The following is a 45,199-nucleotide window of genomic DNA, read 5'->3' as shown; positions in this document are numbered from 1 at the left end:
GTCCTTCGTTTGGATCATGCCGGGCTCGCGGACCCCGGCGGGTCCCGGAGGCCGCCCGGTCGTCCCCGCCCGCCGCCCGGGCGACGGCGCGCGGGGCCGGACAGGCCCGCCGGCCGGCGCGGGCGTTGTGTCACATCGGCGGCTTCCGCGGCGTCAGTGGTGCAGGAACACCGAGGACGACGGAGAGGCCGGATGCCCGCATGACCGACAACGACTTTCTCGCCGACCGGTTCGAGGCGTACCGCGGGCATCTGCGGGCCGTCGCCTACCGGATGCTCGGCTCCGCCGCCGAGGCCGAGGACGCCGTACAGGAGGCGTGGTTCCGGCTGAGCCGGTCCGACACCCGCGAGGTGGAGAACCTCGGCGGCTGGCTGACGACCGTGGTCGGTCGGGTCTGCCTCGACATGCTCCGCTCGCGCCGCTCCCGGGGCGAGGAGTCCCTGGACAGTTGGCAGCCGGCGCCGTCCGCCGAGCCGGACCCCGCGCAGAGCGCCCTGCTCGCCGATTCCGTGGGACTGGCCCTGCTGGTCGTCCTGGACACGCTCTCTCCGGCCGAGCGGCTCGCGTTCGTGCTGCACGACCTGTTCGGGGTGCCCTTCGAGGAGGTCGGCGGCATCCTCGGGCGCAACCCGGCCGCGGCACGGCAGCTCGCCAGCCGGGCCCGGCGCCGGGTGCGGGGCGTCGAGGCGCCGGAAACCGACCTGGCCCGGCAGCGGGAGGTGGTGGACGCCTTCCTGGCCGCCGCCCGGGACGGCGACTTCGACGGGCTGCTCGCGGTGCTCGACCCGGACGTCGTGGCCCGCAGCGAGGGCGGGGTGAACAGCGGTGCGCAGCGGGTCGCCGCCGGTGCGACGAGCTTCGCCCACCTGGCGCGCGTCGCACGTCCGGTGCTGGTCGACGGTGCGACCGGCCTGGCCGTGTTCGCCGACGGCCGTCCGGAGCGGGTCCTGGCCTTCACCTTCGTCGCCGACCGCATCTCGGTGATCGACATCGTCTCGGATCCGTCCCGCCTGGCGGACCTCACCGTCGAGGAGGTGTGAGGAGGTCCAGGGCCTCTCGTTCCGGCCCCGGGCGCCGGTTCTCCGGCTCAGCCCATCTGCCGGTACCGGCCGCGGAAGTACATCAGCGGGCCGCCCTCCGCGCTGGGCACGTGGGCGGTGAGGACGCGGCCGATGACCAGGGTGTGGTCCCCGGCGCTCACCCGCTGCTCGGTGCGGCACTCCAGCGTGGCCAGGGCGCCCCCGACCAGCGGGGCGCCGGTGGCCTCGCCGCGCACGTAGGGGATGTCCTCGAAGAGCAGCCGGTCGCTGATCCGGCCCTTCATGGCGAAGCGGCCCGCGATGTGCCGCTGGCTCTCGGTGAGGACCGACACCGCCCACAGCGGCTGCTCGGCGAGCAGGTCGTCCATGCGGGCGCCCTCGCGCAGGCTGACCAGCACCAGCGGCGGGTCCAGGGAGACCGACATGAAGGCGGTGGCGGTCATGCCCACGTCCTCCACGCCCGGCGCCCCGGGGTCGTCCGGGTCGAGCGGCGGTTCCTGCGCGGTGACCAGGACCACGCCCGCGGCCAGCCGGGACATCGCGGCCCGGAACTCGTCGTTGCTCACCCCCTCAGCATGCCCGGTGGGCAGGGGGACGGTGGGGGAGGGAGTCTTCAGCACGCCGGAAACGCTAGTCTCCGCCCGGTGCGCGCCGCATCGGCCCTTGGCCGGAGCCGGGTCCTAGGACCAGAGGCGCATGGAATGCGTGCATCATGTGTTCACATCCGTACGCTGTGCGTTCGCTAAACGCAGGGATCAAATGCAGAAACTCCACTCAATTGTTCACGTTCTTCTGTGACTTGAGTCACAAGAGGCAGGAATTGTTGACCCTGTGTACCGAGTGGGCAGCGCGCTGTGATTCAGTGGCGGGGAAGCCGCGAAGAACACCGTAATGAGCCGCCGCGAAAGACGCGGGAGAAGCGCCGAAGACAACCCTTGATTCGCTGCGAGGTCTCGGGGGGAGGGCGAGCATGGACACCGAGTCGGAGCCGTATGTCCGCCTTGCGTCCCTGCGGCAGCTGCACCAGGTCATGGCCGACATGAACACGGCTCGCAGCCTGGCGGACACACTTCAGACCGTGTCCGACGGCGCCGTCGAGGCCCTCGGGTACGAGATGGCGGCCGTCAACCTCGCCCGCCCCGACGGCGACCTCGTCGTCGCCGCCTTCTCCGGCAACTCCGCGGCCGAGGCCCTGATCACCGGCCGGGTCGGCTCCCGCGAGTCCTGGGAGCGACGGCTGAACATGGGCGAACGCTGGGGCGACCTCGTGTTCATACCGCACACCGAGGGCTGGGTCCTCGACGACGACGACGTCCCGCAGTGGTACACCGACGGGCCCGCGCCGCGCTTCGAGGACGAGTGGCACCCCTCCGACCGCCTCTTCGCCCCGATGTACACCCCCGGCGTGCAGGGCGGCTCCTCCGGTGAACTGCTCGGCGTCATATCCGTCGACCGGCCGCGCAACGGCCGCCGCCCCGGCGCCTGGGGCCGCGAGGCCCTCCAGATGTACGCCTTCCAGGCCGCCATCGCGATCAGCAACGCCCGGCTGCGCTCCAACATGCAGCGCGCCCTGGTCCGCCTGGAGCGCGAGCAGCAGGCCCTGCGCGCCAGCGAGGAATCCTTCCGCCAGGCGTTCGAGTACGCCCCCTCCGGCATGGCCATCGCCGAGATGGGCGGCGACCAGCACGGCCGCATCCTGCGCACCAACGACGCCCTGTGCCGGCTGCTCGGCCGGCCCGCCTCCGCGATGCGCCGCTACTCCTTCGCCGACCTCGTCCACCCCGAGGACATCGGCACCCTCCTGCGCACCTCGGCGGAGGGCGGGCGCGCCGAACTGCGGCTCGGCCGCCGGGACGGCACCTACGTGTGGGTGTCGCTGCGCAACTCGGTCGTCGCGGACGCCGCCGACGGCCCCCGCTTCCTGCTCACCCACGTCGAGGACATAGAGGAGCGCAAGCGGCGCGAGCTCCAGCTCGCCCACCGCGCCTCCCACGACTCGCTGACCGGCCTGCCGAACTCCGCCGAGCTGCGCTCGCGCCTGTCCGCCCGGCTCTGCCGGCGCCCCGCCCACGCCGACGCCCTGGAGTCCCTGGACGCGGCCTACGGCCACCCGGTCTTCGACGCCCCCGCCGGCCACGGCTTCGACTTCGCGCCGGGCGGTGACGCGTACGACGCCTACGACCACCATGTGCACACCGTCGCCCCCGAGGACGGCCGCGACGACGGCACCAAGGGCCTCGCGGTCCTCTTCTGCGACCTCGACGGCTTCAAGTCGATCAACGACCGCTTCGGGCACAACGCGGGTGACGCGGTCCTCATCGAGGTCGCCCGGCGCCTCACCCGCGGCGTCCGGGACGGCGACACGGTGGCCCGCCTCGGCGGCGACGAGTTCGTGATCCTCGCCGACGGCCTCGGCCGGGCCGACGCCCAGGACCTCGCCGTACGGCTGCGCAACGAGATCATCCAGCCCATCCGCGCCGAGGGCCGGGCCGTCCGGGTGGGCGCCAGCTTCGGCATTGGATGGGCCCACTGCGGCATGACGGCGGACGAAGTGCTGAAGTCCGCTGACGAGCGGATGTACGTAGAGAAACGATCTCGTCCCAAACAACATCGACGCGCCGGATGATCCGCAGGTCAGCGAGTTGGTGCGGTCTGAGTCACCCGTTTGGGGCAGAGAGAGCGGGTAGGCTCGCCATTCCAACCCGTACCGCATCCGCCCGCACCTGTTGAGGAGTACCAAGGGATGACGCCCGGCGACAACGGCGCGAGCACGCCCGAGGACGACGACCCGTTCGGCTACCTGTACGCAGACGGCCAGGCACGGGGAGCCCAGCCGCCGTCCGGTGGTTACGGCTACCCGAACTCGGTCAGCAGGGTGCGCACGGTCGGCGAGCGCAGTTACGGCCAGCCGCCGCAGGCCACTTACGGCCAGGGCGTGCCGCAGCAGGGCGTCGCCCACGGCCAGGGCGTGCCGCAGCAAGGCGCCTACGGCCAGCCGAACGCGCACTACCAGGCGCCGGAGACGCTGCCCGGCGGTGCCCAGGCCGGCCACCGCTCCGCCCCGCCCGCCGGGGACACCGGCCGCCGCGGCCCCAACACCAAGGGCCTGCTGATCGGCGCGATCGCGGTGGTCGCCGCGGTCGTCATCGGCATCGGCATCGCGATGATCAACGGCAACACGGACGACGACAAGCCCGGCAACCAGGCCGACGCCGGCGCCACCCAGTCGCAGAGCCACAGCCAGGCCCCGAGCCCGTCGGGCAGCGGCTCCGCCGCGCCGGGCGAGCTGCCGAAGGTCGACGGCGGGGACGCGGGCCTCCAGCTCGCCGGCGGTGCCGCCGGAGCCTCCGACGTCACCGGTGCCCGGTCGGCGGACGGCAAGTACGTGGGCGGGCTGAACCAGGCCGGCGCCTCGGTGACCTGGACGGTCAAGGACATCCCCGAGGACGGCCCGTACACGCTGTTCGTGAACTACAGCGCCACCGGCGAGGACCAGTCGATGTCGGTCATCGTCAACGGCAAGGAGTTCGGCAGCAAGGTGGGCTTCAAGAACTGGCGGCACGCGGCCGACGGCGACTTCGCCCAGGGCTGGACCAAGTCGTACGTGTGGCCGGACCTCAAGAAGGGCCCCAACACCATCGCCGTCTCCTGCCAGCCCGGCGACAAGTGCAACGTCCTGATCGACCAGATGTGGATCAAGAAGGGCCACGTCACGAGCTAGGGTTTTCCGCCTGGATCAGGCCGGATCAGGCCGGATCAGGCAGTGGGGCCTGGTGACGGGGCGCCTCCCACGCCGTTGAGGCGGTGGTGGCACCCCCCGCTCGAGCGAAGCCGGGAGTGGGGGAGCGGTGCCAGGGCCCGCGAGCCCGTACGATCCGCACGAGAGACCCTAAGCCGCGCTGAACTCCCCCGACACCGCCACCCGGCCCAGCAGTTCCTCGTAGGCCGTACGGTCGAACTCGCCCGCGGTGGCGGAGCGTACGGTCGCCGCCGACAGGGCTACCGCTCGGGCCAGGCGGTCCGGCCAGGGGAGTTGTTCCAGCAGGCCCGACAGCAGGCCCGCCACCGCCGAGTCGCCCGCACCGGTCGGGTTGCCGCGCACCGCGGCGGGCGGGGCGGCGCGCCAGCGGCCCTCGGGCGTGACCGCGAGCAGCCCGGCGGCGCCGAGGGAGGCGACCACCGCGCGGGCCCCGCGCCGGCGGGCGTCCTGGGTGGCGCGCAACGGCTCGTGGGACCCCGTCAGTTCGGCCAGTTCGTCGGCGTTCGGCTTGATGACGTCCGGGCGGGCGGCCACCCCGCGGCGCAGCGGTTCGCCGCTGGTGTCCAGCAGCACCGGCACCTCCGCGGACCGTGCCGTGCGGACCAGGCCGGCGTACGCCCCCACCGGCACCCCGGGCGGCAGACTGCCGCACAGCGCCACCGCCGAGGCCCCGGCCACCAGCTCCTCGTACCGGTCGAGGAAGGCACCCCACTCGGCCGGCTCGATCCCCGGTCCCGGCTCGTTCAACTGGGTGGTGTCGCCGGTCAGTTCGTCGGCGACGGCTATGGTGCGCCGGGTCGCTCCCGCGACGGGGACCAGCGCGTCGGTCAGGCCCGGCACGGCCGACAGGCGGTCGCGCACCACCTCGCCGGTGGCACCGCCCGCGAAGCCGGTGACCGTCACCTCGTGTCCGAGGGCGGCCAGCACCCGGGCCACGTTCACGCCCTTGCCGCCGGGCCGCTCGGCGACGTCCGAGACGCGGTGCGAGGAGTGCGGCTGCAGCGACCGCACGCGATAGGTGATGTCGAGAGCGGTGTTCAGCGTGACCGTGAGGATCACCCGGGCCGACCTCCCTCGAAGTCCCTGTGCCTGTCACTCGGTTTCCGGGGACCCGATCATGCCAAAGACACGGCGGTCGGCCCAGACCCAGGTCGGCCGCCGTGTGAGGAAACCCGGACGGATCAGGCCAGTTGGGGCGCGACGATCCACTCGCCGTGCCGCATCACGCCCTTCAGGTCGAAGTTCTCGTCCAGCAGGACGAGGTCGGCGTCCTTGCCGGGCTCCAGGGAACCGATGCGGTCGGCAAGGCCGAGCAGACGGGCCGGGTTGGCCGACAGGGCCGTCACCGTGTCCTCGACCGACAGCTTGTCGACCGTCACCGCCCGCTTGAACGCGCGGTCCAGGGTGAGCGTGGAGCCCGCGATCGAGCCGCCCTCCACCAGCCGGGCCACGCCCTCGCTGACCTCGACCTCCAGCGGGCCGAGCATGTAGCGGCCGTCGCCGATGCCGGCCGCGTCCATCGCGTCGGTGATGAACGCGACCCGGCCCGCACCCGCGTGACGGAACGCCAGCTCCAGCGCGGCCGGGTGCAGGTGCGTGCCGTCGTTGATCAGCTCGACGGTGACCCGCTCGTCCTCCAGCAGCGCGGCGATCGGGCCGGGCGCGCGGTGGCCGAGGGCGGGCATGGCGTTGAAGAGGTGGGTGGCGACCGTGGCGCCCGCGTCGATGGCTTCCACCGTCTGCTCGTACGTCGCGTCCGTGTGCCCGATGGCCGCGATCACGCCGTGCTCGGCGAGCAGCCGTACGGAGTCGATGCCGCCGGGCAGTTCGGCCGCGAGGGTGACCATCGTGGCCCGGCCGCGCGCCGCGTCGATCAGCTTGCGGACCTCGGCGGGTTCCGGGTCGCGCAGCAGCTTCTCGGAGTGCGCGCCCTTGCGGCACGGCGAGATGAACGGCCCCTCGAAGTGGATGCCCGCGATGTCGCCCTGTTCGGCCAGTTCGCTCAGCAGCCCGGCCTGGCGGACCAGCAGGTCCATCTCGTCGGTGACGGTGGAGGCGACGAGGGTGGTGCTGCCGTGCGCGCGGTGCGTGCGGATGGCCTTGAGGATGTCGTCCGGGGTGCCGGAGAAGGAGGCTCCGCCGCCGCCGTGGTTGTGGATGTCGACGAAGCCGGGGACGAGCCAGTGGCCGGTGAGGTCGATCACCTGGGCGCCGGCCGGCGCGGTACCGGCGATGCGCCGGCCGTCCACGGCCAGTCGGCCGTTCTTCACCGTTCCGGTGGGAAGCACCACGTTCGCGCCGGTGAGCAGCTGCGGGCCGGCGGGGGCCGGTCGCGCCCCGCGGCGGAGCCGCTGATCGGCAGCGCCCCCCGCGCCTTCGGGCGCGCTGCCCGGCTCCGGAGTCTGGCTGTTCCGCTCAGTGGCCATCAGGTGGTTACCTCCGGAGTCGTAGAAGTGGTCCTCAGCAGATCTCGGGCGAGCAGCCCGGCCCCGAGGCAACCCGCCGTGTCACCCAGGGCGGCCGGGACGATGGTGGGCAGTTTCTGGAAGGTGACCCGGCGCCGGACGGCGTCCCGCAGCGGCTGGAACAACACTTCCCCCGCCTCGGCCAGGCCGCCACCGATGATCAGCGTGCGCGGGTCCAGCAGGGTGATGGCGGTGACCAGTCCGTCGGCGAGCGCGTCGACCGCCTCCCGCCAGACCCGGACGGCGTTCGGGTCACCGGACGCGACGGCCTTGGCGCAGTCGGCGGCGTCGGCGCCCGGGTCCCCGCAGGCCGCCGCCCAGGCCTCGCTGACGGCGGACGCGGAGGCGTACCGCTCCAGGCAGCCGCCCTGTCCGCAGGGGCATGCGGTGCCGCCGGGCCGTACGACGACGTGGCCGATCTCGCCCGCGAAGCCGTGCGCGCCCGACTCCACCCGGCCGTCGATGCCGATGGCGCCCGCGATGCCGGTGCCGAGCGGCACGAACAGGAACCGGTCGGCGCCCCTGCCCGCGCCGATCCGGCCCTCGGCGAGGCCGCCGGTGCGCACGTCGTGGCCGAGGGCGACGGGGATGCCGAGCCGCTCGGTGAGCAGTGCCCGCAGCGGTACGTCCCGCCAGCCGAGGTTGGCCGCGTAGGCGGCGACGCCGAGTTCCTCGTCGACGATGCCGGGGACCGCGATGCCGGCGGCGAGGGCCGGGGCGCCGTGGTGCTCGGCGCCGTACGCGCGCAGTTCGGCGGCGAAGTCGAGGATCGTCGCGACCACCGCGTCCGGGCCGCGCTCGCGTCCGGTGGCGCGGCGGGCGCGGTGGAGCAGCTCGCCGTCGTCTGCGACGAGGGCGGCCTTCATCCCGGTACCGCCCACGTCCAGGGCGATGACATGTCTCACCACGGGGCCTAGTGTGGCCCTCGCACCCGGGAGAGGTCTAGTCCACTCACGTGGTGTAGACCTTATGTGTCCATATATTGAACGGTCAGACAGCAGGGTTGGGACTTTGAGCGTGCGTCGGCGTACGGCAGGAACGATCGCGGTGGTGTCCGCACTGGGCATGACGGCGGTCCTCGGCGGCTGCGGGAGCACGGGCTCCTCCGACGTGACCCTCAGACTCGTCGCCGCCGACTACGGCGACTCCGCCGCCACCAGCTCCAAGAAGTACTGGGACGCCCTGGTCGAGGACTACGAGTCGCAGCACCCCGACGTGAAGGTCGAGGTCAGCGTCTACTCCTGGAACGACGTCGACCGCAAGGTCAAGGAGATGGTCGACGCCGGCCACGCCCCCGACATGGCCCAGATAGGCGCCTACGCCGACTACGCCGCCGCCGACAAGCTGTACCCGGTCTCGGACCTGCTCTCCATCCGCACCCAGGCCGACTTCCTCTCGCCGCTCTCCGACGCCGGCGCGTGGCAGCACACGCAGTACGGCATCCCGTTCGCCGCCTCCACGCGCGTGCTCTTCTACAACAAGACCCTGTTCGCCAAGGCCGGCATCACCCCGCCCACCACCTGGGACGAGCTGGCCGCCGACGCCAGGGCGCTCAAGGACAAGGGCGTGAAGTACCCCTACGCGCTGCCGCTCGGCCCCGAGGAGGCCCAGGCCGAGACCATGCAGTGGCTGCTCAGCGGCGGCAACGGGGGCAGCGGCTACACCGACGACATCGGCACCTACACGATCGACTCGGAGGCGAACGTCTCGACGTTCGACTGGCTCAAGGACGAGCTGGTCGGCAAGGACCTGACCGGCCCCGTCGCCCCCGGCAAGCTCAACCGCGCCACCGCCTTCGCCGCGTTCGCCGACGGGCAGGTCGGCATGCTCAACGGGCACCCGACGCTGATCCAGCAGGCCGCGAAGAAGGGCGTGAAGTTCGGCATGGTGCCGATGCCGGGCCGCACCGGCAAGGCCAGGGCGTCCATGGGCGTCACCGACTGGATGATGGGCTTCAAACAGAACGGGAACGCCGACCGGATCGGCGACTTCCTCGACTTCGTCTACGCGCAGAAGAACGTCCTCGACTTCTCCCGGACCTACGGGCTGCTGCCGGTCACCGGTTCCGCGTCCAACGCCATGAGCGCGTCCGGCGCGGCCACCGACAAGGCCCTGCACCCCTTCCTGGAGCAGCTGCCCACCTCCGAGCTGTACCCCGTCGGCAAGACCTCCTGGGCGGCGGTCGCCGCAGCCGTGAAGCAGAACATCGGCCAGGCGGTCACCCCCGGCGGCAGCCCCTCCGGCGTCCTGACCCGACTCCAGTCCACGGCCACGGCGGCCGACAGCAGGAGCACGAGCTAGACCACGGGAGCGCGTCTGGAACCCGGGACTCGTGAGCGCGGCTGGGACAGGGACTCGGGTGCGCGGCCGGGGCTCGGGGGCGTGGGCTGGGGCTCGGGGCGTGGGCTGGGGAGTGTCGGTGCCCGGCGTTACGGTGGCTCGCATGGAACTGGGCAGCCGTGAGAAGGCCATCCTCGCGCTGGAGCGCCGCGGCTTCCCCGGCGCCGGCGCGAAGGAACGGGCGATCCGCGAGGAGCTGGGCCTGGTCCCGGTCCGCTACTACCAGCTCCTCAACGCCCTCCTGGACGACGAGCGGGCCCTGGCCCACGACCCGGTGACCGTGAACCGCCTGAGACGCATCAGGGAATCCCGCCGCACAGAACGCTGACCCGCGGCCCGGCCTTTTCGCTCCGCCCGCAGCCGACACCACCCGTGCGCCCAGCACACCACCAGGCCCGCTCCCGGGCCACCCGAGGCGGGGGTGGCTTTCTCATACCGATCGAGAGTGGCGTGGGGCGCCTTCTCGGACCGCGCGAGCCTGGGCGGGTGTCTTCCTCGGACCGCGCCAGTCCGGCCGGGTGTCTTCCTGCGGCGTCCGATCACCGGCCGGGTGTCTTCCTGCGGCGTCCGATCACCGGCCGGGCGTCTTCGGGGCCGCGCGAGCCCGGCCAGGTGTCCTCCTTGACCGCGTGAGCCTGACCAGGTGTCTTCAGGCCGCGCGAGCCCGGCCAGGTGTCTCCTTGGACCGCGTGAGCCTGGCCGGGTGTCTTCCCGGGGCGTCCGCAGTTCGGCCGGGTGTCTTCTTGGCCGTTCGAGTGTGGCGCGGGGTGCCTGTTTCGGGCCGCCGGGGTGGTCTCGGGGGTGCCCTTTCGGCGGAGCGAGTCGGGTGGTGGGTGGGCGGGGCGGGGTCCAGGGGCGGAGCCCCTGGCGGGGTTCGGGGCGGAGCCCCAGGAGTGACCACGCGCCGCGCTGGATACTGTCGCGGTATGGATCCTCTGCCGACCCCGCAGACCCAGCCCGGCCGAGACGGACTCGCCGCCCTGCTCGCGCAGCCCCGCACCACCCTCGTCGGCCTCGATTTCGACGGCACGCTGGCCCCCATCGTCGCCGACCCCGAACAGGCCCGCGCCCACCCGGCCGCCGTACCCGCCCTGGCCGCACTCGCCCCCAGGATCGCGTCCGTCGCGGTGATCACCGGCCGCCCGGCCGAGGTCGCGGTCCGGTACGGCGGCTTCGACGGCGTCCCCGGCCTGGAACACCTGACCGTCCTCGGGCACTACGGCGCCGAACGCTGGGACGCGGCCACCGGCACCCTCACCGCGCCCGCCCCGCACCCCGGCGTCGCCGCCGTCCGCGCGGAGCTGCCGGGCCTGCTGGAGCGGGCCGGCGCCGGCGAGGGCACATGGATCGAGGAGAAGGGCCGGGCCGTCGCCGTCCACACCCGCCGCGCCGCCGACCCGCAGGCCACGTTCGAATCCCTGCGCGCCCCCCTCGCCGACCTCGCCACCCGGCACGGCCTGATCGTCGAACCCGGACGCATGGTCCTCGAACTGCGCCCGCCGGGCATGGACAAGGGCGTGGCCCTCCTCGACCACGCCCGCGCCACCGGTGCCGGCTGTGTCGTCTACGCCGGCGACGACCTGGGCGACCTCCCCGCCTTCGCCGCGGTCGACGAACTCCGCAAGAACGGCACCCCCGGCCTGCTGGTTTGCAGCGGCAGCACCGAGGTCACCGAACTGGCCCAGCGGGCCGACCTGGTGGTGGACGGCCCGGAGGGAGTCGTGGACCTGCTGCGGCAGCTGGCGGATCAGCTCGGCTGACCGGTCGGGACGGTCGGCGGGGCAGGACGGTCCGCCGGTCCGGGAACCCCCGGGCGGGCGGCAGCCGGCGGGCCAGCTCGGCTGACCGGTCGGGACGGTCGGCCGGTCAGGACGGTCGGCCGGTCCGGGAACCCCCGGGCGGGCGGCGGCCGGCGGATCAGCTCGGCTGACCGGTCGGGACGGTCGGCGGGGCAGGACGGTCCGCCGGTCCGGGAACCCCCGGGCGGGCGGCGGCCGGCGGGTCAGCTCGGCCGGCCCGTCAGCGCGGTCAGCCGGTGGGTCAGCTCGGCCGGCCCGTCAGCGCGGTCAGCTGGTCCAGGAACCACCGGGCGGGCGGCAGCGCGGTCGCGGCGGCGGCCAGCCGTTTCGAGCGGGCCGCCCGCTCCTCCGCCGGCAGGCTCAGCGCCTCGTGCAACGCCTCCGCGGTCCCGCCGATGTCGTACGGGTTCACGGTGAACGCGTCCTCGCCCAGTTCCTCGTACGCCCCGGCCTCCCGCGACAGCACCAGCGCGCAGCCCTCGTCCGAGACGACCGGGACCTCCTTGGCGACCAGGTTCATGCCGTCCCGGATGGGGTTCACCAGCGCCACGTCGGCCAGCCGGTACGCGGCCAGGGAGCGCGCGAAGTCGTCCTTCACGTGCAGCTCCACCGGCGTCCAGCCCGCCGTTCCGTACCGCTCGTTGATCTCGTCCGCGACCCGCCGCACCTCGGCGGTGTACTCGCGGTACACCGCGAGGTCCTGGCGCGAGGGATAGGCGAACGCCACGTGGACGACCCGCTCACGCCACTCGGGGTGGTCCTCCAGCAGCTGCCGGTAGGCCAGCAGCCCGCGCACGATGTTCTTCGACAGCTCCGTGCGGTCGACCCGGACGATGGTCCTGCGGTCCGCGCCGATCTCCTCGCGCAGCGCCGCCATCCGCTCGGCCACGTCCTCCTCGTGGGCCCGCTTGCGCAGGAAGTCCGCGTCCGCCCCCAGCCCGTGCACCCCGATCCGGGTGCCGGACGGGATACCGGGCCCGAGCACCGCGTGACAGCAGTCCTTGAACGCGTCCGCCCACCGCTGGGTGAGGAACGCCGCCCGGTCCGCGCCCAGGATGCCGGTGAGCAGCTCGGCCGCGATGTCGTCGGGCAGCAGCCGGAAGTAGTCCGGCGGGGCCCACGGGGTGTGCGAGAAGTGCCCGATGCGCAGGTCGGGGCGGAGCCGGCGGAGCATCCGGGGGGCGAGGGCCAGGTGGTAGTCCTGGATCAGCACCGCCGCGCCCTCGGCCGCCTCTTCGGCCAGCGCCTCGGCGAACGCCCGGTTGTAGCTCTCGTACGCCGCCCACTGCCGCCGGAACCCCGCGTCGAAGACCGGCTCCAGCGGTGTCTGGTACAGCATGTGGTGCACGAACCAGAGCACCGAGTTGGCGACGCCGTTGTACGCGTCTGCGTGCACGGCCGCGTCGATGTCGAGCATCCGCACCCGCTGCCCGCCCGTGTCGTCGGCCGGCAGCAGCCCGCCGTCCGCCCGCCGGGCGGCCGCCCGGTCGCCGTCGCCCAGTGCGGCGCACACCCACACCGAGTCCGTGTCCGGCCCGATGGCGGACAGGCCCGAGACCAGCCCGCCACCGCCCCGTCTGGCGTGCAGCGAGCCGTCGTCGTCCACCTGATAGGAGACCGGGCCGCGATTCGACGCGACCAGCACCTGAGCTTTTTCGGCAGCACCGCGCGTGGAAGCCATACGCCTCAACCTAGCCCGGCCCGGAAACGCTCAAACGTACGTTCCGTCCGGTAAGGGGGCGGAAGGGGGCCGTATACGGCCCGTTCACGCCACCTTCCGGTCGGCGTACTCCGCGATCTCCAGCATGGGCGGCCGCTCCTCGGTGTCCACCGAGTAGGTGCGCGGTTCGAAGCCGTCCGCGCCGCGCTCGAACTGGGTCAGCGAGGGCCTGATCAGATGGCCGCGGGCCAGCCGGAGCTGGGCCGTGCGGTAGATCGCGGCGGCCATCCGGCCGAGGGCCCGGCCGTCCTGGTGGCGGTGCCTGCGCACGCCCACGTCGACCTGGGCCAGCGCGTCCAGGCCGACCAGGTGCAGGGCGTCCACCAGCATGCCCAGCTCCACGCCGTAGCCGACGGGGAACGGCAGTCGCTCCAGCAGTGAGCGGCGGGCCGCGTACTCGCCGCCCAGCGGCTGCACGAAGCCGGCCAGCTGCGGCCAGTGCATGTTCAGCAGCGGGCGGGCCATCAGCTCGGTGACCCGGCCGCCCTGCCCGGCCACCCCGCCGGAGGCACCCGCGTCCGGCCCGGTGCCGAGCGGGCGGTCGTACATCGCCTTGACCAGATCCACGTCCGGCTCGGTGAGCAGCGGGCCGACTATGCCCAGGACGAAGTCGGAGGAGAACTCCCTCAGGTCGGCGTCGACGAAACAGAGGATGTCCCCGCCGGTCACCAGCAGGGAGCGCCACAGCACTTCACCCTTTCCGGGGACGGCCGGGAGACGGGGCAGTATCTCGTCGCGGTGAACGACCCGGGCGCCCGCGGCGGCGGCGGCCTCGGAGGTGCGGTCGGTGGAGCCGGAGTCCACGACGACGATCTCGTCGACGAGCGGAGCCTGCTCCACGAGGTCGTGACGGATGGCCGCGACGATGTCGCCGACCGTCTCCTCCTCGTTGAGCGCGGGCAGCACGACGCTGATCGTCTGGCCCGTGCGCTGTTTGGCGGACAGGATCCGGTGGAGCGGGCGATCGGCCACGGACCAGGAGCGGGTGGCCAGCCAGCGCTCGACTTCTTCCAGCACGGTCTGCGGCTCCTCACTGTTCGTGACCACACGGGCTGACCGTGTGATCCATCTCGCGGTTCGGACGACTATCTCAACTGTCCTGGCCTTCGGTTACAGTCTTGAACAACGCCGATGACCATCGCATGTCGGGGGTCACCAGCGTCCACAACCACATACAGCTCATCCAGAGGGGCAGAGGGAAACGGCCCGATGAAGCCCCGGCAACCCTCCAGTCGGTACTCGTAGATCAGTCTTGATCGATTTCGCGAGGCTCCCGGCTAGGGAAGGTGCCAAATCCGTCTCACGGCGAGATGCGTCGTGAGGAAGATGAGGAGAAAGGGCCTCGCCTCCATGGCTGTGCAGACAGTTGCAACCAGCACCGACTCCACCGTAGACCTCGGCCCCGCCGCAGCCCTGAGCTGTCGCGAATGCGGTCACCGCGTGCCGCTCGGCCCGGTCTTCGCCTGCGAGGAGTGTTTCGGCCCGCTGGAGATCGCCTACGACTTCTCCGCCTACGACAGCGAGGAACTGCGCCGCCGCATCGAGGCGGGCCCCGCGAACATCTGGCGGTACGCGCCCCTGCTGCCCGTCCCGGCGGACGTCGCCGACAAGCCCAACATCAACCCGGGCTGGACCAAGCTCGTCAAGGCCGACAACCTGGCCCGCGAGCTGGGCGTGACCGGCGGCCTGTACGTGAAGGACGACTCCGGCAACCCGACCCACTCCTTCAAGGACCGCGTGGTCGCCCAGGCCCTGGAGGCCGCCCGCGCCTTCGGCTTCACCACGCTCTCCTGCTCCTCGACGGGCAACCTGGCCGGTGCCGTCGGCGCCGCCGCGGCCCGCGCCGGCTTCCGCTCCTGCGTGTTCATCCCGCACGACCTGGAGCAGGGCAAGGTCGTCATGGCCGCCGTCTACGGCGGTGAACTCGTCGGCATCGAGGGCAACTACGACGACGTGAACCGCTTCTGCTCCGAGCTGATCGGCGACCCGGCCGGCGAGGGCTGGGGCTTCGTCAACGTCAACCTGCGGCCGTACTACGCGGAGGGCTCCAAGACCCTGGCGTACGAGATCTGCGAGCAGCTCGGCTGGCGGCTGCCCGACCAGCTCGTGGTGCCGATCGCCTCCGGCTCCCAGCTCACGAAGATCGACAAGGGTCTCCAGGAGCTGATCAAGCTGGGTCTGGTCGAGGACAAGCCGTACAAGATCTTCGGCGCGCAGGCCGAGGGCTGCTCCCCGGTGTCCACGGCCTTCAAGGCCGGGCACGACGTGGTCCGCCCGCAGAAGCCGAACACCATCGCCAAGTCCCTCGCCATCGGCAACCCGGCCGACGGCCCCTACGTCCTGGACATCGCGCGCCGCACCGGCGGTGCCGTGGAGGACGTCACGGACGCGGAGATCGTGGACGCCATCAAGCTGCTGGCCCGCACCGAGGGCATCTTCGCGGAGACGGCGGGCGGGGTGACCGTCGGCGTCACCCGCAAGCTGATCAAGGAAGGCGTGCTCGACCCGGCGAAGACCACGGTCGTCCTCAACACCGGCGACGGCCTCAAGACCCTGGACGCGGTGGCCGGGACCGGCCTCACCGCCACCATCCGCCCGACCCTGGACTCCTTCCGAGAGGCTGGCCTCGCATGAGCGTGACCGTTCGCATCCCCACCATCCTGCGCACCTACACCGGCGGCCGGGCCGAGGTCGACGCCCAGGGCGCGACCCTCGCCGATGTCATCGCCGACCTGGAGAAGAACCACACCGGGATCGCCGCCCGCGTCCTGGACGACCAGGGCAAGCTGCGCCGGTTCGTGAACGTGTACGTCAACGACGACGACGTCCGCTTCGAGCAGGGCCTGGAGACGGCGACGCCGGACGGCGCCGGTGTCTCGATCATCCCCGCGGTCGCCGGCGGCTGATTATTACCTTCGGTAACACCGGTTACCGAGTGTTCATCGAATTGCCCCCTCCGGTGAGAGAAGCGGAGGGGGCAATTCTGCGTGATTGAGCGCGGTAGAGTTGGGGAACACGGTCGCGGCCTTCGGGTCGCGGACCCTGGATTCATGCCGCGAGCCCGACAAGAAGTAGCCAAAGTGTGCGGGTGGTTTGCGGCTTTTGTGGTTTTTATGGGGCCCGACTTGCCCTGAAGTCGGGTGAATTCTCACTACATTCCGGACCGCTCGCGTCCAGAATTCTCGTCCGATTGACCTGTTGCAGACGGCAGTTGGACAGATACATTCAGCCGCGGTCGACGCGTTCCGGCGCACGCCCCCGACCAATGGGGGGTGAGGTCTGACCCGGGTCCGCGAAGTGTGGATCTGTGCAAGGGCCAGTAATAGGGGAGTTAGGCATGGCTCAGGGCACCGTCAAGTGGTTCAACGCGGAGAAGGGGTACGGCTTCATCGCGGTCGACGGTGGTGCGGACGTCTTCGTCCACTACAGCGCGATTCAGATGGACGGCTACCGCACCCTGGAAGAGGGCCAGCGGGTCGAGTTCGAGATCTCGCAGGGCCAGAAGGGTCCGCAGGCCGACATGGTTCGCGTCACCGCCTGAACGTTTTTTGGCACGAAGGGCCCGCACCTCGCAGAGGGTGCGGGCCCTTCGTCGTGCGGGGATGGTGCCCTTCGTCGTGCGGGGATCCGGTGTCCGCGGGGGCCGGCGGCACCCCGTCCGGTGTTCGCGGGCGGCTGACGGCGCCCCTTGTCCCCCGTGAGGCGCTTGCACTCGACCATGCCGAGTGCTAATCATTGCGTTAGCACTCTGAAGGTGAGAGTGACAACGAAGGACCGGGTCGGTGAGGCCCGCAGGCCAAGTGGGGCAAGGAACCACGCGGCCGGCGAGCCGTCCGTCGCGGGCGCGGGCGCGGTCCGAAGGAATCACCCCCAGTCCTGGAGGGACCACTTCACATGGCCAAGATCATCGCGTTCGACGAGGAGGCGCGGCGCGGCCTCGAGCGCGGCATGAACCAGCTCGCGGACGCCGTCAAGGTGACGCTCGGCCCCAAGGGCCGCAACGTCGTCCTCGAGAAGAAGTGGGGCGCCCCCACGATCACCAACGATGGTGTGTCCATCGCCAAGGAGATCGAGCTGGAGGACCCGTACGAGAAGATCGGCGCCGAGCTGGTCAAGGAAGTCGCCAAGAAGACGGACGACGTCGCCGGTGACGGTACGACCACCGCGACCGTGCTCGCCCAGGCCCTGGTCAAGGAAGGCCTGCGCAACGTCGCCGCCGGCGCCAACCCGATGGCCCTGAAGCGCGGTATCGAGAAGGCCGTCGAGGCCGTCTCCGCCGCCCTGCTGGAGCAGGCGAAGGACGTCGAGACCAAGGAGCAGATCGCCTCCACCGCGTCCATCTCCGCCGCCGACACCCAGATCGGCGAGCTGATCGCCGAGGCCATGGACAAGGTCGGCAAGGAAGGCGTCATCACCGTCGAGGAGAGCAACACCTTCGGTCTCGAGCTGGAGCTCACCGAGGGCATGCGCTTCGACAAGGGCTACATCTCCGCCTACTTCGCGACCGACATGGAGCGCATGGAGGCGTCGCTCGAGGACCCGTACATCCTCATCGCCAACTCCAAGATCGGCTCCGTCAAGGACCTGCTCCCGCTCCTCGAGAAGGTCATGCAGTCGGGCAAGCCGCTGCTGATCATCGCCGAGGACGTCGAGGGCGAGGCCCTGTCGACCCTGGTTGTCAACAAGATCCGCGGCACCTTCAAGTCCGTCGCCGTCAAGGCCCCGGGCTTCGGCGACCGCCGCAAGGCCATGCTCGGCGACATCGCCATCCTCACGGGCGGCGAGGTCATCTCCGAGGAGGTCGGCCTCAAGCTGGAGAACGCGACCCTGGACCTCCTGGGCCGCGCCCGCAAGGTCGTCATCACCAAGGACGAGACCACCATCGTCGACGGTGCCGGTTCCTCGGACCAGGTCAACGGCCGGGTGAACCAGATCCGCGCCGAGATCGAGAACAGCGACTCGGACTACGACCGCGAGAAGCTCCAGGAGCGCCTGGCGAAGCTCGCCGGCGGTGTCGCGGTCATCAAGGCCGGTGCCGCCACCGAGGTGGAGCTCAAGGAGCGCAAGCACCGCATCGAGGACGCCGTCCGCAACGCGAAGGCCGCCGTCGAGGAGGGCATCGTCGCCGGTGGTGGCGTGGCCCTGCTCCAGGCCTCCCAGGTCTTCGAGAAGCTGGAGCTCGAGGGTGACGAGGCGACCGGCGCCAACGCCGTGCGCATCGCGCTCGAGGCCCCGCTGAAGCAGATCGCCGTCAACGCCGGCCTCGAGGGCGGTGTCGTGGTGGAGAAGGTGCGCAACCTGACCCCGGGCCACGGCCTGAACGCCGCGACCGGCGAGTACGTCGACCTGGTCGCCGAGGGCATCATCGACCCGGCGAAGGTGACCCGCTCTGCCCTGCAGAACGCGGCCTCCATCGCCGCGCTGTTCCTCACCACCGAGGCCGTCATCGCCGACAAGCCGGAGAAGGCCGCCGCGCCGGCCGGCGGCGGCATGCCGGGCGGTGACATGGACTTCTGATCGACCTGACGGTTGATCGCCTGTCCTTCGAACCGAGGGCGGTACCCCCAGCTTCCGGCTGGGGGTACCGCCCTCGGGCGTGTGGCCCCCACCGCCCCTTACACGCCTCTCCCTCTTGCACGTCCCTTCCTCTTACGGCCCCCTCCTCTTGTACGTCCCTTCCTCGCAAAGGGTGCCCGGGGCTGGGCGCTTGAGCTTCGGGGGTGGACAAGTGAGCAAAGGGTGCCCGGGGCTGGGCGCTTGGGCTTCGGGGGTGGACAAGTGACCGTGGGGCCGCCCGCTTCTCGGCCAGTGTCGTGCTTCCGCGGCCCGCCTCAAGGGCGCTGCGCGTCGCCTTCGGCGATGGGCCTGCGGCCCACCCTTGACCCGGGCCGCTCCAGCACGGATGAGAAGCGAGCGGGCGCCCCGGGGAAAGTGGTCGCCTCAGGCCCGCCGACCCCTTGAGTCAGCTGCGTTCGCACCGTCGGCGAGGAGACGCGCCCGCGCCTCGCATGCACGCCGGGTGGGTTTGGCGGCTGGGGGCGGGTGAGGGGTGCGCGGTGGCGTCTCGCATGGTCGCCGGGCCCGCTCAGCGGCTTGCGCTGGGTCCCCCACCTCACTAGCGCCGCTTGATGGGCCTGATAGGCAGGCATGTGCCACGCCCGGCCGTATCCAACCTGCGTGACCAGGGCATTCATCGGGGAGGGGGTGGCACAAATCCTCCAATCACTGGTGGAGGCGGGGCCGCGATGACTGGCCGGTGGATGGGTCGCCCACGAGACCCCCTCGCCGCCGAAGCGGGCTGGCGTGCCGCCATCGGCGGCCGACGCGCTCGTCCATCACCTACACACCGCGGGTCGCCGAGTCGGTGCGGCGTGCGGGTGGGGCCGCGAGTGCCGCTGCGGGGCGACGCGTCTGGCGGTCCGCATCGCCCGTGCCGCCCGCACGCCCACGTCGCCCGCTCACCCGCAGGTCGCCGAAGCGGGGCGGTGTACGGGTGAGGTGTGAGTGTCAGCTGCGGGTCGACGCGTCTGTCGGTCCGCATCGCCCGTGCCGCCCACACGCCCACACCGCCTGCTCACCCGCAGGTCGCCGAGTCGGTGCGGTGTGTGGGTGCGGCGCGAGGGCCAGCCGCGGCCGGCGCGTCCCTACTCACTCGCCCCCCTCTCCTACTCGCTCACTCGCCCCTCGTCCCCCTCTCCCACTCATCCCTCGTCCCCCTCTCCTACTCCCCCACTCGCCCGCAAGCCGCTGAAGTGGGCCGGCGTGCTTGTGAGGTGGGAGCGCGGTCGTCGGCTTGGGGTTACTGGGTAGCCGACCCGGGATCGCGAACCCGGCCGGGACCCCCGTCTTTCCGGGCCGCTCGCTCGCTTCTCATCCGTGCTGGAGCGGCCCGGGTCAAGGGTGGGCCGCAGGCCCATCGCCGAAGGCGACGCGCAGCGCCCTTGAGGCGGGCCGCGGAAGCACGACACTGGCCAAGAAGCGGCGGCGGCCCCACGGTCACTTGAAAGAAGAGGTGAAGGCAGCCCACGCGACCGAGCTGAAGAAGAGCTTCGGGCCTTCGGGGGTCTTGGAGTCTCGGACGGGGATGAGGGCGGGGAGGTCGGCGGCGACTTCGAGGCAGTCACCGCCGCTGCCGCCGCTGTAACTGGACTTGTGCCAGATCGCCGTGTCCAGGTCGCGCTCAGGGATGGTCCTCATGCGCGTAATCCTGCGCCATCGCCTCGATGAGGACCAGAGACTTCTCCGGCGAGAGCGCGCAGGCCGTGAGGAGTTCGTAGGTGAACCGCTGGTGCCTGACGACGGCCGGGTCGTCCTCCAGCCGTCCGGTGCCCACTCCCTCGAAGTACACCAGGGGTGGGGCGTCCTCGAAGTCCATCAGCTTGATGGAGCCTTCCATCGCAGCATGCGCCCCCGCGCCGAACGGCAGCACCTGCGTGATGACCCGTCCCCGGCGGGCGAGGTCGGCGATGTGCCGGAGGGCGTCCGCCATGACCGCGGACCCGCCTGTCACCCGACGCAACGCCGCTTCGTCGATCACCGCCCACAACAACGGATCTGTTGGATCGCCGAGGATGCCGGCGCGCTCCATCCGGGCCGTCACCAGCTTGTCGATGTCCTCCTCCGGTGCCGTCGGCTGGTAGGCCCGGCAGACGGCTCGTGCGTAGGCGGGCGTCTGGAGGAGGCCGGGGATGAGCAGCGGCGCGTACTGTCTGATCGCCGTAGCGACCTCTTCCGCCTCCGCGGCCTCCGCGAAGTGCTCCGGATACTTCGACTTGGCCGCCGCCGCGCAGTTCCGCGTGAAGAAGTCCCCCGTACCGAGCACCTCGTCCAGTATCCGCGCGGTATCCGGCTGCATCCGCCGCGTCCCCGCCTCCAGTTGCCCGATGAACGAGCCGCTCACGAACAGCCGCTGGCCCAGTTGTTCCTGGCTCAGTTCCCTCCGCTCGCGGGCGTGGCGTAACTCCGCGCCCAGCAGGGCGCGTGGCGATGACGACGGGTCGAGGTCCTTCGGTCCTGCCATGGCGACTCCTGATCCGACAGCCGAGTCTGTTGGGACGCCGTATCTGGCCAGGTTAGGGCGCCGGCCGACACGCTGTGTGGTGAACGGCAACACTCTGTGTGGAGGAATCGGAGCAATGGAGACGAGGGAAACGGCCGCAGGTGAGCGGCCCGCCCGGACGGCCGAGGAGGCCGTCGAGCGGCTGCGTGCGGCCCTACGTGGAGTCGGCGTCGTCCTGCCGTCGCTCCGGGTCGACCCGCTGAGCGTCTCGGGTGAGGACCCGTACGCCCTGGTCGACCTCGGCCGCTGCAATCTCGGTGTGGCCTCCCGGCTGGCGGCCGCTCTGAGTCGTGCGCCCGAGTACGCCGTCGACACGCGCAGCGGGCGGATCGGTGAGGTGATGGGGCAGGTGGGCGGCCGGGTGCAGCTGCGCCCCGTCGGGGGCGGGCGGGAGTGGGACTGTCCGCCCGGGGCGGTCGAGCCGGCGCCGCCGGACGAGGTTCTGCGGGAGCGGGTGCGGCGGCTGAACCGGGAGAGCGTGAGCGGTGTCACGTGAAGGGCTTTCCGGAGGCGGAATGTGGGGCAGCGCATAGTCGGTTACTTAAGGAGCTGCAACAATGCGTGCTCACATACCGACCGGTTAACATCGCCCTTCACGAGGAGCCCCCCACGTGACCGTCACGCCTTCCGCCACGTCCCGCGCGGCCCAGATCCTGTCCCGCCCGATCACGCTCAACGGTCTCACCGTCCCGAACCGGATCGCGATGGCGCCGATGACCCGCATGTTCTCCCCGGGCGGCGTCCCCGGCGAGGACGTGCGCTCCTACTACGCCCGTCGCGCCGCCGCCGGCGTCGGTCTCATCGTCACCGAGGGCACCTACGTCGGCCACGAGTCGGCCGGCAACAGCTCGCGCGTGCCGCGGTTCCACGGCGAGGAGCAGCTTGCGGGGTGGGCGAAGGTCGCCGAGGACGTGCACGCGGCGGGCGGCACCATCGTGCCCCAGCTGTGGCACATCGGCATGGTCCGCGAGCAGGGGCAGAACCCCTTCCCGGACGCCCCCGCGATGGGCCCCTCCGGCCTGGTCACCGCAGGTGCCGAGCCCACCGGCAAGGCCATGACCCAGAAGGACCTGGACGACGTCGTCGCCGCGTTCGCCCAGGCCGCGGCGGACGCCGAGCGCATCGGCTTCGACGGCGTGGAGATCCACGGCGCCCACGGCTACCTCGTCGACCAGTTCCTGTGGGCGGGCACCAACACCCGCACGGACGCGTACGGCGGCGACCTGGTGGCCCGCACGAAGTTCGGCGCGGAGATCGTCGCCGCGGTCCGTGAGCGGGTGTCCGCCGAGTTCCCGGTCATCTTCCGGTACTCGCAGTGGAAGCAGCAGGACTACACCGCGCGCCTCGCCGAGACCCCCGAGGAGCTGGAGGCCATCCTCACCCCGCTCGCCGCGGCCGGTGTCGACGTCTTCCACGCCTCCACCCGCCGCTACTGGCTCCCCGAGTTCGACGGCTCCGACCTGAACCTGGCCGGCTGGACGAAGAAGCTCACCGGCAAGCCGGTCATCACCGTCGGCTCGGTCGGCCTCGACGGCGACTTCATCAACGCCTTCCAGGGCGAGGGCTCCCCGGTCAAGGGCATCGACAACCTCCTGGACCGCCTGGAGGCCGACGAGTTCGACATGGTGGCCGTCGGCCGTGCGCTGCTCCAGGACCCGGAGTGGGCGGCCAAGGTCCTCGCCGACCGCTTCGAGGACCTGAAGCCCTACGACGCGGCGGCGCTGCAGAGCCTGAGCTGACCGGCCCCTCCGGGCCCGGCCGGCCGGCGGCCGGGCCCTAGAGGTTGCCCATGGGTTCGATGTCGACGCGTACGGGCGTCCCCCACACGCGCAGCACCTCGTAGTCCGTGAACTCGTGGACGATCCGGTACGCCATGGCGGGCCGGGAACCGCGGCGCTGGGCCGCGAGATAGGCCTCCGCCTCGTGCCGGTCCCGGCGAGGCGTGCCGCACAGCTGCCACTCCTGGCCGTTCCACAGCTCCGGCAGCCACCGCTGCTGGGGCTGCGGGCGGTCACCGCGGACGCCGTACCGGGAGGGGGCGGTGGGGGCCGGCTCTCCCGGGCGGGGCCTGCTGCCCTGGAACTCCGACCGCCGTGCGGCCCGGCGCCGGGTCTCGCACAGCAGGCACAGGTCGGGGGCGCTCTCGTCCACGGGGCCCTGGGGGTGCTCGGGGCACCGGGTGGCGGGCGCCCCCGTGGTGACGCTGTCGTCCAGCAGGTCGAGGGCTCGCCGCAGGTCGTCCTTGATCTCGTGCAGCCGGGCGTCCGGCGTGTCGGCGGTCAGGGCCTCCCCGTGCTCCCCGAGCAGCCGAAGGGCCCGTCCGAGGGCGGTGAGCTGGGCGTGGTTCATATCGGTCGGTCGCCTCCTCCCCTCCATGGTGCCCTGCCCCGCCCGGAACCGGCGTCCGAGCCCGTTCCGGTGGGTGCGTGGTGGAGTTGGCCGCGTGACGACAACCTTCGCGGCCCGCATCCTCGCCGCCCTCCACCGCTTCAACGCCGCCCACCCCTGGGACCACAACGCGCACTACCACCCGTGGCTGCTGCGGCAGTTGCCCCGTCGTTTCGGCACCGCCCTGGACGTGGGCTGCGGGAGCGGCGATCTGGCCCGGCTGCTCGGCCGGCGTGCCCGGGAGGTGGACGGGATCGACGCCGACGCGGAGATCGTGGCCCGGGCCCGGGAGTTGACGGAAGCGGCGGCGCCCGTCGGGTACAGCGTCGCCGATGCCTCCCGCCGGCTGCCCGCCGGGCCCTACGACGTGATCACCTGCGTCGCCGTGCTCCACCACCTTCCGCTCGCCGAGACCCTCACCCGCCTCCGGCAGGCGCTCGCGCCCGGCGGCACGCTGGTGGTCGTCGGCTGTGCGCGGGCGTCGGGGCCCGTCGACCACGTGCTCGGTCTGGTGGCCGTACCGCTCAATGCGCTCCTGGGCTTGGCGAAGAACCGCGGCCGGCCGGCCCCGCGCCCGCCCGTGTCCATGACCGCCCGCACCCGGGACCCGGAGGCGTCCTTCGCCGAGATCTCCCGTGCGGCCCGCCGGCTGCTGCCCGGTGCCTGACTGCGGCGTCGCCTCTTCTGGCGCTACACACTCGTCTGGCGGGCACCCGCGGCGCCGTCGGAGCGGTGAGTTCACCGCCGCTGCTGCCGCTGTCACCGCTGCCGCTGACGCTGCCACCGCCGCTGCGCCGTGTCGGTGCTCCTTCGGTGCCGTGCCGTGTCGGGTCCGGTGTCGGTGCCGGTGTCGGGGGTCAGCCGCCGTGGTGCAGCAGGCTTCCCTTGCCGCACGCGGGGGCGGCGCCGGTCAGCGGCACCGGGGACACGGTCCTGACCACCGGACCCGCGGCCATGCCGCCGGCGCACAGGGCGGTGCCGGTGGCGGTCCAGTGGTCGTGGGCGTGACCCTGGGCGTGGGTGTGTGCGTGATCCTGGGCGTGGGCGGGGGCGGTCAGTGCGGCGGCGGAGAGCGTGAGGGCGGCGGTGGCCAGAAGCTTCGTCATCATGCCGGGCAAACGACCGGCCATGACGACGCGTCACGCGGCGGCGGCCACCCGGGGACGGCGCGCGAATCCGAACAGGTACGTCGCCGCGAAGCCCACCGCGTACCCGGTGAGCAGCCCGCCCCCGTAGACGGCCGCCGCCGCCCCCGGCCCCCTGTTCCCCGCGAGCAGCGGGAACAGGGCCCAGCCCGACGGGCCGATCGCCGTGGCGCCGACCTTGGTGCCGAGCATCGCGAAGAAACCGACGAACGCCCCGCCCGCCGCGCCGCCCGCGCAGGCGGTGAGGAACGGCCGGCCGAGGGGCAGGGAGACGCCGTAGATCAGGGGTTCGCCGACGCCCAGCAGGCCGGCCGGGAGCGCCGAGCGGATCGTCGTGCGCAGCGAGACGTCGTGGCGGAGGCGGACGTAGACCGCGAGGGCCGCGCCGACCTGGCCCGCGCCCGCCATGGCCAGCAGCGGCAGCAGGATCGTGTAGCCCTGCTGGTCGATCAGGGTGGCGTGCAGGGGGATCAGGGCCTGGTGCAGGCCGAGCATGACGAGCGGCAGGAAGAGGCCGCCGAGGACGAGCCCGGCCACCGCACCGGTGGTCGCGAGGAGCCAGTTCGCGGCCGTGCCGATCGCCGTCGCCACCGCGCCGGCCGCGTACATCAGGCCGTACAGCGTCACCAGGCCGGGGACGAGGACCGTCAGGGTCGGGGTGAGCAGCACGTCCAGCGCGCCCGGCACCCGGCCCCGGCACCACTTCTCCACCCGCGTCGCCAGGAACGCCGCCGCGAGCGCCCCGAGCACCCCGCCCTGCCCGGGGGTCAGGTGCACGCCGAAAGCCGTCACCTTCGCCACCCCGGGGTACACCACGACGGCGGCCACCGCCCCGCCCAGCACGGGTGTCCCGCCGAACTCCTTCGCGGTGTTGACGCCGACGAACACCGCGATCAGCGCCATGAAGGCGGAGGCGATCGCGGAGAGGGCGGGGGTCAGGCCGGGCAGCCACCCGGCGTTCAGCAGCAGCCCGTTGAGTCCGGCGAGGATGCCGCAGCCGATCAGGGCGGGGATGAGCGGGACGAAGACGTTCGCCACGCGGCGCAGGGCCGTCTTGAACGGCGTGGCATTGCGCCGGCGCAGCCGCTCCTTCACCAGGACACCCTGACCGACCGCCACGACACCCTGATCGACGGCCGGGCCAACGTGATCGGCCGCCAGGACACCCTCGCCTGCCGGGTCACCCTGGCCGGTCGTCGGGTCACCGTGATCAACCGAATGGGCGCCCTGACCGGCCGTCTGGGCGGTGCCCGGGCGGTCCGTACGGTCGTCCTGACCGGCTGCTCGGCCGTCCGGGCCGGGCGGGTCGGCCACCGACTTCGCCACCGCCGCCGTGACCTCGTTCACCACCCCCGGTCCCAGCACGATCTGCCAGTCGCTCCCGGCGGCCACCACACCCAGCACCCCGGGTACGGTCCGCAGGGCCTGTTCGTCCGCGGCCGCCGGGTCGGCGAGGGTCAGCCGGAGGCGGGTCATGCAGTGGGCCACGGAGGTGACGTTGGCCGGACCGCCGACCCGGGCGAGGACGGCGGTCGCGGTGGAGGCGGGGTCGTTGCGCACGCCCCGAGCGTGCGGGTCAGCGGGGTGCGTGCGCCAGCGCGGCACGCAGATGTCCGCCGGACTCCTCCAGAAGGCGGGCGGCCGTCGGGCCGTCGACGCCGGCGAGCAGCACCAGGATCGCCTGTTTCACCTCGCCGCCGGTCTCCGTGAGGGCCTTCTCGATCTCGGTGTCGCCCGCGCCCGTGGCCTGGGAGACGATCCGGTGCGAGCGTGCGCGGAGCTTGTCGTTGGAGGCGCGCACGTCGACCATCAGGTTCCCGTACGTCTTGCCGAGCCGGATCATGGTGATCGTCGACAGCATGTTCAGCACCAGCTTCTGGGCCGTGCCCGCCTTCAGACGGGTCGAGCCGGTGATCAGTTCCGGGCCCACGACGACCTCGATGCCGTGTTCGGCGGCGGCCCCGAGCGCGCTGTGCGCGTTGCAGGCGAGACCGATGGTCAGGGCCCCCAGGGCGCGGGCGTGCCGGACGGCGCCGACGGCGTAGGGGGTGCGGCCGGAGGCGGAGACGCCGACGACGGTGTCGTCGGGGCCGAGCTTCAGCGCGTCGAGGTCCCGGCGGGCCAGTTCACCGGAGTCCTCCGCGCCTTCCACGGAGGTGACCATGGCCGCGGGGCCGCCCGCGATCAGGCCGACGACCTGCTCGGGGTCGGTGTTGAAGGTGGGCGGGCACTCGGAGGCGTCCAGCACGCCGAGGCGTCCGGCGGTGCCGGCACCGGCGTAGACGAGCCGTCCGCCGCGGCCCATGCGCTCGGCCACGGCGTCGACGGCGGCGGCGATCCGCGGCAACTGGGCCGCCACGGCGGCGGGTACGCCCGCGTCCTCGCCGTTCATCAGCCGGGCGATGTCGAGGGTGGGCAACCGGTCGATGTCGGCGAGTTCGGGCCGGAACGCCTCGGTGGTCAGCGAGGCCAGCTGGGTGCGCAGGTCATCAGAGGACATAAGGGGGTGGCTCTTTCGCTGGGGGGTCTGCGGTTCCCGGAAGGGGCGCGGGGCCGTGGCCGGCGCGTGGCTCCGCCACGGGCGCGGCCGGCCACGGCGGACCCGGCCCCCACGGCACCTGTTCCTGACTTCTTCCTACGTCTTGCGTGCTGCGGCCTATCGCGAAGTGCTCCGGTGGCGGTGCGCCAGCGCCTCGTACGACGCGGCCAGCGCCGGCGCCGCGGTCTCGTACGTCCGCTGCGCCACTCCCACGAACAGACAGTCCACCACCAGCAGCTGACTGGTCCGGGAGGACATCGCGGCGGGCCGCAGCTCGGTCTCCCGGGAGGTCGACGTGGTCAGCACGAGGTCGGCGTACTGGGTGACCGGGGAGTCGGGTCTGCCGGTGATCGCGACGGTGGTCGCCCCGTGCTCGAAGGCGGCCCGGAGCGGCTCTATGACGTCCCCCGTCGACCCGGAGTGGGTGATCGCGATCGCCACGTCACCCGAACGGAGCTGCACCGCGTTGGTCACCGCGAGGTGCGGGTCGCTGTGCGCGTGGGCTATGAGCCCTATCCGCAGCAGCTTCTGGGTGAGGTCCTGGGCGACGAGCCCGGACGCTCCTATGCCGTACACGTCGGTGCGCCGGGCGGCGGCCAGCGCGGCGACGGCCGAGCCCAGCTGCACGGTGTCGAGTCCGGCGGCCGTGTCGGCGAGGGTCTGCTGCTCCTCGTAGGCCAGCTTGGCGACGACGTCGGCGATGGGGTCGTCCACCGCGATGTCGGTGGTGATCGAGGGGGCCCGGCCGGACTGCTGCTGGGCGGCCAGACCGGCGAGGGCGAGACGCAGGTCGCGGTAGCCCGGGTAGCCGAGCAGCCGGGCGGTGCGTACGACCGTGGCCTCGCTGGTGCCGGTGAGCTCGGCGAGGCCGGTCACGGTGAGCGCGGCACACCCGGCCGGGTCGTTCGCGACGGCTTCGGCGACACGCTGCATGGACCGGGTCATGGACGGGGCGAGCGTGCGCACCTTGGCGGCGAGGGAGCCGCCCGGACTGCCGAAAATTTCCTTCACGTCCTGGGTCACGAATGAAAGATATTTTCGGTTCGGTGTCGCGGTCAAGAGTGCGCACAATGGGGTGCATGGACCCCATCAGCCCCCTGGAGCAGGCGTTGCACGCCGCCCGCGCCCTGGTGCTCGCCGATCTGGTCGCGGGCGAGGTCGCCGAGGCCGACGTGGTCTCACTGGTGGAGGACTCCATCGTCCAGCGGCGCTGGTGGGTCGAGCAGTGGCCGGACGGCGCGGCCTTCGTCGCCGGGCTGGTCGCCCAGGACGTGCAGGACGCGCTGCTGGACCGGTACGGCCGCTGGCCGCTGTGCCCGGTGTGCGGCTCCGGCGATCCGCACGCGCTGGACGTGGAGCCCGAACTGGGCCCCGATCCGCACTGGGTGTGCCACAAGGCGGGCGTGAAGGTGGCGTCGTTGGGCTCGCTGGGGTCGGCCGCCGGCGGGGCGGTCTCGTCGTGACGCTGTACATCGACCCGCCCTCCTGGCCCGGCCACGGCCGCATGTGGTCGCACCTGGTCAGCGACGCCTCGTACGACGAACTCCACGTGTTCGCGGCCGGGTTGGGCGTGCCGAGGCGGGCCTTCGAGCGCGACCACTACGACCTCCCCGCGCACCGCTACGCGGACGCGGTGGCCGCCGGGGCGTTGGAGGTCAGCAGCCGCGAGGTGGTGCGGCTGCTGCGGGCGTCGGGTCTGCGCCGGCCGAAGAGGCACCAGGCGTCGTAGCCCGGCGCCGGACGCCGTGGTCCGGGGCACCGCCGTGACCTGGCGTCCGGCGTCGTGGTCCGGGGTCGCTGTCGTGACCTGGCGTCGGCGTCGGCGTCGGCGTCGTGGTCCGGGGTCCGGCGTCGTGGTCCGATGTCCGGCGTCGTGGACCGGGTCCGGCCTCAGGCCCGGCGGAGGTAGAGCAGGAGCCCGGCTTCCATGTCGTGCTCGGCGTGTGCGATCCGCGTCTCCTCCTCGGTCGCCCGGGTGAAGCCGGCGCGGGTCGCCACGCCCTGGGAGGACACGTTGTCGTGCTCGATGGTCAGGAAGACCAGCCCGATGTCCTCCCGGGCCAGTGCCCACCCGGTCAGTGCGCGCAGCGCCTCGGTCGCGTAGCCGTTGCCGCGGGCGCCGGCGACGAGGTCGTAGCCGATCTCCACCCGTCCCTCCCCGTCCGGGGCGCCGTGGAAGCCGATGCCGCCGATCGCCCGGCCGTCCTCGGGCCGTACCAGGGCGAAGACGCCGAACTCCGGGCGGTGCACGCCGGCTTCGTACGCCTTCATCAGGTACGAGCAGGCTTCCCGCGTGCCCTCGTACGGGCCGCCGTCGATCCAGTCGAAGCCGCCCGTGCCGCCCAGGCGCAGGTCGTCGGCGGCGGCCGGGCGGATGCCGGTCAGGGTGACGCGCTCGGCGGGGATGACCAGGTTGTTGCGCCAGCGCCACTCGGTGACCGGGGCGCGGCCGGGCAGTTCGCCCCGGCCGGTCGCCCACAGCAGGGCCGGCCAGGACGCGGGGCCGGGCTGGATGTGCGGGAAGAGCCAGGCCAGGACGGACTCGGCCAGGGCGGCGGGCGGCTCGTAGGGGAGGCCCAGCGCCTGGGTCAGGTCATGGGTGTGGAGGAGGACTTCGGCGACGCCCATGGCGGCGAAGCCGACCCGGTCGGCGCTGCCGAAGGGGTAGGGGTGGAAGGCGCGGACGCCGGGCGGGGCGGTGCGGACGGTCGCGGCGAGCAGGGCGCCGGTCGTCTCGACGACGTGCAGCAGGCCGGTGTTGTCGGTGCCTTCGTCGAGGGTCAGCTCGAAGGGGACGTAGGCGTCCCGGGCGCGTCCCGCCAGGTTGGCCGCGTAGGCGACGAGGTCGTCGGCGATGTGGACCGCCGTTTCGTGACAACTCCACGTCAGTCCGGCGGCCTTCACCTCCTTCCAGTCCCGGTCGACCGCCGGCAGCAGTGCCGCCACGCAGCTCGCGACCGCTTCTTCCACCTGATCCCCACCCATGGCACGCATGGCTCGCACCTTAGGTGCGCCGACCGCTCAGGTCGACAGCATTTCCAGCTCGGCGGTCAGGTTGTAGCGGGCCGTCGCCTCCCACTTCCGTTCTCCGTGGGGGGTTCTGAACAGCCGGGGCAGGTCCAGGAGCTGGCGCAGCACCGCGGCCCGCCCCGCGCGAAAGGCGTCGTTCGGCACGAAGTGGTACTCCTCGCGGACCGCGGCGGTGTAGGCGGCGTACGCGGACGGGGGCGCGGCCAGGATCGCGAGGTCGGCGTCGCACAGCACCTGGCCGTCGCGGTCGTCGTCGGCCGGGTCGTGGGTGACGGTGAGCCGGACCAGCCGGGCCACCTCGGCCGTGGTGGCGTCCGGCACGCCGGCCTCCGGCAGGGCGCGCTCGGCCAGCCGCGCGGACCGCTCCTCGTTCTCGGAGCGTTCGGGGAGGTAGACGGCGTCGTGGAACCAGGCGGCCAGGCGGACCGCGTCCGGGTCGGCCGCGTACGTCTCCAGGACGTCGACGTGGTCGAGTACGGCGGTGAGGTGGGTCACCGTGTGGTAGTGGCGCTGCGGCTCCTGCCAGCGGGTGAGCAGGGCGTCGGCGTAGGGGGCGGGGTCGGGGCCGCCGCCGGGGGTGCGGGCTGCCTCCAGGGCGCGGGCGAAGCGGAGACGCAGGGCGTCGAGGTCGGCCATGGGCCCCATTCTTCCGCGCCGGCCGACGGCCGTCCGCCCGAAGCGGCGGCCCCTGTGCCGAGCCGGGGTGCGGGAGGCGGCTGAACGTCTTCGGGGGAGCGGGGGCACCGTGGCGCTCGCGGACCGGCGTACTCTTGAATTGGACTAGACCTGTAGTCGCCCGATGAATGCCGATGAATGGGGTGCCATGAGCAAGCGTGCAGTCCTGGAGGTGATCGCCCTCGACGTCGAGGACGCGGTCGCCGCCCAGGCCGGAGGCGCTGACCGGCTGGAGCTGGTCACCGAGATGGCGGCCGACGGGCTCACCCCCTCGCCCGCCACCGTCGCCGCGATCCGTGCCGCCGTCGACATCGACCTGCGCGTGATGCTCCGCCTCGCGGACGGGTTCGCTGCCGGGGACGTGGACCGGCTGGTCGGCGTGGCCGGTGAGCTGCGGCAGGCCGGCGCCGACCAGTTCGTGCTCGGTTTCCTGGCCGCGGACGGCGGTGTCGACCTGTCCGCGGTGGAGCGGGTCGTCGGCGCGCTCGGCGGCTGCCGGTGGACCTTCCACCGGGCGATCGACCGGGCCGCGGACCGGGACGCCCTGCGCAAGCAGCTCGCCGATCTGCCCGGCCTGGACACCTACCTCACCGCCGGCTCCGCCGCGGGCGTGGACGACGGCCTGCCCACGCTGCTCGCCGAGGCGGCGCACGACGGCGAGCCCGGGTACGAGCAGCAGATCCTGGTCGGCGGCGGACTCCGCCTCGACCATGTGGCCCGGCTCCGGGCCGGCCGGATCAAGGCGTTCCACATCGGCGGTGCGGCCCGCCCCGGCGGCTGGCGGGGGCCGGTCTCGGCGGACGCGGTCGCCCAGTGGCGTACGGCGGTGGACGGCGACGCCGGTTAGGGTCCTCAGGCCGGGCCGGGTCGGGCCGGGCCGGGTCGGGCCGGGTCGGGCCGGATCAAGCCGGATCAAGCCGGATCAGGCCGGATCAAGCCGGATCAGGCCGGATCAGGGAGCGGTGCCGGACCCCGCGGGCCCGGCATGGTCCGAACGAGAGGCCTCAGTTCTTCACCGGGTGCAGGCACAGGGTGGATCCGCCGTCCACGCTGTACTGGAGGTGGGCCACGTAGTCGCCGGTCGCGCAGTAGCCGTGCTTCGGCTCGGTGATGAGGTACTGGGCGTCCGGGGAGTCGCAGGGAACGTTCCTGAGGTCCTGGTGGGGCCATTCGCGGTCGTTGTGCGCGCAGGCCCCGACCGAGAGCTGGGCGAGGTTCTTCCTGGGCCGGAAGTGGACGCCGGACGGCTCCTCGGAGGCGCCGGTCGCCGCCAGGACGGGCACGGCGACCACCAGTGCCGCGAACGCGCCGAGCGGGACGAGCCCGATCAGGCCGGCCGGCCGTCGCAGCACCGGGCGGCCGGGGTCCAGCGGCGGGCGCCAGGCGGCCGTCACCGGTGCCGGGAGCCTGCGGATCCGGGCCAGGGCAGCGAGGTTGACCAGCAGGGTGACCGGGGTGACGAGCATCGACAGCACGCCCCACCAACCCCGCACCAGGGTGTCCGACTGCATCTGCCGGAAGACGGCGAGGCCGCAGGTGCGGCACAGCACACCGCGGCGCCGCAGGAACCGCATGAGCACCACCATGCCCTGATGCCCGCGCACCGTCACCGGCACGGCGGGCATCGCCCCGCACACCTCGCACCCCGGTCCGGGCCCGGCTCCGGCTCCGGGCCCGGAAGCGGCGGCGGCCGGATACGGAGCCGGGGCCTGCGGGTACGGCCCCGGCGGTTGCTGGTATGGCCCCGGCGGTTGCTGGTACGGCCCCTGCGGTTGCTGGTACGGGCCCTGTGGTGGCTGGTACGGCCCCGGCGGTTGCCGATACGGCTCCTGTGGTGGCTGGTACGGCCCCTGTGGTGGCTGGTACGGCTCCTGCGGCTGCTGGTGCGGGTACGCGGAGTGCGGAGGAGGCGTGCTCAACGGGTGCCTTTCCAGGGGGACATGCCGGACCGGCTCAGCACCCTACTCGGCGAGTTGTGCGGGCAGCGGCGCCGAGTGCGTCACGATCAGGCCGGACACCGCACGGGTCAGCGCCACGTACAGGCGACGCAGCCCGGTGCGCTCGTCCGGTTCGCCGTCCACCACCGCCTGTGGCTCGTCCAGGACCACGTAGTCGTACTCCAGGCCCTTGGCGAGCGAGGCCGGGACGAGGGTCAGCCGGGTCTCGCGGGTGGTCTCCTCACCGGGTGCGAGGCAGGGGATGCCGGCCGCCGCCAGGGCCTCGGCCAGCTGCGGGACGCGGGCGTCGGCGGCGATCAGACCGGTCGAGCCCTCGTTGCGCAGCAACTCCTCGCAGGCGGCGACCACGTCGGACGTTCCGGCGGCCGTACGGACCTCGAAGAAGCCCGGGTTCTCCCGGACGGAGGCGACCGGGGTGAGGCCGGGTGCGATGTGCGGGAGCAGCCGGGAGGCGTACGCGATGACGTCCGTCGGCACGCGGAAACCGGCCGTCAGCTCCTCGATGGCGCCCTCCGGTTTGCCGAGGTGGGCCAGCGCCTCCGCCCAGCTCCGGGTCGCCCACGGCGTCGTGCCCTGCGCGAGGTCGCCCAGGACGGTCGCGCTGCCGGTGGTGCAGCGGCGGCCGACGGCCCGGTACTGCATCGGCGACAGGTCCTGCGCCTCGTCCAGCACGACATGGCCGAGCGAGTGCGTGCGCTGGATCAGGTCGGCCGCCTCGTCGATCAGCACCGCGTCCGCCGCCGACCACCTGGCCGACTTCACGCTGCGCGCCGGCTTGGCCCACAGGATCGTCTTCTGCTCGTCCTCGTCCAGGATCCCGGCGGCGTGCTCGGCGAGGAACTCCGGATCGCCCAGCAGCCGCAGCACCAGTTTCGCCGGGTCCACGGCCGGCCACAGGGCCTTCACGGCCGCCTTCACCGCGCTGTTGCGGGCGACCGCGTCCTGCACCCGGTCGTCCGGGGCCTCCCCGGCCCGCTCCATCTGCACCAGCACCGCGTGCGCGATGCGCTGCGGCAGGGCCTCGCGGGCCGCGCCGTAGCGGATGTCCCGCGCCAGCAACTCGCGGACGATCTCCTCCAGTTCGTACGCCGGCACCCGCCAGCGCCGCGAGCCGCGCACGACCACGACCGGCTCGGTGGGCAGCGTCACGTGCGCGTACAGGGCGCGTCTGAGCACCTCGGCCAGCCGGGCGTCGCCCTTGACGAGCCCGGCGGCCGCGTCGTCGGTCCCGCGCACCTCGGCGTGGGCGACCAGGTCGTCCACCGTCGCCTGCCGGACGGTCAGCTCGCCGAGCGCGGGCAGGACCTGCTCGATGTAGTGCAGGAAGGACCGGTTCGGCCCGATGACCAGCGTGCCGGTGCGGGCGAGCCGCTCCCGGTGGGCGTAGAGCAGGTACGCGACCCGGTGCAGGCCGACGGCGGTCTTCCCGGTGCCGGGGCCGCCCTGTACGCAGACCGTGCCGGACAGGCCGGAGCGGACGATCTCGTCCTGCTCCGGCTGGATGGTGGCCACGATGTCCCGCATCGGTCCGACGCGCGGGCGCTCGATCTCCTGCTGGAGCAGCTTGCTGGTGGCGGCCGCCTCGGCCGGGTCGGAGAGGTGTTCGTCCTCGTACGCGGTCAGGTCGCCGCCGGTGTAGCCGAAGCGCCGGCGCAGCCCGACGTCCATGGGGTTCTTCTTGGACGCCCGGTAGAACGGCTGCGAGACCGGCGCGCGCCAGTCGATGACCATGGGGTCGCCGTCCGCGTCGTGCACATGCCGGCGCCCGATGTAGAACTGTCCGTCCGTCTCCCACCGCCGCCCCTGCGAGGAAGGCGCTTCGCGCCCCTTGGACTCCTCGGCGCCCTCGGCCCCGGGGGCGTGCAGGTAGTCCAGCCGACCGAAGAACAGCGGGGTGTCGCTGAGATCGGCCAGCGCCTTGATGCGCTCGTCGATCTGGCGGGCGAGCACCGCGGCGTTGACCCAGTTCGCGGTGACGTCGCCGATGTCCAGGGCCTCCACGTCCTCCCGCATGGCACGCAGGGCGGAGCGGGACGCGGCGAGGTGGGCCCGCTCTCGGGCGAGCGGGCCGGCCGACGGTTCGGCGGACGGTTCGTGGGTGGGCGCGGACAAGGGGGTGCCTCCGTTGGGCCTGCGGTGTGGGCTACGACGGTGCCGTCCGGTTTCCGGCCGGGCAGACATTCGGGCGGCCCGAAGGGTCTCGTCTGGGGCGGTGGTGTGTGACGGGTGGGCACTCCGCGAGGGAGGCGGGCAAGAGCGGAGATTTTAGGCGTGGTCAGGCGCCCGGGTCCAATGAATTTCCGTCCCCTAGGGGACGGGGTGCCCCTGGCGTAGGGGGCGGGGTCCACCCGGAGATCTACGCGGCACCGTTCCGGACTGGACCCGCAGACCGATGCGTACGAGGGGGCCGAAGTTCCACCATGGAGACATGAGCGCAGCAACCTTCTCTCCAGCCCCTGCCCGGCCCCCGGCCGGCGCCACGGCCGTGGACGGCCCGCACCACCACCCGCTCGGCAACGCCCTGCGGGCCGCGAAAGTGTTCGTCGAGGCGGCGTTCAGCGTCGTGATCCTCGGCGAGTACGGCGAGGAAGCGGGCATACGTCGCAAGTGACGACATAGGGTCGCGTCCGTGCGGAAACGGACGTCCCTGCTCCTTCTCGCCCTCTCCCTCACCTCCTTCGTCACGCTGTGCGCCCTGCGCGGCGCACCCATGGCCGATCTCCTCGTGTACCGGGCCGAGGGCGCGGCCGTGGCCCACGGCACCGACCTCTACGGCTTCACCGTCACCGAGTGGCGGCTCCCCGCGACCTACCCGCCCTTCGCGGCGATCGTGTTCGTCCCGGCGACCTGGCTCCCCGTGCCGGCCCTGAAAGCGGCGTTCCTGGCGGGCAACGCGCTCCTGCTCGCCGTCTTCGTCGCCCTCTCCGCCCGTCTGGCGTCCCGGACCCTGACCCCGTCCCTGCTCTGTGCGGCCACCGCGGCCGCGCTCTGGCTGGAGCCGGTCTTCCAGACGCTGCTGTTCGGCCAGATCAACCTGGCCGTCTCCTGCCTGGCCCTGTGGGACCTGACCCGGCCTCCCGGCGCCCGCGCCAAGGGCCTCGCCCTCGGGATCACGGCCGGCATCAAGCTCACCCCGGCCGTGTTCGTGGCCTACCTGCTCCTGCGGGGCCGGGCGCGGGAGGCGGCGACGGCGGTGGCGGCCTTCGGCGGGACGGTCGCGCTCGGTGCCGTCCTGCTCCCTTCCGCGAGCGCCGACTTCTGGACCCGGCGCCTGTACGAGACCGGCCGGGTCGGCAAGGCCTGGATCGTGGACAACCAGTCCCTGCGGGGGCTGGTCGCGCGGGCCCTGGGCGACCCTGATCCGGTCCTCGCCTGGGCGCTCCCGGCGGCGGCGGTCGCGGTGGCGGGCCTGGCGCTGGCGGCCCGTGCCCGCCGGGACAGCCACGGCATCCTGCTGACCGCGTTCACGGCCCTGCTGGTCTGCCCGATCAGCTGGACCCACCACTGGGTGTGGTGCGTGCCGCTGCTCGCCGTGCTGCTGGCGGAGGGGCGCACCCGCACGGCCGCGCTGGTGGCCCTCGTCTTCACCGCCCGCACGATATGGCTGGTGCCCCATGAGGGGGCCCGGGACCTGGAACTTCCCTGGTGGCAACAGCCGTTGGCGGCTGCTTACCCGCTCCTGGTGCTCGGGCTCTCCATCTCGTATGACAGCATGATCAGCCGTTGTCCGATCGTTTCGACCGAGCAAACGGGGAATCTGACATGCCCTTCTCGAAGCTTCCGTTCCGCAAGGCGGTGAGCGGTCTGACCGCCGCCACCGCGCTCGCCATCGGCGCCACCGTCCTCGCCGCGCCCAGCGCCTCGGCCGTCGGCTCCTCCGCGTGCACCAAGAACATCAAGGACAAGACCCTTCAGGTCGTCCAGTGGGACCACGCCGACATGTACACCAGCCCCAGCTTCAGGTCCAAGGTGAAGAAGTCCGTCTTCGCGGGCAGCAACGTGCGTGTGTACTGCACCGCGAAGGGCGGCGACTGGTACTACGGCAAGTCCGGCAAGACCAAGGGCTGGATGGAGTACCACGCCTTCTTCTAGGCCGTGCCCGCTCCAGGCCCTGCCTCGCCGGGGCCGCGCCTGACCGTCCGCGCCCAGGGTCTTTCGTTCGGTTCAGGCCGGATCAGGGACCGCGCGAGCCCGGCATGATCCGAACGAGAGGCCCTAGCCGTCCGCCAGGATCTCGTCCGCGTCCACGATGCGGTAGGCGTAGCCCTGCTCGGCCAGGAAGCGCTGCCGGTGGGCGGCGAAGTCCTGGTCGATGGTGTCGCGGGCGACGACCGAGTAGAAGTGGGCCTGGTGGCCGTCGGCCTTGGGGCGCAGCACCCGGCCGAGCCGCTGGGCCTCCTCCTGCCGCGAGCCGAAGGTGCCGGACACCTGGATGGCGACCGTGGCCTCGGGCAGGTCGATGGAGAAGTTGGCGACCTTCGACACCACCAGCACGCTGATCTCGCCCTCGCGGAACGCGTCGAAGAGCTTCTCGCGCTGGGCGTTGGAGGTCTCGCCCTTGATGACGGGGGCGTTCAGGTGCTCGCCCAGCTCGTCCAGCTGGTCGATGTACTGGCCGATGACCAGGATCTGCTGCCCGGCGAAGCGGCGGACGATCGCCTCCGTGACCTTCCTCTTGGTCGCCGTCGTCGCGCAGAAGCGGTACTTCTCCTCCGTCTCGGCGGTGGCGTAGGCCAGCCGCTCGGAGTCGGTCAGGTTCACCCGGACCTCGACGCAGTCGGCCGGTGCGATGTAGCCCTGCGCCTCGATCTCCTTCCAGGGCGCGTCGAACCGCTTGGGCCCGATGAGCGAGAACACGTCCGACTCACGGCCGTCCTCGCGCACCAGGGTGGCGGTGAGCCCCAGCCGGCGGCGCGCCTGGAGGTCGGCGGTGAACTTGAAGACCGGCGCGGGCAGCAGGTGCACCTCGTCGTAGACGATCAGCCCCCAGTCCCGGGAGTCGAACAGCTCCAGGTGCGGGTAGACGCCTTTCCGCTTGGTCGTCAGCACCTGGTACGTGGCGATGGTGACCGGGCGGATCTCCTTCTTCGTGCCGCTGTACTCGCCGATCTCGTCCTCGGTCAGCGAGGTCCGCTTCACCAGCTCGTGCTTCCACTGCCGGGCGGAGACGGTGTTGGTGACGAGGATCAGCGTGGTCGACTTCGCCTCGGCCATGGACCCGGCGCCGACCAGTGTCTTGCCGGCGCCGCAGGGCAGCACGACGACGCCGCTGCCGCCGTGCCAGAAGTTCTCCACGGCCTGCTTCTGGTAGGGGCGCAGCGTCCAGCCGTCCTCCAGCAGCTCGATCGGGTGCGCCTCCCCGTCGACGTACCCGGCGAGGTCCTCGGCCGGCCAGCCCAGCTTCAGCAGCATCTGCTTGATCTGCCCGCGCTCCGAGGGGTGCACCACGACGGTGTCCGGGTCGATGCGGGCGCCGACCAGCGGGGTGATCCGCTTGGACTTCAGCACCTCCTCCAGCACCGGCCGGTCGGTGGTGGTGAGGACGAGTCCGTGCGCGGGGTGCTTGGAGAGGGTGAGGCGGCCGTAGCGGTCCATCGTCTCGGCGATGTCCACGAGCAGGGCGTGCGGCACCGGGTAGCGGCTGTACTGCACGAGGGCGTCCACGACCTGCTCGGCGTCGTGGCCGGCGGCGCGGGCGTTCCACAGGCCGAGGGGGGTGACCCGGTAGGTGTGGATGTGCTCGGGCGCCCGCTCCAGTTCGGCGAAGGGCGCGATGGCCCGCCGGCAGTCGTCGGCCCGCTCGTGGTCGACTTCCAGGAGCAGGGTTTTGTCGGACTGGACGATCAGTGGACCATTCACGCGCGGCACACCCTTTCCACAACGGCCAAACGTCCAGTGTGCCTCATCAGGCCGGATCGCCCGCGAGCCTCGGCGTCCGCACCGTCGCCACCTGCGGGAACGGTCTCACAGGGCGGCTTCGACGAGGAAGAGCTGGCTGTCCGCGCCCGTGCAGCCCTCCACGACGGCTTCCGCGCCCGCGGCGGGGCTCGCGGCCCTGATGCCCACGCACGTGCCGTCGTCGACCTTGATCAGATAAGGCCGGCCGACGGACTTCCCGGACGTCCCGGCCTGCGCGGCCTTCGCGTGTTCGGTGGGGACGAAGTGGAAGACGGTGGTCTGTTCGCACGCCTCCCAGGGTTCGAGCAGTCCCTCGCCGGGGCCCGAGGTGAGCGCCTTCAGGCACCCCTTGCCCTGGTCGGGTCGGTACCAGGAGATGCGGTAGGTGCCCTTGTCCACGGGTTCGAGGGTCGTGGTCTGCGGGGCGGTCTCGGCGCAGGGGCGCTGCACGGCGACGAGGGAGCGGTACCGCCCGTCCCGGGCCTGTCCGTCCGTGACGCACAGGCCGGGGGAGGCGAGCGGCCGGAGGAGGACCTGCCCGCGCGGCAGCGGCGTGGACCCGGCCGCCGGGTCCGCGGTGCCTCCCGGGCCGGAGTCCCGCAGGAACCACACGACGCCGGCGGCCAGGGCGGCGGCGAGGACGGTTCCGGCGAGGACGCGGGACCGTCGGGTGCGCACGAGCCGCCGCAGCGCACCGCGCGCCCCCGGGGGCCCCAGGCGACCGCCCCGGCCCCCGGACTCCTCGGGACCGTCGGGGGCCCCGTGACCCCCGGAGTCCCCGCGACCCCCGGACTCTCCCTGACCCCCGGACTCCCCGGACTCCCCGGAGTCCCTGGAGCCCCCCGTGGCCCCAGGGCCCCCAGGACCCCCGGCTCCCCCCGCGCCCGCCGAGCGGCCCATTTCCCCCGAGCCGCCCATTCCCGCCGAGCGGCCCATTTCCCCCGAGCCGCCCATTCCCGCCGATCCTTCCGACCCCTGCCCCGATCCCCCCGGCCGGTGCCCCCATCCCCCCGCCCCCGGTCCCGAGCCCCCCGGCCCCTGGCCCGGGGTCTGGGACTCGGCGGCCCTCTTCCGTGCCGCCAGCCAGTCGTCCACGTAGTCGCCCTCCCCGCATGCGCGGACGAACGCCGTCAGCAGCTCCTGCCGGGGCAGTGAGCCGTGGCGCAGGACGTCGGCCAGCGTGCTGCGCGGCAGCAGTCCGCCCTGCCCGGCGGCGCGCTCCTCGAGCTGCCGGTAGGTCAGCCGGGAGCGCGCCTTCAGCTCGCGCAGTTCGGCGTTCAGATCCGCCGCGGTCCGTAACTCCTTCAGCGCAAGCGCTCTCTGATCCATGGCACCCATGGTTGTTGTGGGGCCCGTCATGGATCAAAACCCTTTCCGGCCAACGTGGCCGAAGGTCAGCGCGACTTTGGTGAGGTGTCGTCGATGGCAGACATCCCGTGCGTCCTCCCGTCCGATCGGCGCCGGGCCCGTCGCGGTCCCGGCTGCTGGACCGAAAGGCTGGCCGGGGTGTGCGGGGTGGACAAGGGGTTGTGGTGTCCAGGACATGTCCGGGACACGCGCGTCACCTGTCCGGCCTGGTCGTGGCCTGGGTCGGACCGGGTCCGCGGCCTGTCCGAGCCGCCCACGCCGCCTGGGTCACCGCTCACAGGGCAACCACGCGCGGGGTCCGGGTGTCTTCTCCGGCGAAGCGGTGCGGTGCGCGGGGGTGATGAGGAGGGCGCGATGCCGGCAGGCAGGTGGGGAACCGGGGCAGGGGCCGTGGTGGTGCTGGCGGCCACCGGTGTCTGGGCGATGTGGCCCGGGCAGGTCGACTCACGGCTCTGGGGCGAGGTACGGCCGGTCATCGAGGCCCGGCTCGCGGCGGAGAGCCGGGGAAGCGGCTACGGCGAGGCCGTGCCCGCGCTGGAGGCGCACTGGTTCTGCCGGGCCGAGGCGCTCGACCTGGACGACCACGGGGACGAGGTGCGCGCGGGCGTCAACACGCTGTGCGTCGAGTACGGGGTGCGCGACGGCAGCCTGGTGGAATGCAGCGCCGGGCAGGCCCCGCAGGTGCTGCGGCTGGCGCGGACCGCGGACGGCGGCTACCGGGTCGTGTCGCGCGAGCAGGCGCCCGACGGCGCCGGGAACGCCCGCTGGACGAGGGACCACTTCGGCCGTTTCGCAGGCTCCGCCCTGGACCGGCCGATGTCGGCCGGTGCTCTGGAGAGCGCGGCCCGTACCCGCTTCGGTCTGCCGGCGGACGCGCCGGTAGCGGACTGCTGAGCCGGCGACTGACTCAGTCGTCCGCCAGCTCGGCGACCCCCGTGATCCGGTGCAGCGGATACGTCCGCACCTCGTCCGCCGTGTGGTCGTACGCCGTCACGAAACCGCCCTCCACCCGGATCGGGGCGATGACCCGCTGGCTGGCGGCGCCCTCGGCGTTGACGTAGCCGATCCACACGGCGTCGCCGGTCAGGACGGCGGCCTGCATGGTGGCCAGGGTCTCGGCGGAGGAGGTCCGGGGCAGCTCACCGCCCGCCAGGGGCTCACCGGCCTGCTTGCGCGGGGCGGTGGCGGCCAGGTCACCGGCCCGGATCGCGCGGATCGCCGCCGCCAGCAGCGTGGCGTCGGGCGGCGGCGGCCCGTCCGGCACCGGCTCGGGCGCGGTGCGCGGCGGGGTGCGGTGGGCGTGGGCGCGGGTGATCAGCACATCGCCCTCGGCGGACTCGGCGGCGGGCGCGTAACCCATCGCGCGCAGCCCCTCCAGCAGCGTCGCCGGGTCGGCCGGGGCGGCGAGCACGGTCGGGGCCAGCCGGCGCAGGTGCAGGGCGGCGGCCCGCTTGTCGGCGAGGATCTCGTTCAGCAGGGCGTCGTCGTCGCAGCGCACGTACGCCGAGGCCGCGCCGACCCGCAGATGGCCGTGTCGGCGGGCCACGTCGTCGACCAGGTAGGCGAGCGGCTGCGGTACCGGCGTACGGGAGTGCTCCGCGAGGAAGGCGTGCAGGTCGGCGGCGGTCTGGCCGGCGTCCAGGGCGCGGCGGACGGACGCCGGCGTGAACCGGTACACCGTCGCGCCGCCCTTGGACTCCACGTCCGCGAGCACGCCCAGCATGTCCGCGAGCGGGCGCCGCAGCGGGCCGGGGGCGACCGCCGTCAGGTCGGCCTGGAGCAGGACGTGGTCCAGCGGCTCGGGCAGCAGCGGGGCGAGCAGCCGGGTCGCTGCGGCGGCCGCGACGGCCTGCTCGGGGGCGGAGAGGGGCGCGAGCCGGTCCGGCGCGCGGTGGTGGTGCACCGGGAGCTTGTCGCCGGGTCCGGACGGGACGGGGGAACCGGCATCGGGGGCGGCCGGGGCGCCGGTCGAGGTGGCGCCGCGGGTCGGGGCGCCGGTCGAGGTGGCGCCGGGGGCGGCCGGGGCGCCGGTCCCGGTCGTGCCGGGCTTCGCGGAGCCGGATCCGGTGGCGGGGGGCGCGCCGAGCAGTACGCGTCCGTGCGCCGCCAGCGCTCCCCTGCCGGTCACGCCCAGCAGCTCCGCCTCCGACAGGGTCCAGCGGGCCAGCCGGGAGCGCAGGTCGTCGTCGCCGTCCTGCCGGGCCCCGCGCAGCGGCCGTTCCCAGCGCAGCCTGGCCAGCACCGACTCGGTGTCCGGGGCCGCGCCCCGCGGCAGCCAGGCCAGCAGGGAGAGCACCCGGTGCCGTACCTCGGGCGCGGCGGACCGGTCGAGGCCCGGGCCGAGCGCCGACAGGGCCCGGTCCTTCGCGTCCCGGCCGCCGACCAGCCCCGGCGTGCGGGTGGCCGCCAGCCATGCCTGGGCGAGCCGCGCCCAGCGCTCGGCGGGCGGCTGCTCCAGCCACTCGTCGTAGGCGGGGGTGGCCGAGTACCGTTCGTCGGCCTCGCCGTCGGAGGCGATCAGGCCGGCCGCGTAGGCCAGCTCGACCCAGAAGGCGGCGACCGGCTCGGACACGTCCAGCGCCACGGCGGTCCGCTTCAGGTCGCGGACGCTGAGCCCGCCCGCCCGCAGCACGGCCGGTCCGCCCTCGTCCCAGTCCTTCAGCAGCTCCTCGACGGTGGCCAGCGCGGTGTACGCCTGGCCGGCCGCGGTGGCGTCCACCACCTGCGGGCTGTGGGCCGCGGCCGGCGCCACGGCGGGCGGCAGCGGCTCCGGCGCGCGGTGGGCACGGCCCCCGCGCAGATGCAGGGCGACCTCGCGGGGGAGCACGACCGTGCCGGGTGCGGTCGGCAGCAGCAGGCCGCGGTCCAGCAGCCAGCGCAGATGCGCCGCCGGTTCCGCGGTGACCTGTCCGTAGGGCGGCCCCCACACCAGCCGGGACAGCACCTCCTGGGCGGCCTCCGGGGCCCCGGCGAGGAGCTTCGCCATCTTCTTCCGGTGCGTGAACAGCGAGGTCAGCGCGGTCACGGCGGACACCGAGTCGTGCGTCGACGGCAGCCCCGCCGTCGTCACGATCTCCTGGATCCGCCCCGGCGACATGCCCGAGGTGGCCTCCTGCACGGTCGGGCCGAGCCCGGTCGGGGACGGGTGCTGGGCAGAGGGTGCGAGCAGTTCGCGGGCGGTGCGCACCAGCCGCAGCCGGTCGTCGTCGCCCCACACCAGCGCCTGCTCGCGCAGGATGCCGAGGGCCTGCGGCAGCGCGCCGGCGATCGTCTCGTCGCCGGCGTCCCCGGCCATCAGCCCGAGCAGGGTGTCGTACGAAGCCGGGTCCGGGGCCACCGCCAGTGCCTCCGCCGTCTGGAGCGCGAACCGGTCCAGCCGCTCGAGGGCGCGCAGCACGGAGGCGCGCGTGCCGGCGCGCGTGGCGAGCTGGGTGAGGTCGGTGGGTACCGGAGTGATGAGGTCCGGGCGGCTGCGCAGCAGCGCGGCCAGGGAGGCGTCGTCCCGCACGCGGAGCGCCTCCGCGAGGGACCGAGGGGCTGAGTGGGCCTCGGGGCTCATCCGGCCAACGGTAGCGGACATCCCCTCCCCACCGAACAGACCAACCACCCTCACCCGCCCCTGAAACCCGAGTCACCCCGAACGAGCCCCGGGTCCCCCTCCCTCCCGAAAGGTGGGATCGGCAGATCCGTTCCACCCCCCGCCCGCCACCCTCGCCCGTGACCTGCACCTTTCCAGAGCCTCTCCGGAACGGATCCGCCAATCCCACCCTGAGGGGGAGGGGGAGGGGAGGGGGGTGGGTGGGGTGCGGGTTGGGTGGCTGGCGGTGCGGGCCGCGGGTGGTCAGGAGGAACCGGTACCGTCCTCACGGGGAATCAGTCGGCGCACCCCGGAGGGGTTCCGTGGGGATCGAGAGCGACCAGGTCGTCTACGAGTATCTGAGCCGCGTCGGAGACATCGCCCAGCAGCGGCAGCTGCCGTCGGCGACCCGGATGCGGCTCGTGTCGGAGCTGCGTAACGAGATCGACCGGAGCCGGGCGAAGGCGACGGTGGACTCACCCGCCGCCGTCCGCCGCATCCTGGACCGCCTCGGCACCCCGGACGACGTCGTCTCGGCGGCGGGCGGCACCGGCGGGCCGCTCCTGCAACCGCCCTCCACCGCCGTACCGGCACAGCCCGCCTCCGGAGGGCCGGCGCCGGAACGGGCGGAGCGCGAGCGGCCGAAGGGGCTGCGCCGGGTCGTACCGCGCCCGCGCCCCGCCGAACCCGAGCCGTCCGCACGGCGGGACGCACCGGCTCCGCCGCACCTCGCCCCCGCGCATGAGCTGGGGGACAGCGCGATGCCGCCCGACTGGTGGCGCGTCGGCACCGGCGGCCCCTTGGCGGACACCGACCCGGTGCCGGGGTTCGTCGGCGGTGTGGAGATCCCGGACATGCTCAGGCGCCCCCCGGCGGAGACGACGGAAGCGGCCACCGAGAAGGCCGGTCCGGCGGCGGACCCCGCCGAGACCGCACCCGCACCCGCCGCCCCGCGCCGCCGTCTCCTGGGCCTGCTCCCGGCTCGGGCGGCCGCGTCCGCGGGCACCGCGGGCCGCCCCGCGCGCGGGCTCCTCCCCGGCTGGTCCAACCCGCTCCTGCTGCTGGCCGCCGCCGCGCTCGTCGCCGGGACCGTGCTCGGCAACTGGTTCGCGCTGCTCCTGGGCTGGGCGATCGCCTACGGCTCCCGGCGGCTGACCGCCGCGGAGACCAAGTGGGCGGTGATGGTGCTGCCGGGTACGGCGGTCGTGGCCGGGCTGGTGTGGCTGTGGGGGCGGAACGAGGGGCGGTGGGGTGAGCCGATCGCGCAGGGCCACCTGAACGACGCCGTCGCCGAGACCTGGCCGTGGGTGGTCCGGGGAGCGGCACTGGCCTCGGCCGTCTACCTGGTCTGGCGCTCCCGACGAAAGAACTGACCACCCCACGCCTCAGAGCCCGCCACACAAAGCCCCCAACGCCACAAACGCCGCCGCCGGCAGTG

41 protein-coding genes and 1 riboswitch are annotated in these 45,199 nt (G+C 73.0%); of the genes, 21 read left to right on the top strand and 20 right to left on the bottom strand.

The window, feature by feature from the left end:
* Positions 1–200 precede the first annotated feature (200 nt).
* On the top strand, positions 201–1,040 hold the full coding sequence (locus JK361_RS37715) for a sigma-70 family RNA polymerase sigma factor (RefSeq protein ID WP_201827082.1): 840 nt from the start codon (positions 201–203) through the stop codon (positions 1,038–1,040).
* Between the two features lie 47 nt (positions 1,041–1,087).
* Here the strand turns inward: JK361_RS37715 and JK361_RS37710 are convergent, their stop codons facing one another.
* A complete protein-coding gene (locus tag JK361_RS37710) occupies positions 1,088–1,660 on the bottom strand; it encodes a flavin reductase family protein (RefSeq protein WP_201827080.1) in 573 nt (190 codons plus the stop codon).
* Between the two features lie 350 nt (positions 1,661–2,010).
* On the opposite strand from JK361_RS37710, the gene cdgB reads away from it, so the two are divergent.
* Both cdgB and JK361_RS37700 read left to right on the top strand, forming a co-directional pair.
* Positions 2,011–3,666: a diguanylate cyclase CdgB gene (cdgB, locus tag JK361_RS37705; RefSeq protein ID WP_201827078.1), complete on the top strand. Its 1,656-nt coding sequence runs from the start codon at positions 2,011–2,013 to the stop codon at positions 3,664–3,666.
* Between the two features lie 117 nt (positions 3,667–3,783).
* On the top strand, positions 3,784–4,761 hold the full coding sequence (locus tag JK361_RS37700; RefSeq protein WP_201827076.1) for a carbohydrate-binding protein: 978 nt from the start codon (positions 3,784–3,786) through the stop codon (positions 4,759–4,761).
* A gap of 168 nt (positions 4,762–4,929) precedes the next feature.
* Here JK361_RS37700 and JK361_RS37695 read toward each other — a convergent pair whose 3' ends face one another.
* The 3 genes from JK361_RS37695 to JK361_RS37685 all read right to left on the bottom strand — a co-directional run bounded on the left by JK361_RS37695 (position 4,930) and on the right by JK361_RS37685 (position 8,170).
* Positions 4,930–5,859 (bottom strand): 1-phosphofructokinase family hexose kinase, encoded by a 930-nt coding sequence (locus JK361_RS37695; RefSeq protein ID WP_201827074.1) that lies wholly within the window; start codon positions 5,857–5,859, stop codon positions 4,930–4,932.
* Positions 5,860–5,981: 122 nt separating this feature from the next.
* Positions 5,982–7,109: an N-acetylglucosamine-6-phosphate deacetylase gene (gene nagA, locus JK361_RS37690; RefSeq protein ID WP_201827092.1), complete on the bottom strand. Its 1,128-nt coding sequence runs from the start codon at positions 7,107–7,109 to the stop codon at positions 5,982–5,984.
* A 116-nt stretch (positions 7,110–7,225) separates the two neighbouring features.
* The gene (locus tag JK361_RS37685; protein ID WP_201827090.1) at positions 7,226–8,170 is read right to left on the bottom strand and encodes an ROK family protein; all 945 of its coding nucleotides are present in this window, start codon (positions 8,168–8,170) and stop codon (positions 7,226–7,228) included.
* A gap of 112 nt (positions 8,171–8,282) precedes the next feature.
* Here JK361_RS37685 and JK361_RS37680 point away from each other — a divergent pair, with 112 nt between their 5' ends.
* The 3 genes from JK361_RS37680 (at position 8,283) to otsB (ending at position 11,365) form a co-directional block, all read left to right on the top strand.
* Positions 8,283–9,566: an extracellular solute-binding protein gene (locus tag JK361_RS37680; protein WP_443732170.1), complete on the top strand. Its 1,284-nt coding sequence runs from the start codon at positions 8,283–8,285 to the stop codon at positions 9,564–9,566.
* Between the two features lie 142 nt (positions 9,567–9,708).
* Positions 9,709–9,933 (top strand): DUF3263 domain-containing protein, encoded by a 225-nt coding sequence (locus JK361_RS37675; protein WP_201827070.1) that lies wholly within the window; start codon positions 9,709–9,711, stop codon positions 9,931–9,933.
* Between the two features lie 598 nt (positions 9,934–10,531).
* On the top strand, positions 10,532–11,365 hold the full coding sequence (otsB, locus tag JK361_RS37670) for a trehalose-phosphatase (RefSeq protein WP_201827068.1): 834 nt from the start codon (positions 10,532–10,534) through the stop codon (positions 11,363–11,365).
* A gap of 280 nt (positions 11,366–11,645) precedes the next feature.
* Here the strand turns inward: otsB and JK361_RS37665 are convergent, their stop codons facing one another.
* A complete protein-coding gene (locus JK361_RS37665; RefSeq protein ID WP_201827066.1) occupies positions 11,646–13,085 on the bottom strand; it encodes an alpha,alpha-trehalose-phosphate synthase (UDP-forming) in 1,440 nt (479 codons plus the stop codon).
* 84 nt (positions 13,086–13,169) lie between these two features.
* Positions 13,170–14,141 (bottom strand): glucosyl-3-phosphoglycerate synthase, encoded by a 972-nt coding sequence (locus tag JK361_RS37660; protein WP_201827088.1) that lies wholly within the window; start codon positions 14,139–14,141, stop codon positions 13,170–13,172.
* Between the two features lie 159 nt (positions 14,142–14,300).
* A riboswitch (SAM riboswitch) is annotated at positions 14,301–14,457 on the top strand.
* A 17-nt stretch (positions 14,458–14,474) separates the two neighbouring features.
* Between JK361_RS37660 and thrC the strand changes: the two genes are divergently transcribed.
* The 4 genes from thrC (at position 14,475) to groL (ending at position 18,641) form a co-directional block, all read left to right on the top strand.
* On the top strand, positions 14,475–15,758 hold the full coding sequence (gene thrC / locus JK361_RS37655; protein WP_201827064.1) for a threonine synthase: 1,284 nt from the start codon (positions 14,475–14,477) through the stop codon (positions 15,756–15,758).
* Positions 15,755–16,030: a MoaD/ThiS family protein gene (locus JK361_RS37650; RefSeq protein WP_201827062.1), complete on the top strand. Its 276-nt coding sequence runs from the start codon at positions 15,755–15,757 to the stop codon at positions 16,028–16,030. Before thrC ends, JK361_RS37650 begins: the two co-directional genes overlap by 4 nt.
* A gap of 431 nt (positions 16,031–16,461) precedes the next feature.
* Positions 16,462–16,665: a cold-shock protein gene (locus JK361_RS37645; protein WP_004986573.1), complete on the top strand. Its 204-nt coding sequence runs from the start codon at positions 16,462–16,464 to the stop codon at positions 16,663–16,665.
* 353 nt (positions 16,666–17,018) lie between these two features.
* On the top strand, positions 17,019–18,641 hold the full coding sequence (groL, locus tag JK361_RS37640) for a chaperonin GroEL (protein ID WP_184965634.1): 1,623 nt from the start codon (positions 17,019–17,021) through the stop codon (positions 18,639–18,641).
* A 1,479-nt stretch (positions 18,642–20,120) separates the two neighbouring features.
* Here groL and JK361_RS37635 read toward each other — a convergent pair.
* On the bottom strand, positions 20,121–20,321 hold the full coding sequence (locus JK361_RS37635) for a DUF397 domain-containing protein (protein WP_201827060.1): 201 nt from the start codon (positions 20,319–20,321) through the stop codon (positions 20,121–20,123).
* Positions 20,305–21,144: a helix-turn-helix domain-containing protein gene (locus JK361_RS37630; protein WP_201827059.1), complete on the bottom strand. Its 840-nt coding sequence runs from the start codon at positions 21,142–21,144 to the stop codon at positions 20,305–20,307. Before JK361_RS37630 ends, JK361_RS37635 begins: the two co-directional genes overlap by 17 nt.
* A gap of 115 nt (positions 21,145–21,259) precedes the next feature.
* On the opposite strand from JK361_RS37630, the gene JK361_RS37625 reads away from it, so the two are divergent.
* A complete protein-coding gene (locus JK361_RS37625; protein WP_201827057.1) occupies positions 21,260–21,679 on the top strand; it encodes a hypothetical protein in 420 nt (139 codons plus the stop codon).
* A 115-nt stretch (positions 21,680–21,794) separates the two neighbouring features.
* Entirely contained in the window at positions 21,795–22,922 is a 1,128-nt protein-coding gene (locus tag JK361_RS37620; RefSeq protein WP_201827055.1) for an NADH:flavin oxidoreductase, read from the top strand.
* Positions 22,923–22,959: 37 nt separating this feature from the next.
* Here JK361_RS37620 and JK361_RS37615 read toward each other — a convergent pair whose 3' ends face one another.
* Positions 22,960–23,532 (bottom strand): hypothetical protein, encoded by a 573-nt coding sequence (locus JK361_RS37615; protein ID WP_201827053.1) that lies wholly within the window; start codon positions 23,530–23,532, stop codon positions 22,960–22,962.
* A 94-nt stretch (positions 23,533–23,626) separates the two neighbouring features.
* Here JK361_RS37615 and JK361_RS37610 point away from each other — a divergent pair, with 94 nt between their 5' ends.
* Positions 23,627–24,238: a class I SAM-dependent methyltransferase gene (locus JK361_RS37610; RefSeq protein ID WP_307787426.1), complete on the top strand. Its 612-nt coding sequence runs from the start codon at positions 23,627–23,629 to the stop codon at positions 24,236–24,238.
* A gap of 190 nt (positions 24,239–24,428) precedes the next feature.
* Here JK361_RS37610 and JK361_RS37605 read toward each other — a convergent pair whose 3' ends face one another.
* From JK361_RS37605 to JK361_RS37590, 4 genes are all read right to left on the bottom strand, one after another.
* Positions 24,429–24,680 (bottom strand): hypothetical protein, encoded by a 252-nt coding sequence (locus tag JK361_RS37605; RefSeq protein ID WP_201827049.1) that lies wholly within the window; start codon positions 24,678–24,680, stop codon positions 24,429–24,431.
* A gap of 30 nt (positions 24,681–24,710) precedes the next feature.
* The gene (locus tag JK361_RS37600) at positions 24,711–26,276 is read right to left on the bottom strand and encodes a PTS transporter subunit EIIC (protein WP_201827047.1); all 1,566 of its coding nucleotides are present in this window, start codon (positions 26,274–26,276) and stop codon (positions 24,711–24,713) included.
* A 16-nt stretch (positions 26,277–26,292) separates the two neighbouring features.
* A complete protein-coding gene (gene murQ, locus JK361_RS37595) occupies positions 26,293–27,216 on the bottom strand; it encodes an N-acetylmuramic acid 6-phosphate etherase (RefSeq protein ID WP_201827045.1) in 924 nt (307 codons plus the stop codon).
* Positions 27,217–27,372: 156 nt separating this feature from the next.
* Entirely contained in the window at positions 27,373–28,278 is a 906-nt protein-coding gene (locus JK361_RS37590; RefSeq protein WP_201827042.1) for a MurR/RpiR family transcriptional regulator, read from the bottom strand.
* A gap of 56 nt (positions 28,279–28,334) precedes the next feature.
* Here JK361_RS37590 and JK361_RS37585 point away from each other — a divergent pair, with 56 nt between their 5' ends.
* Positions 28,335–28,718 carry a DUF8819 family protein gene (locus JK361_RS37585; RefSeq protein WP_201827040.1) on the top strand — a complete coding sequence of 128 codons (384 nt, stop codon included), beginning with the start codon at positions 28,335–28,337 and terminating at the stop codon, positions 28,716–28,718.
* Positions 28,715–28,984: a DUF4031 domain-containing protein gene (locus JK361_RS37580; RefSeq protein WP_201827038.1), complete on the top strand. Its 270-nt coding sequence runs from the start codon at positions 28,715–28,717 to the stop codon at positions 28,982–28,984. The genes JK361_RS37585 and JK361_RS37580 overlap by 4 nt, the downstream gene beginning before the upstream one ends.
* 161 nt (positions 28,985–29,145) lie before the next feature.
* On the opposite strand, the gene JK361_RS37575 is transcribed toward JK361_RS37580, so the two are convergent.
* Complete coding sequence (locus tag JK361_RS37575; protein WP_201827086.1) at positions 29,146–30,240, bottom strand: GNAT family N-acetyltransferase; 1,095 nt, start codon at positions 30,238–30,240, stop codon at positions 29,146–29,148.
* 36 nt (positions 30,241–30,276) lie between these two features.
* On the bottom strand, positions 30,277–30,921 hold the full coding sequence (locus tag JK361_RS37570; protein ID WP_201827036.1) for an HD domain-containing protein: 645 nt from the start codon (positions 30,919–30,921) through the stop codon (positions 30,277–30,279).
* A 187-nt stretch (positions 30,922–31,108) separates the two neighbouring features.
* On the opposite strand from JK361_RS37570, the gene JK361_RS37565 reads away from it, so the two are divergent.
* The gene (locus JK361_RS37565; RefSeq protein WP_201827034.1) at positions 31,109–31,807 is read left to right on the top strand and encodes a copper homeostasis protein CutC; all 699 of its coding nucleotides are present in this window, start codon (positions 31,109–31,111) and stop codon (positions 31,805–31,807) included.
* Between the two features lie 157 nt (positions 31,808–31,964).
* On the opposite strand, the gene JK361_RS37560 is transcribed toward JK361_RS37565, so the two are convergent.
* Both JK361_RS37560 and JK361_RS37555 read right to left on the bottom strand, forming a co-directional pair.
* Positions 31,965–32,585 (bottom strand): LppU/SCO3897 family protein, encoded by a 621-nt coding sequence (locus JK361_RS37560; RefSeq protein ID WP_201827032.1) that lies wholly within the window; start codon positions 32,583–32,585, stop codon positions 31,965–31,967.
* A gap of 336 nt (positions 32,586–32,921) precedes the next feature.
* A complete protein-coding gene (locus JK361_RS37555) occupies positions 32,922–35,030 on the bottom strand; it encodes a HelD family protein (RefSeq protein ID WP_201827031.1) in 2,109 nt (702 codons plus the stop codon).
* Between the two features lie 316 nt (positions 35,031–35,346).
* On the opposite strand from JK361_RS37555, the gene JK361_RS37550 reads away from it, so the two are divergent.
* From JK361_RS37550 to JK361_RS37540, 3 genes are read left to right on the top strand one after another with little or no spacing between them, the layout of a single operon-like run.
* Positions 35,347–35,529: a hypothetical protein gene (locus JK361_RS37550; protein WP_201827029.1), complete on the top strand. Its 183-nt coding sequence runs from the start codon at positions 35,347–35,349 to the stop codon at positions 35,527–35,529.
* A gap of 18 nt (positions 35,530–35,547) precedes the next feature.
* A complete protein-coding gene (locus JK361_RS37545; RefSeq protein ID WP_372448780.1) occupies positions 35,548–36,717 on the top strand; it encodes a glycosyltransferase 87 family protein in 1,170 nt (389 codons plus the stop codon).
* Positions 36,681–37,010, top strand: a complete 330-nt coding sequence (locus JK361_RS37540) for an SH3 domain-containing protein (protein WP_201827027.1) — start codon at positions 36,681–36,683, stop codon at positions 37,008–37,010. Before JK361_RS37545 ends, JK361_RS37540 begins: the two co-directional genes overlap by 37 nt.
* Before the next feature lie 123 nt (positions 37,011–37,133).
* Here JK361_RS37540 and JK361_RS37535 read toward each other — a convergent pair whose 3' ends face one another.
* Positions 37,134–38,777 (bottom strand): DNA repair helicase XPB, encoded by a 1,644-nt coding sequence (locus JK361_RS37535; RefSeq protein ID WP_201827025.1) that lies wholly within the window; start codon positions 38,775–38,777, stop codon positions 37,134–37,136.
* Positions 38,778–38,882: 105 nt separating this feature from the next.
* Positions 38,883–40,145: a hypothetical protein gene (locus JK361_RS37530; protein ID WP_201827023.1), complete on the bottom strand. Its 1,263-nt coding sequence runs from the start codon at positions 40,143–40,145 to the stop codon at positions 38,883–38,885.
* 393 nt (positions 40,146–40,538) lie between these two features.
* On the opposite strand from JK361_RS37530, the gene JK361_RS37525 reads away from it, so the two are divergent.
* Positions 40,539–41,078, top strand: a complete 540-nt coding sequence (locus JK361_RS37525) for a hypothetical protein (RefSeq protein WP_201827021.1) — start codon at positions 40,539–40,541, stop codon at positions 41,076–41,078.
* Positions 41,079–41,091: 13 nt separating this feature from the next.
* On the opposite strand, the gene JK361_RS37520 is transcribed toward JK361_RS37525, so the two are convergent.
* The gene (locus tag JK361_RS37520) at positions 41,092–43,743 is read right to left on the bottom strand and encodes a helicase C-terminal domain-containing protein (protein ID WP_201827019.1); all 2,652 of its coding nucleotides are present in this window, start codon (positions 43,741–43,743) and stop codon (positions 41,092–41,094) included.
* Between the two features lie 341 nt (positions 43,744–44,084).
* Between JK361_RS37520 and JK361_RS37515 the strand changes: the two genes are divergently transcribed.
* Positions 44,085–45,134, top strand: a complete 1,050-nt coding sequence (locus tag JK361_RS37515) for a hypothetical protein (RefSeq protein WP_201827017.1) — start codon at positions 44,085–44,087, stop codon at positions 45,132–45,134.
* Positions 45,135–45,199: the final 65 nt, after the last annotated feature.

Origin of the sequence: Streptomyces musisoli (assembly GCF_016741855.1) — a bacterium.
GTDB classification, from domain to species: Bacteria; Actinomycetota; Actinomycetes; order Streptomycetales; family Streptomycetaceae; genus Streptomyces; species Streptomyces musisoli.
Note: the sequence above shows the minus strand (reverse complement) of the source record. Positions and strands in the feature narration are given on the sequence as shown.

Coding starts and splice junctions, on each gene's coding strand:
- JK361_RS37715 (WP_201827082.1), top strand. CDS start 201: ATGACCGACAACGACTTTCTCGCCGACCGGTTCGAGGCGTACCGCGGG.
- cdgB (WP_201827078.1), top strand. CDS start 2,011: ATGGACACCGAGTCGGAGCCGTATGTCCGCCTTGCGTCCCTGCGGCAG.
- JK361_RS37700 (WP_201827076.1), top strand. CDS start 3,784: ATGACGCCCGGCGACAACGGCGCGAGCACGCCCGAGGACGACGACCCG.
- JK361_RS37675 (WP_201827070.1), top strand. CDS start 9,709: ATGGAACTGGGCAGCCGTGAGAAGGCCATCCTCGCGCTGGAGCGCCGC.
- otsB (WP_201827068.1), top strand. CDS start 10,532: ATGGATCCTCTGCCGACCCCGCAGACCCAGCCCGGCCGAGACGGACTC.
- JK361_RS37665 (WP_201827066.1), bottom strand. CDS start 13,085: ATGGCTTCCACGCGCGGTGCTGCCGAAAAAGCTCAGGTGCTGGTCGCG.
- thrC (WP_201827064.1), top strand. CDS start 14,475: ATGGCTGTGCAGACAGTTGCAACCAGCACCGACTCCACCGTAGACCTC.
- JK361_RS37650 (WP_201827062.1), top strand. CDS start 15,755: ATGAGCGTGACCGTTCGCATCCCCACCATCCTGCGCACCTACACCGGC.
- JK361_RS37645 (WP_004986573.1), top strand. CDS start 16,462: ATGGCTCAGGGCACCGTCAAGTGGTTCAACGCGGAGAAGGGGTACGGC.
- groL (WP_184965634.1), top strand. CDS start 17,019: ATGGCCAAGATCATCGCGTTCGACGAGGAGGCGCGGCGCGGCCTCGAG.
- JK361_RS37635 (WP_201827060.1), bottom strand. CDS start 20,321: ATGAGGACCATCCCTGAGCGCGACCTGGACACGGCGATCTGGCACAAG.
- JK361_RS37630 (WP_201827059.1), bottom strand. CDS start 21,144: ATGGCAGGACCGAAGGACCTCGACCCGTCGTCATCGCCACGCGCCCTG.
- JK361_RS37625 (WP_201827057.1), top strand. CDS start 21,260: ATGGAGACGAGGGAAACGGCCGCAGGTGAGCGGCCCGCCCGGACGGCC.
- JK361_RS37615 (WP_201827053.1), bottom strand. CDS start 23,532: ATGAACCACGCCCAGCTCACCGCCCTCGGACGGGCCCTTCGGCTGCTC.
- JK361_RS37605 (WP_201827049.1), bottom strand. CDS start 24,680: ATGATGACGAAGCTTCTGGCCACCGCCGCCCTCACGCTCTCCGCCGCC.
- murQ (WP_201827045.1), bottom strand. CDS start 27,216: ATGTCCTCTGATGACCTGCGCACCCAGCTGGCCTCGCTGACCACCGAG.
- JK361_RS37585 (WP_201827040.1), top strand. CDS start 28,335: ATGGACCCCATCAGCCCCCTGGAGCAGGCGTTGCACGCCGCCCGCGCC.
- JK361_RS37575 (WP_201827086.1), bottom strand. CDS start 30,240: ATGGGTGGGGATCAGGTGGAAGAAGCGGTCGCGAGCTGCGTGGCGGCA.
- JK361_RS37570 (WP_201827036.1), bottom strand. CDS start 30,921: ATGGCCGACCTCGACGCCCTGCGTCTCCGCTTCGCCCGCGCCCTGGAG.
- JK361_RS37565 (WP_201827034.1), top strand. CDS start 31,109: ATGAGCAAGCGTGCAGTCCTGGAGGTGATCGCCCTCGACGTCGAGGAC.
- JK361_RS37560 (WP_201827032.1), bottom strand. CDS start 32,585: ATGCCCGCCGTGCCGGTGACGGTGCGCGGGCATCAGGGCATGGTGGTG.
- JK361_RS37550 (WP_201827029.1), top strand. CDS start 35,347: ATGAGCGCAGCAACCTTCTCTCCAGCCCCTGCCCGGCCCCCGGCCGGC.
- JK361_RS37540 (WP_201827027.1), top strand. CDS start 36,681: ATGCCCTTCTCGAAGCTTCCGTTCCGCAAGGCGGTGAGCGGTCTGACC.
- JK361_RS37530 (WP_201827023.1), bottom strand. CDS start 40,145: ATGGATCAGAGAGCGCTTGCGCTGAAGGAGTTACGGACCGCGGCGGAT.
- JK361_RS37525 (WP_201827021.1), top strand. CDS start 40,539: ATGCCGGCAGGCAGGTGGGGAACCGGGGCAGGGGCCGTGGTGGTGCTG.
- JK361_RS37520 (WP_201827019.1), bottom strand. CDS start 43,743: ATGAGCCCCGAGGCCCACTCAGCCCCTCGGTCCCTCGCGGAGGCGCTC.